The 57,671-nt window shown below is 41.5% G+C and carries 51 protein-coding genes; 30 read left to right on the top strand and 21 right to left on the bottom strand.

Annotation, left to right across the window (positions count from 1 at the left end; all coding sequences use genetic code 11):
• Positions 1-64: 64 nt before the first annotated feature.
• Positions 65-1,168, bottom strand: coding sequence for a mechanosensitive ion channel family protein (locus AAEY57_RS06035; RefSeq protein ID WP_350606925.1), 1,104 nt, complete (start codon positions 1,166-1,168; stop codon positions 65-67).
• Between the two features lie 389 nt (positions 1,169-1,557).
• Between AAEY57_RS06035 and AAEY57_RS06030 the strand changes: the two genes are divergently transcribed.
• Positions 1,558-2,505 (top strand): YihY/virulence factor BrkB family protein, encoded by a 948-nt coding sequence (locus AAEY57_RS06030; RefSeq protein WP_290218327.1) that lies wholly within the window; start codon positions 1,558-1,560, stop codon positions 2,503-2,505.
• Between the two features lie 23 nt (positions 2,506-2,528).
• Here AAEY57_RS06030 and AAEY57_RS06025 read toward each other — a convergent pair whose 3' ends face one another.
• Positions 2,529-5,555 carry a bifunctional diguanylate cyclase/phosphodiesterase gene (locus AAEY57_RS06025; protein ID WP_350606923.1) on the bottom strand — a complete coding sequence of 1,009 codons (3,027 nt, stop codon included), beginning with the start codon at positions 5,553-5,555 and terminating at the stop codon, positions 2,529-2,531.
• 254 nt (positions 5,556-5,809) lie between these two features.
• On the opposite strand from AAEY57_RS06025, the gene AAEY57_RS06020 reads away from it, so the two are divergent.
• Positions 5,810-6,655, top strand: coding sequence for a pirin family protein (locus AAEY57_RS06020; protein WP_350606921.1), 846 nt, complete (start codon positions 5,810-5,812; stop codon positions 6,653-6,655).
• A gap of 22 nt (positions 6,656-6,677) precedes the next feature.
• On the opposite strand, the gene AAEY57_RS06015 is transcribed toward AAEY57_RS06020, so the two are convergent.
• From AAEY57_RS06015 to AAEY57_RS06005, 3 genes are read right to left on the bottom strand one after another with little or no spacing between them, the layout of a single operon-like run.
• A complete protein-coding gene (locus AAEY57_RS06015; RefSeq protein ID WP_350606918.1) occupies positions 6,678-6,920 on the bottom strand; it encodes a hypothetical protein in 243 nt (80 codons plus the stop codon).
• Between the two features lie 13 nt (positions 6,921-6,933).
• Positions 6,934-7,374: a hypothetical protein gene (locus AAEY57_RS06010; RefSeq protein ID WP_024601209.1), complete on the bottom strand. Its 441-nt coding sequence runs from the start codon at positions 7,372-7,374 to the stop codon at positions 6,934-6,936.
• A gap of 5 nt (positions 7,375-7,379) precedes the next feature.
• Entirely contained in the window at positions 7,380-7,697 is a 318-nt protein-coding gene (locus AAEY57_RS06005) for a hypothetical protein (RefSeq protein ID WP_013464052.1), read from the bottom strand.
• Between the two features lie 574 nt (positions 7,698-8,271).
• Here AAEY57_RS06005 and mraZ point away from each other — a divergent pair.
• From mraZ to lpxC, 16 genes are all read left to right on the top strand, one after another.
• On the top strand, positions 8,272-8,730 hold the full coding sequence (gene mraZ, locus AAEY57_RS06000; protein WP_008110699.1) for a division/cell wall cluster transcriptional repressor MraZ: 459 nt from the start codon (positions 8,272-8,274) through the stop codon (positions 8,728-8,730).
• 28 nt (positions 8,731-8,758) lie between these two features.
• A complete protein-coding gene (gene rsmH, locus AAEY57_RS05995) occupies positions 8,759-9,697 on the top strand; it encodes a 16S rRNA (cytosine(1402)-N(4))-methyltransferase RsmH (protein ID WP_008110698.1) in 939 nt (312 codons plus the stop codon).
• Positions 9,694-10,020 (top strand): cell division protein FtsL, encoded by a 327-nt coding sequence (gene ftsL, locus AAEY57_RS05990; RefSeq protein WP_008110697.1) that lies wholly within the window; start codon positions 9,694-9,696, stop codon positions 10,018-10,020. Before rsmH ends, ftsL begins: the two co-directional genes overlap by 4 nt.
• Positions 10,017-11,834, top strand: coding sequence for a peptidoglycan glycosyltransferase FtsI (locus AAEY57_RS05985; RefSeq protein WP_013464053.1), 1,818 nt, complete (start codon positions 10,017-10,019; stop codon positions 11,832-11,834). The genes ftsL and AAEY57_RS05985 overlap by 4 nt, the downstream gene beginning before the upstream one ends.
• Complete coding sequence (gene murE / locus AAEY57_RS05980) at positions 11,827-13,305, top strand: UDP-N-acetylmuramoyl-L-alanyl-D-glutamate--2,6-diaminopimelate ligase (protein WP_350606940.1); 1,479 nt, start codon at positions 11,827-11,829, stop codon at positions 13,303-13,305. Before AAEY57_RS05985 ends, murE begins: the two co-directional genes overlap by 8 nt.
• Positions 13,302-14,690, top strand: a complete 1,389-nt coding sequence (locus AAEY57_RS05975; protein WP_008110694.1) for a UDP-N-acetylmuramoyl-tripeptide--D-alanyl-D-alanine ligase — start codon at positions 13,302-13,304, stop codon at positions 14,688-14,690. The genes murE and AAEY57_RS05975 overlap by 4 nt, the downstream gene beginning before the upstream one ends.
• A complete protein-coding gene (gene mraY / locus AAEY57_RS05970) occupies positions 14,684-15,766 on the top strand; it encodes a phospho-N-acetylmuramoyl-pentapeptide-transferase (RefSeq protein WP_008110692.1) in 1,083 nt (360 codons plus the stop codon). Before AAEY57_RS05975 ends, mraY begins: the two co-directional genes overlap by 7 nt.
• Positions 15,767-17,101: a UDP-N-acetylmuramoyl-L-alanine--D-glutamate ligase gene (murD, locus tag AAEY57_RS05965; protein WP_350606911.1), complete on the top strand. Its 1,335-nt coding sequence runs from the start codon at positions 15,767-15,769 to the stop codon at positions 17,099-17,101.
• A complete protein-coding gene (gene ftsW, locus AAEY57_RS05960; RefSeq protein ID WP_008465286.1) occupies positions 17,098-18,273 on the top strand; it encodes a cell division protein FtsW in 1,176 nt (391 codons plus the stop codon). Before murD ends, ftsW begins: the two co-directional genes overlap by 4 nt.
• Positions 18,270-19,346, top strand: coding sequence for an undecaprenyldiphospho-muramoylpentapeptide beta-N-acetylglucosaminyltransferase (murG, locus tag AAEY57_RS05955; protein ID WP_350606908.1), 1,077 nt, complete (start codon positions 18,270-18,272; stop codon positions 19,344-19,346). The genes ftsW and murG overlap by 4 nt, the downstream gene beginning before the upstream one ends.
• 42 nt (positions 19,347-19,388) lie before the next feature.
• Positions 19,389-20,798: a UDP-N-acetylmuramate--L-alanine ligase gene (murC, locus tag AAEY57_RS05950; protein ID WP_216712925.1), complete on the top strand. Its 1,410-nt coding sequence runs from the start codon at positions 19,389-19,391 to the stop codon at positions 20,796-20,798.
• Positions 20,795-21,715 carry a D-alanine--D-alanine ligase gene (locus tag AAEY57_RS05945; RefSeq protein WP_036956003.1) on the top strand — a complete coding sequence of 307 codons (921 nt, stop codon included), beginning with the start codon at positions 20,795-20,797 and terminating at the stop codon, positions 21,713-21,715. Before murC ends, AAEY57_RS05945 begins: the two co-directional genes overlap by 4 nt.
• A 1-nt stretch (position 21,716) precedes the next feature.
• A complete protein-coding gene (locus AAEY57_RS05940; protein WP_013464059.1) occupies positions 21,717-22,478 on the top strand; it encodes a cell division protein FtsQ/DivIB in 762 nt (253 codons plus the stop codon).
• 13 nt (positions 22,479-22,491) lie between these two features.
• Positions 22,492-23,724 (top strand): cell division protein FtsA, encoded by a 1,233-nt coding sequence (gene ftsA, locus AAEY57_RS05935; protein ID WP_013464060.1) that lies wholly within the window; start codon positions 22,492-22,494, stop codon positions 23,722-23,724.
• Positions 23,725-23,745: 21 nt separating this feature from the next.
• Positions 23,746-24,999 carry a cell division protein FtsZ gene (gene ftsZ / locus AAEY57_RS05930; RefSeq protein ID WP_024601202.1) on the top strand — a complete coding sequence of 418 codons (1,254 nt, stop codon included), beginning with the start codon at positions 23,746-23,748 and terminating at the stop codon, positions 24,997-24,999.
• Positions 25,000-25,105: 106 nt separating this feature from the next.
• Complete coding sequence (gene lpxC, locus AAEY57_RS05925) at positions 25,106-26,017, top strand: UDP-3-O-acyl-N-acetylglucosamine deacetylase (protein WP_350606903.1); 912 nt, start codon at positions 25,106-25,108, stop codon at positions 26,015-26,017.
• Between the two features lie 103 nt (positions 26,018-26,120).
• On the opposite strand, the gene yjjG is transcribed toward lpxC, so the two are convergent.
• The 3 genes from yjjG to AAEY57_RS05910 are packed head-to-tail and all read right to left on the bottom strand — an operon-like array spanning position 26,121 to position 28,306.
• On the bottom strand, positions 26,121-26,795 hold the full coding sequence (yjjG, locus tag AAEY57_RS05920) for a pyrimidine 5'-nucleotidase (protein ID WP_013464063.1): 675 nt from the start codon (positions 26,793-26,795) through the stop codon (positions 26,121-26,123).
• Between the two features lie 11 nt (positions 26,796-26,806).
• Positions 26,807-27,346, bottom strand: a complete 540-nt coding sequence (yjjX, locus tag AAEY57_RS05915; protein ID WP_350606900.1) for an inosine/xanthosine triphosphatase — start codon at positions 27,344-27,346, stop codon at positions 26,807-26,809.
• A gap of 60 nt (positions 27,347-27,406) precedes the next feature.
• Positions 27,407-28,306: a phosphoribulokinase gene (locus AAEY57_RS05910; protein ID WP_008114793.1), complete on the bottom strand. Its 900-nt coding sequence runs from the start codon at positions 28,304-28,306 to the stop codon at positions 27,407-27,409.
• A 115-nt stretch (positions 28,307-28,421) separates the two neighbouring features.
• Between AAEY57_RS05910 and AAEY57_RS05905 the strand changes: the two genes are divergently transcribed.
• Entirely contained in the window at positions 28,422-29,291 is an 870-nt protein-coding gene (locus AAEY57_RS05905; protein ID WP_350606898.1) for a TolB-like translocation protein, read from the top strand.
• A 333-nt stretch (positions 29,292-29,624) separates the two neighbouring features.
• On the top strand, positions 29,625-29,990 hold the full coding sequence (locus AAEY57_RS05900; protein ID WP_013464067.1) for a hypothetical protein: 366 nt from the start codon (positions 29,625-29,627) through the stop codon (positions 29,988-29,990).
• A gap of 273 nt (positions 29,991-30,263) precedes the next feature.
• Here the strand turns inward: AAEY57_RS05900 and AAEY57_RS05895 are convergent, their stop codons facing one another.
• The 6 genes from AAEY57_RS05895 to AAEY57_RS05870 form a co-directional block, all read right to left on the bottom strand.
• The gene (locus AAEY57_RS05895) at positions 30,264-32,837 is read right to left on the bottom strand and encodes a M1 family metallopeptidase (RefSeq protein ID WP_350606894.1); all 2,574 of its coding nucleotides are present in this window, start codon (positions 32,835-32,837) and stop codon (positions 30,264-30,266) included.
• A 114-nt stretch (positions 32,838-32,951) separates the two neighbouring features.
• Complete coding sequence (locus tag AAEY57_RS05890) at positions 32,952-33,632, bottom strand: site-specific integrase (protein WP_013464069.1); 681 nt, start codon at positions 33,630-33,632, stop codon at positions 32,952-32,954.
• A gap of 89 nt (positions 33,633-33,721) precedes the next feature.
• Positions 33,722-34,072: a DUF2750 domain-containing protein gene (locus tag AAEY57_RS05885; RefSeq protein WP_013464070.1), complete on the bottom strand. Its 351-nt coding sequence runs from the start codon at positions 34,070-34,072 to the stop codon at positions 33,722-33,724.
• A gap of 11 nt (positions 34,073-34,083) precedes the next feature.
• Positions 34,084-34,668 (bottom strand): glutathione S-transferase family protein, encoded by a 585-nt coding sequence (locus tag AAEY57_RS05880; RefSeq protein WP_350606938.1) that lies wholly within the window; start codon positions 34,666-34,668, stop codon positions 34,084-34,086.
• Between the two features lie 68 nt (positions 34,669-34,736).
• Positions 34,737-35,018 (bottom strand): peptidylprolyl isomerase, encoded by a 282-nt coding sequence (locus tag AAEY57_RS05875; protein WP_008114778.1) that lies wholly within the window; start codon positions 35,016-35,018, stop codon positions 34,737-34,739.
• A 76-nt stretch (positions 35,019-35,094) separates the two neighbouring features.
• Entirely contained in the window at positions 35,095-35,664 is a 570-nt protein-coding gene (locus tag AAEY57_RS05870; RefSeq protein ID WP_350606891.1) for a glutathione peroxidase, read from the bottom strand.
• Between the two features lie 88 nt (positions 35,665-35,752).
• On the opposite strand from AAEY57_RS05870, the gene AAEY57_RS05865 reads away from it, so the two are divergent.
• From AAEY57_RS05865 to AAEY57_RS05855, 3 genes are all read left to right on the top strand, one after another.
• Positions 35,753-36,241, top strand: a complete 489-nt coding sequence (locus AAEY57_RS05865) for a GNAT family N-acetyltransferase (protein ID WP_013464075.1) — start codon at positions 35,753-35,755, stop codon at positions 36,239-36,241.
• A 110-nt stretch (positions 36,242-36,351) separates the two neighbouring features.
• Positions 36,352-38,343, top strand: coding sequence for a hybrid sensor histidine kinase/response regulator (locus tag AAEY57_RS05860; protein ID WP_350606889.1), 1,992 nt, complete (start codon positions 36,352-36,354; stop codon positions 38,341-38,343).
• 45 nt (positions 38,344-38,388) lie between these two features.
• Complete coding sequence (locus AAEY57_RS05855) at positions 38,389-39,516, top strand: response regulator (protein WP_010390732.1); 1,128 nt, start codon at positions 38,389-38,391, stop codon at positions 39,514-39,516.
• Between the two features lie 103 nt (positions 39,517-39,619).
• Here the strand turns inward: AAEY57_RS05855 and queG are convergent, their stop codons facing one another.
• The 4 genes from queG to AAEY57_RS05835 form a co-directional block, all read right to left on the bottom strand.
• Positions 39,620-40,753 carry a tRNA epoxyqueuosine(34) reductase QueG gene (queG, locus tag AAEY57_RS05850; RefSeq protein ID WP_350606886.1) on the bottom strand — a complete coding sequence of 378 codons (1,134 nt, stop codon included), beginning with the start codon at positions 40,751-40,753 and terminating at the stop codon, positions 39,620-39,622.
• 70 nt (positions 40,754-40,823) lie between these two features.
• Positions 40,824-42,044, bottom strand: a complete 1,221-nt coding sequence (locus AAEY57_RS05845) for a methyl-accepting chemotaxis protein (protein WP_350606884.1) — start codon at positions 42,042-42,044, stop codon at positions 40,824-40,826.
• A gap of 58 nt (positions 42,045-42,102) precedes the next feature.
• Complete coding sequence (locus AAEY57_RS05840) at positions 42,103-42,807, bottom strand: glycerophosphodiester phosphodiesterase (RefSeq protein ID WP_350606882.1); 705 nt, start codon at positions 42,805-42,807, stop codon at positions 42,103-42,105.
• On the bottom strand, positions 42,804-43,670 hold the full coding sequence (locus tag AAEY57_RS05835; protein WP_193050307.1) for a DMT family transporter: 867 nt from the start codon (positions 43,668-43,670) through the stop codon (positions 42,804-42,806). Before AAEY57_RS05835 ends, AAEY57_RS05840 begins: the two co-directional genes overlap by 4 nt.
• A gap of 223 nt (positions 43,671-43,893) precedes the next feature.
• Here AAEY57_RS05835 and AAEY57_RS05830 point away from each other — a divergent pair, with 223 nt between their 5' ends.
• The 3 genes from AAEY57_RS05830 (at position 43,894) to rlmB (ending at position 48,036) form a co-directional block, all read left to right on the top strand.
• The gene (locus AAEY57_RS05830) at positions 43,894-44,628 is read left to right on the top strand and encodes an enoyl-CoA hydratase/isomerase family protein (protein ID WP_350606879.1); all 735 of its coding nucleotides are present in this window, start codon (positions 43,894-43,896) and stop codon (positions 44,626-44,628) included.
• A 208-nt stretch (positions 44,629-44,836) separates the two neighbouring features.
• Positions 44,837-47,296: a ribonuclease R gene (gene rnr / locus AAEY57_RS05825; RefSeq protein ID WP_350606876.1), complete on the top strand. Its 2,460-nt coding sequence runs from the start codon at positions 44,837-44,839 to the stop codon at positions 47,294-47,296.
• On the top strand, positions 47,293-48,036 hold the full coding sequence (rlmB, locus tag AAEY57_RS05820; RefSeq protein ID WP_008112440.1) for a 23S rRNA (guanosine(2251)-2'-O)-methyltransferase RlmB: 744 nt from the start codon (positions 47,293-47,295) through the stop codon (positions 48,034-48,036). The genes rnr and rlmB overlap by 4 nt, the downstream gene beginning before the upstream one ends.
• A gap of 82 nt (positions 48,037-48,118) precedes the next feature.
• Here rlmB and AAEY57_RS05815 read toward each other — a convergent pair whose 3' ends face one another.
• Complete coding sequence (locus tag AAEY57_RS05815) at positions 48,119-50,275, bottom strand: TonB-dependent receptor family protein (RefSeq protein WP_350606872.1); 2,157 nt, start codon at positions 50,273-50,275, stop codon at positions 48,119-48,121.
• A 244-nt stretch (positions 50,276-50,519) separates the two neighbouring features.
• A complete protein-coding gene (locus tag AAEY57_RS05810) occupies positions 50,520-51,377 on the bottom strand; it encodes a LysR family transcriptional regulator (protein ID WP_013464088.1) in 858 nt (285 codons plus the stop codon).
• A 126-nt stretch (positions 51,378-51,503) separates the two neighbouring features.
• Here AAEY57_RS05810 and AAEY57_RS05805 point away from each other — a divergent pair, with 126 nt between their 5' ends.
• The 4 genes from AAEY57_RS05805 to gcvP all read left to right on the top strand — a co-directional run bounded on the left by AAEY57_RS05805 (position 51,504) and on the right by gcvP (position 56,822).
• On the top strand, positions 51,504-52,094 hold the full coding sequence (locus AAEY57_RS05805) for a hypothetical protein (protein WP_069440118.1): 591 nt from the start codon (positions 51,504-51,506) through the stop codon (positions 52,092-52,094).
• Positions 52,095-52,230: 136 nt separating this feature from the next.
• The gene (gene gcvT / locus AAEY57_RS05800) at positions 52,231-53,313 is read left to right on the top strand and encodes a glycine cleavage system aminomethyltransferase GcvT (RefSeq protein ID WP_013464090.1); all 1,083 of its coding nucleotides are present in this window, start codon (positions 52,231-52,233) and stop codon (positions 53,311-53,313) included.
• 76 nt (positions 53,314-53,389) lie between these two features.
• Complete coding sequence (gene gcvH / locus AAEY57_RS05795; protein WP_350606868.1) at positions 53,390-53,779, top strand: glycine cleavage system protein GcvH; 390 nt, start codon at positions 53,390-53,392, stop codon at positions 53,777-53,779.
• A 151-nt stretch (positions 53,780-53,930) separates the two neighbouring features.
• Positions 53,931-56,822, top strand: coding sequence for an aminomethyl-transferring glycine dehydrogenase (gene gcvP, locus AAEY57_RS05790; protein WP_350606866.1), 2,892 nt, complete (start codon positions 53,931-53,933; stop codon positions 56,820-56,822).
• Between the two features lie 187 nt (positions 56,823-57,009).
• Here gcvP and tnpC read toward each other — a convergent pair.
• The coding region (gene tnpC / locus AAEY57_RS05785) for an IS66 family transposase (RefSeq protein ID WP_350606863.1) at positions 57,010-57,671 on the bottom strand (662 nt) is incomplete at its 5' end.

Genomic DNA, 57,671 nt, shown 5'->3' with positions numbered 1-57,671 from the left:
TGTTAACCGCAAGGCTTTTAAATTTCTCGAACCTCGAACCTCGAACCTCGAACCTCGAACCTCTCTATATAATATTTTTACCTTGCTCTGGGTCGCGTGATTCATCGGCTTGCTCGCGAATATCATCCGTATCACTACTTACATCATCAATACTGTGTTCATGCTCTGTGGTTTTATGTTTTTGAATATGTGATTGCTCGTTAATTTCTTCTGTTGTCTCTGTTTTAGCTTCGCTTGCTATGGGATAAATATCTTCACCTTGGCTATTGAGCAATATACGCTCTCTGGCATTGTCAGGCATGCTTATATTATGTTGCGTAAAACTATTGATTAACTCTCGCATAAGCTGTGAGGCTACTTTTACCGTGCTGTATTGTTCGCCGTTGACCCAAAAGTAAACGGTAAAGTTAATAGTGGCGGAGCCTAAGTTATCAATCAATACTTGGGGAGGTGGATCGCTAAGCACAGAGGTTTGCTGCGATATTATACTAATTGCCAGACTTTGTGCGTCGCGAATGTCATTATCGTAGCCAATACCGATTGAAAAATGACCGCGCATTTTTGGATTAGCGGTTAAGTTTTTAATGGTATTTTTATACACAGTCGCATTGGGTATTTGAATATGATTGCCATCGTAGTCAACTAAAGTGGTTGCCCGTGCAGTTACTTTTTTAACAATACCAATTCTGCCATCAACTTCTATTACATCATCTATTTTAAATGGACGCTGTACACTTAAAAGTAAACTGGCAATAAAGTTCTCAGCTATATCCCGAAAGGCAAAGCCTAAAATAAGCCCAATTAATCCGGTGCCACTCATAATTGCGACCGCGAATTCGGTAAGTCCTGCCAAGCGTAAAAATAGATAAAACCCGAGTAAAATAATTAAGGTGCTAATACCTCGCCTAGCAACTAGATGTACTAATTTACTCTTGGTCATGTAGGTAACAGGCTTTATTAACAAGCGTGATAATGGTGTGGCAATTAAATAACTAATCACCAAAATAACAATCCCTAATAATAAAGTGGGCAGTAATTGCATGAATGTGTGTAGTAATTGCACGCTTTGATCTTTTAAAAAGCTCCAAGAAATTGAGTTTGGCTTAACGGTGTCGATTGCGGGAATAGATGCGTTATTAGCGAGTGTTGCAATTAAAGCACTGAGCATAGAGGTCATCCGTGTTAGGTCGAAGTAATTAGGGTCTGTGTTAAACAATAGCAGCAAGTCTAGGGTCTGTTGACCTTTGCGTATTAATATTTGTTCAAACTAGGGGCAATTTAATCGCGGCGCGAGGTTTGTAACCTAGTGGGCTAAGTAAAAGCCGAGCAACAAAGAGTTAATTGCCCCTAGGCAGAACCCTTCGGGCAGCGCCTGTTTGGCATTAATGCTACGTTATCGCCTATTTATGGGGAGTAACCACACCACTTAGGCTCTGCCTTGCCTAAACACCAAACAGACTGCTGCAAATTTAACCTTGAAAGTTCAACAGACCCTAATACCAAGCAGTATTTGTTTGGCAAACATTTTGCTACTTAATTAGGAAAAGGGAGTTAACTATGAGTGACTTTAAGCGTGGCCAAAGAGCCAAGCAGCCTAACCATATCCCTCTGCGTGGCTGGTGGGATATTACAAGGCGAATAGTAAAACAAATGAGCCGTGATAATTTATCCTTGGTGGCGGCTGGCGTGGCATTTTATGCGTTACTGGCTATTTTTCCCGCCATTGCGGCATTGGTTTCTGTGTATGCTTATTTTGCATCACCGAATGATATTAGTGAGTATTTAAGTCAGTTTATGGCGTTATTACCACAAAGCACTCAAGAAATTATTTTATCTCAAGTTTCAAGTCTTGCGCAAAAGTCACAAACTAGTTTAAGCCTTAGTGCGCTGGGTACTTTACTGTTAACTATCTGGAGTAGCTCTAAGGGCAGCCAAGCGTTGATCACAGCATGTAATATTAGTTATCACGAATACGAAAAACGCTCATTTTTAAAGGCGCAACTTGTGCGTTTGTTATTTTCAGTGGGTGCAATTGTGGTGGCTGTAATAGCACTGGTAATTATAGGTATATTACCGCTAGCGCTTAATTTACTAGGAATTAAAGAGAGTATTGATTTTTTAATCATGCTTATATCATGGCCGTTGCTGGCATTGACCTTTAACTTTGCATTATTAATTTTATACCGTTATGCGCCTCACAGAAAAGCAGCTAAATGGCGCTGGGTTACCGTGGGCTCATTCACCGCCACCGTATTATGGATTGTGGCATCTTTTGGCTTTTCATTTTATGTATCTCATTTTGCTAGTTACAACGAAACATATGGCTCTTTAGGTGGAGTGGTTATTATGCTTATGTGGCTATTTATTAGCGCTTATATCATTATTTTGGGAGCCACAATCAATGCTGCGTTAGAGCAGCAAACCGCTCAAGACAGCACCATTGGACCAGATAAAAAAAGAGGGCAGCGAGGTGCGTATGTAGCAGACCACCTCGACACAAAATAACCAGTATTAGGGCTAAATGACTTTTATTTCAAACTAATTACTTGATTTGTTGTTATCAGCTGCATAAACGAGGCTTTGTGCAGCGGCTTTGAAAACAAATAGCCTTGGCCATAATCACAACCGGCCTCAAGTAATAAATCCATTTGTAATTTTGTTTCTATGCCTTCGGCAATCACTTTTAAACCAAGCTGATGAGCCATCATGATAATTGCTTCACACAAAGCCAGCTCTTGACTGCCTTTTTGAATATTATCAACAAAGCGTTTATCTATTTTTAGGTAGTCGGTATCCATTTCTTGCAAGTAAGCAAGCGATGAATAACCGGTGCCAAAGTCATCAAGGGCCAATTGCATCCCTGACTTAACCAAGGCTTTCAAACGACTTTGGGTAAGTTCTTCAGGGTTAACCATTAAGCCTTCAGTAATTTCGGCCACAATCGCTGAGGCTGGTATATTTGCCGTTGCTAGCATATCGTACCATTCGTCTATGCCGCTATCGACGGTTGCCAATTGCACTGGTGAAACGTTAATGCTTATTTGAAATTCATCTTGAATGTGTTTTTTAATATCATTAAGTGTTTGTAGTGCCTCAGCAAATACAAATTGACCCAGCGCATTTATTTGTCTGGTTTCTTCAGCAAGAGGAATAAAGTCAGCAGGGCTGATCAGGCCTTTTTCTGGGTGTTGCCAACGAATAAGTCCCTCAGCTTTATGAACGTGTAAATCATTAAGCGATACAATAGGCTGATAATATAACTCAAATTGTTCTAGCTCTATAGCTGAGCGAAGCTCTTTGAGTAGTTGCATTCTTGCGTTTGCATCTTCACGCATATCATGTGAGAAAAATTCAAAGCCATTGCGACCGCTATTTTTTGCTTTATACATAGCTTGGTCAGCGGCTTTAAGTAATTGCTCTGGATTTTGGCCATCATCTGGCGCGCAGGCAATACCAATACTGGCACTGATATACACTTTTTCATCTTCAATAAAAATAGTGGAGGCAAGGCTAAGCAAAAGTGATTTTGCCATTTGCTTTATATTATCGCTGCCATGTAAATCACTAAACACAACAACAAACTCATCTCCGCCAATTCGTGCTACAAAGTCAGCCTCTTTGGCCGTTTGCACAATTCGCTCAGATACTAACTTAAGTAATCTATCGCCGTAATGGTGGCCCAATGTGTCGTTAATATCTTTAAAATGATCAATATCTAATAGCATAATGACCAGTTTTTGATCTGCATTGGTCAGGTTTGCGAATCGTTGGTTTAAGCGCTCTTTTAGTTCTAATCGATTAGGCAAGTCGGTTAAATGATCAAAGTGCGCTTGTCGCCAAATTAATTCATCTGCTTGTTTTTTCTCGGTTAGGTCGGTAAAAATAGCAATACGACTAGTCGGGGCTTTATTTTTATCGTAAATAGTATCGATGGTTAACCATTCAACATACAGCTCGCCATTTTTACGACGATTGGTTATTTCACCTTGCCAACGCCCTGTTTTATTGAGCGATTGCCACATGTAATTATAAAACTGCTTATCGTGTTTACCCGATGATAAAATACCCACCGTTTTATTGAGTACTTCTTTTCGAGAATACAAAGTTGTTTCACAAAACGCAGGGTTCACATCATAAATAACCCCATTTTCATCCGTGATTGCCATGCCTTCACTGCTGTTGTTGTAAACTAATGACGCTAAATGCAACGATTCTTGATTTTGCTTTCGTTGCGTGATGTTACTAATAACGATAATAAACTCATCGGCTTTTTTCATTGGGCTAATTTTAGCTTCATAAAACTGATTGTCTTGTTTTTGTTCAAGTTCAACAGTGACAGGGGCGATCAGGGGTATTAAGTACCCTTGCACTTGTTTTAAATTAGCATCAGAGAATAAACACGATAATTTTTTAGGGGGTGTTGAATGGCTATAATTTAACGATTTAATACGTCCACCAGTATCAAGAATATTGCCATTGGCATCTACGCGTAAAAAAGCATCGGGTAATGCATTAAGCAGGCTATTGAGCTCGTCATGCTTATGTTTAAGGCATGCTTCAGCCGTTAAGCGAGTTTCGGCCATGTATTTAAAACGATGGTAAAGTCTATTTAGCTCAGGACTATTGGGCTGCTCATCGTCATGAGGCATATTACCGGCCGCTAAGCGGTTAACCGCCTGCGTTAAACTTTTAATCGGATTTAAAATGCTTTTATTGACCAGTCGTCTGGCCAATACAGCTAAAAGAAGAATAGTAATTAAAAACCCTAAAACCATTTTTACAAAGTTAATATCTATCCGTTCAAGTGTTTTATCTATTGGTTGAGTAATATAAATAGAGAGCTTATTGTCATTGCCATCTCGATAGAGAGTCGTTTGATGAAAAACTCTACGGATACCATCTTTTCCTTTAAAAATGACACCTGCTTGTAAATTATGTTCTAAATCAAACTCTTCCAATTTATAACCTAATCTATCGGCTGAAAAAGGGGAGTTGGCTAAAATAAGATTATTAGAGTCAGTTATGGCGACTCGAACTTCTGTCGGTAAATTCAAGCTATTAAGTGCCGAGCTCCACCAGTCTAAAGCAATTACAGTTACTATCACGCCTTCAATATCATTGTTTTCATTAAGAATAGGGGAAGCAAAGTTAATGCTCTGGGCTTCAAGGCTGCGATCGTGCTGGAAATGGCCAATACTAAACTCTTTACTGGCGAGTGCGTTTTTAAAGTAGGGACGATCACTAACGTTGATATTAGGGGCACCATTATTTGAGGAACAAATTAAATCGCCGTCTTTGTTTACTAAACCAATATTCGCGATATTGCCATTGAGTGCCTTAACATCTAAAAAATACGAAGGGCAGCGAGAAGATAAAGACTTAATGTCTTTCTGCTTTTTTGCTAAAAACTCAGTAATATGCTCTACATCATTAATCATGCTTTGCTGCTTGATAATTAGGTGCTCAGTGATAGAGCGCACTTTTTTCTCGTGCTCTTTAATAGCCGCGTCACGACTAAACCACAAGGTTACTAAAATGACAGCAGCTACAGGCATGCAAATTAGCATAAGTAGTCGATAAAGCTGATGTTTTAATGATGCAGTAAAAATAATCGTATCCAAATAAATATAGGGTAAAACTCTGACCAATAATTCTACTATAAATAACCTTTAATGTACTAAGGTTATATCGCAAATATTAAATTTATTTTTATTGTATATAACTGAAATTTATTAATTAATTTTCGGGTAGAGTCATAATAATAAATTAATATTTTATACTTTTACTTAACCTATTTTAGGCAAAAAAAATGAAAATAACCAAAGTACTAACTGCTTATGCTACCCAAGATGGGGATGGTGTTAATATTCGTCGTATTCCAGGATTTGATGGTAAATATTTAGATCCATTTTTAATGATAGATGAGCTTAAATCTGACGATGAAAGTGATTATATTGGTGGCTTTCCTCCTCATCCTCATAGGGGGATCGAAACCTTTACCTATATTTTAAAAGGCGGGTTTGAACATCAAGACCAAATGGGTAACAAAAAGGCGATTCGTGCGGGTGACGTACAATGGATGAGTACCGGTAGCGGTGTTATGCACAGTGAAATGCCCCTTGCCGATGCTGAACAAGGCTTACATGGTTTTCAAATTTGGCTCAATATGCCAAGTGCTCAAAAAATGCGTGAGCCTCAATACCAAGATACCACAGAGCAACCAGTACCGAGTTTTACTAATCAACAAGGTGTTTCACTTAAAGCCTTAGCAGGTACATGGCAATTTGAATCACACCAATTGGCTGCAAGCTTACAAAATTTAGCTGCTAATGGTGCTATAGCTGATGTAGCTTTGCCTGCGGGTGAAGGGCTTAATTTACCGGCTTTAAAACAGCAAAAAGTAATGATTTATATTCATACAGGCTCATTAATATCTCAGACCGGTGACGTATTTAATGCGGGTAATTTGCTTATATTAGAACCATTGAGTGACATTGCATTGCAGGCAAAGAAAACGGCGGGGGTCCTTATTTTAGCAGGCGATCCACTTAACCAGCCAATTGCGCACATGGGACCTTTTGTAATGACCACCGAGGCTGAAATTCGCCAGGCTGTTAGCGATTATCAAAATGGTTTTTTTGGCTCATTGTCGTGATGAATCGATGCGGGAATGACTTTTAAGCAAGTAGCTTTAATAACCAAGTGTATTTTTTTATCGTGTTAGCATCACCTTTAGCAGACTCAACTACAGCGCCAGCTGCAAACGCACTGGCGAGCCCCACTTTTGTTGCTGCAAAGCGTTTGGCTCTGTATTTTATAGCTGCAAGATGCTGACGTTTTAGTTCTGATCGCATAACAACTTCTTTATCTAGCTGTTGCACGCGAGTGTTCGGTGAATTGATCAAATAATTGATTAACATAATTGTGTTTGCCTCATAATTTAAGCAGCTGCTTTAGACTATTTAGCGTTTTAGTAAAGCCAATTTTTTTGCTTAGATAAACGGCGTTTCGCCACAGCCAAACTAAGCATAAAATTTGTAGGCTGATCACCACTGCAATGCTCAGCCAGATAGAGCTAAACAGATCAAAGGTGGCAAAGCCTACAATACCTAAAAACCCCACCCACAGTAACACCAAGCCACTGGCAAAACATCCTAGTAGAATGGTGATCAGTGCTAAGGATCTTAGCGATAGCTTCCACTCTGCTATTGCCAGCTGATGTGTCAACTTTCCTTGTTGATGATAATCATCCTTGAGCTGCGCTGCATAGTCAGCAAGCTTAGCAACGTGATCTTGCCAGTCATCGGCGTGTTTTGCCGATGACGGCGAATCTGTCCCTTGTGATTCACTTGGTGTTGAGTGTTGGTTTTGCATTAGTATTACTTACGACGAAACAGTGCTGTAACTAACATACCAGCAGCAAACGCCAGACCCGCCGTTGCTAATGGGTTTTCTGATGCGAGTTGACGCGTTTTAGACGAACACTCTGCTAGTTTCTCACGAGCGGCTAACTGCTTTTCATTAAGCGTTTCAGCTGAGCTGCTTGCGCCTTTACGAACACCATTTTCAGCTACCGCCGCTTTACTTGATAATGCATCAACTGCGTCATGCGCTGCTGATGTCGCTTTATCTGTTAGCGGTGCTTCAATCTCTTGTTTTGCATCAATAGGAGTTTTGCTCTTCGTTGCCGTAGCCATAATCAATCCTTAATAGTTTTTTAAAAGTAATTATTTAGATGCAATGATTAAACCAGTCTTTAACCTGTTGTTTTATATGAATTGTATTTTATTTACGAATTTTGAGTGGGTTTATAACTGTAACTATTGCGACAACAGTTTGTAATTTTTACAAACTAGGACGTGTTGAGCATTCGAGATTGATTTTTTCTTTGTCCACTCGGTTACAAACCTCGCGACACGATTAAACCGCATCTAGTTTGAACAGACTCTAATTCACAAAGGTCAGCAGGGCTCAAATAAATTGTAATTATTCACTGTTTATTCATTAAGCAAATAATGCCAACAAGCTAATAAAAAGAACGATAAAAAATTTTTTACTGGCTGATAAGATTTTTTATTAAACAATTCAACCGCTTTAATCGGAGCCTTATTTTTTCAGGCTTCGCGGGGTGCTAAAGCTGGGTGACTTACTTGACAAAAAGGCTTGTCAAGCCCTAAACTGGAGCACTGTGGTAAAAAGTGGTGTTTAGTGGATCAAACTGGATCGGGTTAATCAAAAAGTTGATTAAAATAAATTTACAATAGGCTTTTTATGTTTCGTGGCGCAAGTTCACTGAGTTTGGATGATAAAGGACGTTTTGCGGTACCGACAAAGTACCGAGATACGCTATTGTCTGAAGATCAGGGAACGGTAATTTGCACCGTTGCACTCAATGAGCCTTGCCTTTGGTTATACCCTCTTGCTGAATGGTTAGAAATAGAAAGCCGTTTAGCAAAAATATCCAATATGAATCCCAGAGCACGACGGATGCAACGTATGTTGTTAGGTAATGCGACAGAGTATCAGCTTGATAAAAACGGTCGAATTTTGTTGGCGCCTTCATTGCGCTCACATGCAGAACTTGGCAAAAAAATTATGCTGGTGGGTTTAATGAATAAATTTGAAATTTGGGATGAGGCGCGTTGGCACGAGCAAATGCGCCAAGACACTGAGCTTGAAAGGCTCGGTGATTTTGAACCGAATGACGATTTAGATAACTTCACCCTCTAGCAGCAAAATAAAAGGCAAATAACAGCTAATGACAGCGCAATTTGAACACGTATCCGTATTAATGGACGAAACCATAGATGCACTTGCAATTAAGCCAGACGGCATATACATGGATGGTACCTTTGGACGTGGCGGACATTCAGGGCAAATATTAGCGCGCTTAGGTGAAAGCGGTCGTTTGCAGGCCATTGACCAAGATCCACAAGCGATAAAGTCTGCTGAAAAGTTTGCTGATGATCCACGTTTTTCAATTGCTCATTCTCGTTTTTCAAAGTTATACGAGGTAGCTGAGCAAAACGATCTTATTGGTCAGGTTGATGGCATTTTACTTGATATTGGTGTGTCTTCACCGCAGCTAGATGACGCAGCGCGTGGCTTTAGCTTTATGAAAGATGGTCCGCTCGATATGAGAATGGATCCAAGTACAGGTCGCAGCGCAGCGCAGTGGTTAGCTGAGGCTGAATTAGATGACATTACTCATGTGATCAAAAAGCTAGGTGAAGAAAAATTTGGTAAGCGCATTGCGCACAAAATTTTAGAAGTGCGTGAACACACGCCAATCACTACTACTAAGCAGCTCGCTGATTTAGTCGATGAAGCCGTACCGGTGAAAGATAAGTTTAAACACCCTGCAACGCGGACTTTTCAGGCTATTCGTATTTATATCAATAGCGAATTAGAGGAAATTCAAACGGCATTACAAGCGGCGATTAAAGTTCTTAAGCCGGGTGGTCGCTTAGTGGTTATTTCGTTTCATTCTTTAGAAGATCGCATTGTTAAACAATTTATTAAAAAACAGAGTAAGGGAGAAGCGATACCCAGAGGTCTGCCTTTAACCGACGCACAAATAAATAAAAATCTGACGTTAAAAGCAGTGGGTAAAGCTATTAAACCAAGTGCTGATGAAGTGGCGCGTAATCCACGCTCTCGCAGCTCAGTGCTAAGGATCGCACAGAGGTTGGGATGAGTAAAAAAGCGAGCTATCGCCAACCCAATTTATTTCTTGAAATAATTAAAGGCCTAGGTGCGAACAAGATCACCTTGGCCTTGTTGGTTGTGATATTCGCATCAAGCTTGAGTGTGGTGCAAGTAACTCATCTCTCTCGAGCGCAATTAATTGAGCAAGATTCGTTGCTTCAAGAGCGTGACGAATTGGATTTAGAATGGCGTTATTTTTTAGTGGAAGAAGAGTTTTATTCACAACATGCGCGCATTGAAGAAGTGGCAACGTCACAACTCGAAATGAAGCGGCCAACCAGCCAAGATGAGCAGGTAATTATATTACAATGAGAATGCGAGGCAAAAAACCAGTCAATAACCTAATAGCATGGCGCTTTATTTTAGTGTGCGCGGTGATTTTTTTAGTGTTTGTGACCTTGGTATCGCGTGCTGCGTACTTGCAAGTAATTGAACCTGATAAAGCGCGCTCTGAAAGCGATAAACGTACGGTACGGATTGAAAAACTGCATGTGCAACGCGGGATGATTTTCGATCGTAACGGTAAAGAGCTTGCCGTTAGTGTGCCTGTGGTAAGCGTGTATGCGGATCCTAAAGCCCTGCATAAATCACTGGTTAGTAAAGTACTTAGGCAAGCACGCAAAAACGGTGAAGATCAGCAAACGCTTCGTGAAAATGTTGCTGAGTTAAATAAGCGTACCGCCCTGTATTATAAAAATGATTTACGCTGGCGTGAATTGGCTGATGTGTTGCGCATTGAGCCTAGTAAAATTAACACGCGATTACTTGATGATCCTACTCGTCGCTTTGTGTATTTAAAACGCCAAGTGACTCCCGCTGTGGCTAATTACATCGGTGATTTACGCCTACCTGGTATTCATTTATTGGATGAATCAAAACGTTATTACCCTGCTGGTGAAGTAAGCGCACATGTTATTGGGTTTACCAATATTGATGGTAAAGGCATTGAGGGCATAGAAAAGCTTTATGAAAACGCGTTAACCGGTGAAGAAGGTCGCCGTACCATTCGCAAAGATGCGCAAGGGCGTGAAGTTGAAGTGCTTGATGAACGCGAGCGAGTAGAGCCTGAAAGCATTCAACTAAGTATTGATCAGCGAATTCAAGCCATTGCCTATAAAGCAGTTAAATCAGCGGTATTAACTTATAAAGCGACCTCAGGTTCTGCCATGGTAGTAGATGTTAAAACCGGTGAAGTCTTGGCCATGGTCAATAGCCCATCATTTAATCCTAACAACTTAAGCGGGGCGGCTCCTCATAAACGTCGTAACCGCGCTATTACCGATTTGTTTGAACCCGGCTCAACTGTTAAGCCTCTAGCCATTTTAGCTGGATTAGACTACGGCACAATCCAACCGGATGACAAAGTTGATACCTACCCAGGCTGGATGCGCTTAGGGGGCAGCTTAGTACAAGATACCCGTAATCATGGCGAAATGACGCTGCGCGAAATTTTAAAATACTCCAGTAATATGGGAGTAACCAAAATAAGCCAAACAGTACCCAAAGAGTACTTTGTGGGCCTGTATCAAAAAGTGGGGTTTGGCAGTGATAGTGGTACTGGCATGGTAGGCGAAAGTAGTGGCTTATTTTACCCTAATCGCCGTTGGTCAGATCATGAAATTGCAGCGCTCTCGTTTGGTTACAATATTGCCGTGAGTACCGCGCAAATGGCACGTTTTTACGCCATGTTAGGGGCAGGCGGGGTTAATCGTCCGCTTACTGTACTAAAACAAGATTCTATACCTGAAGGTGAGCGTGTCTTTCAACAAGAAGATGTTGAAGCCGTTGTACACATGATGGAAAGCGTATTTGAAGAAGGCGGTACCGCACGCCGCGTTAAAGTGGATGGTTACCGCGCTGCTGGTAAAACAGGCACCTCTAAAAAAGCCGCCGCAGGGGGCTATGGTGACGAATATGTAGGTTATTTTGCGGGCATTGCTCCTGCGAGTAACCCGCGATTAGCCGTTGTGGTATTAATCAACGAGCCCGGTGGAGATGTTTATTATGGCGGCGCAACAGCAGGTCCAGCGTTTGCAGAAATAATCTCTAATTCATTAAGAATTTTAAACGTTGCCCCAGACAAAGACTCGGTGGCATACGTGAAGGGCAAAGATGATGGTGCGTGATTTACACACAATTTTAAAACATTTAGAAATAGATGCAGCACGTTTAATGGTAAACGAGCTGCGTTTAGATAGCCGCGATGTAAAACCAGGTGATGTGTTTGTGGCGATAAAAGGGCACCAGTTAGATGGTGGGCACTTTATTAGTAAAGCAATTGAAAATGGTGCCAGTGCAATTATTGCCGACAGACTGTGTGAATTTGAAAGTGATTTTGAGCCGCTTTATTTAGTCTCAGAATTGAATAAGAAACTGCCTGTATTGGCGAGTCAATTTTACCAACAACCGAGCAAGCACTTAGATTTAGTTGGCGTAACGGGCACCAATGGTAAATCGACTACCACAGCAATGATTGCTCATTTAGCGCAATTTTGTCATACCCAAGCCGCTATTATTGGTACCTTAGGTTACGGCCATCCAGATAACTTAACACCACTGCAAAATACTACGCCTTCAGCAGTCGATTTACAGCGTATTTTAAGCGACTTAAAAAATGAGCAACACCAATTGGTTGCTATGGAAGTGTCATCGCATGGTTTGGTACAGCACCGTGTTGATCAATGCTATTTTAAAGCCGCAGTGTTTACTAACTTGTCGCGCGATCACTTAGATTACCATGGCGATATGCAAAGCTACGGTGATGCTAAATTGATGCTGTTTCGTGATTTTGATGCTGATCATGTCATTCTTAATCAAGATGACAGACAAGCAGAACAATGGATTGAAAAATACAGCTTTAATAGTCTTATTTGTTATGGCCGTAAAAACTTAGCCCCTAAAAATTCACAGTTTGTATATTTTTCAGATGTTCAGTATTCAGCAACCGGTATTTCGGCGCAATTAACTACTAGCTGGGGTGATGTTGCCATAAAATCACCGCTGTTTGGTGAATTTAACCTTTATAATCTAACGGCTGCGTTAGCAACGCTATTAGCGCTAGGCTATCCATTAACACAGTTAGTAGCAGGATGTGAGTATTTACAGCCGGTAGCCGGCAGGATGCAAGCATTTACAGCGCCAAGTATGCCTACTTGCGTTGTTGATTACGCGCATACGCCAGATGCGTTGGCTTTAGCGTTACAAGCGCTGCAGCAACATGTACCAGGTGGAGTTAGTTGTGTGTTTGGTTGTGGCGGCGACAGAGATAAAGGAAAGCGTGTACTAATGGCACAAGCTGCTGAGCAGTTTGCAGACAAAGTGATCATTACCAGTGATAACCCACGCTCTGAAGACCCTAAGGTAATTATTAATGATGTAGCTGCGGGATTAGAGCATCCAGAAAACGCTCATTTAGAGGCCGATCGCGGTGCCGCGATACAATTTGCTATAGATAACGCAAAAGCCGGTGAGGTTATTTTAATTGCCGGTAAAGGGCATGAAGACTATCAAATTATAGGCGATACACGCATCGATTTTTGCGACCGCCAATTTGTACAACAACAATTAAAAAAAGCAGTAAGAGGGTCTCAAGCATGATCCCAATGGATTTTGATTGGCTAGCTAATGTGCTAGCAACCGATTATCAAGGTGATAATCGCAAGGTGATAAATATAAACACCGATACCCGTACTTTGTGTGATGGTGAAGTGTTTTTGGCGCTTAAGGGCCCAAATTTTGATGGCCATAAATTTATTGAACAAGCAAAACAAAAAGGCGCTATAGGCGTGATTGTCGATCACGCTGTTGATACCGATATTGCTCAATTTGTAGTTGCCGATACCCGTATTGCATTAGGCACAATTGGTACAGCAGTGATGGCGCAAGTTGCACCTAAAACTATCGCTATTACTGGCAGTGTAGGTAAAACAACAGTTAAAGAAATGTGTGCCGCTATTTTATCAAGTAAAGGGGATGTATTAGCCACTAAAGGTAATTTTAACAACGACATTGGCGTACCGTTAACTTTACTCAGATTAGAGCCACAACATCGCTTTGCGGTTATTGAATTAGGCGCTAACCACATAGGTGAAATTGCGTACACCACCGCGATGACCAAACCGGATGTAGCTGTGGTATGTAATGTTGCTGCTGCCCACTTGGAAGGCTTTGGTAGCCTGCAAGGTGTGGCACAAGCAAAAGGTGAAATTTACGACGGATTAAAAGAGGATGGTATCGCCATCGTCAATTGCGATAGTGACTTTAGTCAATATTGGCTTGATAAGTTAGCAACGCGCAATATTAAATGTTTTTCGAGTAGTGAAAAGCTCGATATTTGGGCTGAAGACATCAGCCTAGATGCACAAGCTCGCGCAAGCTTTACTTTGTGCACCAAGCAACACAGTGTGCCGGTTAAGTTAGCACTGCCAGGTAAACATAATATTAGTAACGCGCTTATTGCTGCGGCGTTAACAAGTGAGTTTGACGTGTCACTTGAGGACATTGCCAGCGCGTTAGCGACCATGGGTGAAGTTAAAGGACGGGTTAACCTAATTGAAGCCAGTGATTCACTCACCATTATCGATGATACATACAATGCCAACGTAAAGTCGGTGAAAGCTGCGATTGATTTACTTAGTGATATTCAAGGTCATCGTATTTTGGCACTCGGTGATATGGGTGAACTTGGCGAAGATGCCCGTAAATATCATCAAGAAGTCGGTGAATACGCATTAGCGCAAGGCATTGATGAGTTATTTACACTCGGAGTATTAAGTAAATGTGCCAGTGATGTATTTGGGCTGCCAAATCGCCATTTCTCTAATCGTGAGCAAATGCTGCAGCAAATTCAAAACAGCATTAGCAAAGTAGATAAAAAAATTACCCTTGTCGTGAAAGGATCACGCAGTTCTCGCATGGAGCTTTTAGTAACCGATTTAGTTAATGGCCAGCAACAAGCCATCAATGGAGTATCATCATGTTAGTTTGGCTGGCTGAGTATTTAACTCAATATTATAGTGGCTTTAATGTTTTTTCGTATTTAACCCTGCGTGCCATTTTAGGTATTTTAACCGCATTGATGATGTCGTTGTATTTTGGTCCTAAGTTAATTCGTGCGTTGCAACGCATGCAAATAGGGCAAACAGTACGTGATGATGGTCCGCAATCGCACCTATCTAAATCGGGTACCCCGACCATGGGTGGCTTACTTATTTTAGGAGCTATTTTTACCAGCACATTATTATGGGCAGACTTGTCTAATAAATACGTATGGGCCACTTTATTTGTAATTGGCTCATTAGGTATTGTGGGCTTTATTGATGATTACCGTAAGGTGATCCGCAAAGATCCAAAAGGACTTATTGCAAAGTGGAAATACTTTTGGCAATCGGTAATTGCACTGGTTGTAGCCACTGCGCTTTACATGAGCAGCACACAAGCGACAGAAACATCTCTTGTTGTGCCATTTTTTAAAGATGTACTGCCACAGCTGGGGCTGTTTTATATCGTGATCACCTACTTTGCGTTGGTGGGCACGTCAAACGCGGTTAATTTAACCGACGGTCTAGACGGTTTAGCCATTGTACCTACTATTTTAGTGGCTGCAGCACTGGCCATTATTGCTTACTTAACGGGTAATATTAATTTTTCGGCTTATTTGCATATTCCGCATTTACCACTGGCGAGTGAGTTGGTTGTGGTATGTACCGCTATTGTAGGGGCTGGGTTAGGTTTTTTATGGTTTAACACGTATCCGGCGCAAGTATTTATGGGCGATGTAGGCTCATTAGCACTGGGTGGTGCATTGGGGATTATTGCCGTGCTTGTTCGCCAAGAGCTGTTACTGATTATTATGGGGGGCGTGTTTGTAATGGAAGCGCTATCGGTAATTTTACAAGTTGGCTCTTACAAATTACGTGGGCAACGCATTTTTAGAATGGCGCCTATTCATCACCATTACGAACTTAAAGGTTGGCCGGAGCCACGCGTTATTGTGCGCTTTTGGATAATTTCTATTGTGCTGGTACTCGCTGGCCTTGCGACATTAAAGATCCGATAAATGCAGTATTTAAACGAGATAAAAAATAAACACATAACAGTGCTCGGACTCGGTGTAACCGGTCTGGGCATTGTGCGTTTTTTATTATCTCAATCAATACAGCCTTATGTGGTCGATAGCAGAGAGAATCCGCCAGGTGTTGATTGGCTCAATCAGCACGCACCTCAATTAAAAACTCACTTTGGTGACTTAGAAAATGCGGCGCTCAGTGCTTGCGATATGATTATTATTAGTCCTGGGCTGAGCTTAAAAACACCAGCAATTGTTAAGGCAATTAACGCAGGCGTTAAAGTGATTGGTGATGTTGAGTTATTTGCGCGCATTAATAGCAAACCAGTCGTTGCTGTAACCGGCTCTAATGGTAAATCAACCGTAGTAACACTTGCCTACGAAGTATTAAAAACCGCAGGTTACAAGGTGGCACTCGGTGGCAACATTGGCACAGCGGTACTGGATTTGCTTGACGGTGACTTTGATGTATTTGTATTAGAGCTATCGAGTTTTCAGCTTGATACCACACGCAGCCTAAAAACCACCAGTGCAACCGTGCTTAATATTTCAGAAGATCATCTCGATCGTTATGATAGTTACCAAGCCTATATAGATTCAAAATTAAGTATTTATAACGGTGCTGAACACTTAGTGATTAATGCTGACGATAAGCAAACACACCCTGTGAGTCGCACGTTAGCACCACAACTGAGTTTTGGTGAAACACAAGGCAATTACCACTTAGCACAGCACAATAACGAAGCGCACTTTATGGTAAAGGACGAAGCTTATTTACCAGTAAGTGCTTTAGCCGTTGTGGGTAAGCATAACTATTTAAATACGTTGGCAGTGATGGCATTACTCAGCCCATTTGCAATTACTAAGGCGCACTACAAAACCGCATTATCTCAATTTAATGGCTTAGCGCACCGTTGTCAGTTTGTGGGTGAGTTTAATGGCGTTAAATACTTTAACGACTCTAAAGCCACCAACGTAGGCGCAACAGTGGCGGCAATAGATAGTTTAACGGGTAAGCACGAAAACCTAGTGGTGATTGCTGGTGGTGATGCTAAAGGTGCTGATTTAGAGGTGTTAAAGCCTTATATTGAAAAGCATGTAAAAGCGCTGATTTGTTTTGGTAAAGATGCCAAAGATTTAGTGGCACTCAGTGCTAAAGGTCATTTAACCAATAATATGTCTGAGGCTGTGGCGCTTGCAAAGCAATTAAGTAAATCGGGCGATACCGTTTTACTCGCACCTGCCTGTGCCAGCATTGATATGTATAACAATTATATGCAACGCGGCGATGATTTTGTGCAATGTGTATTGCAGGGGCAGTCATGATTGCTTTTGCGGATATTAAAGAGGCTCTCACCCCTAAACCTTCAGCGCAGCTTTATGATGTGCCACTGCTTTATTGCATGCTAATGCTGATTGGTGTGGGCTTTGTGATGGTAACCAGTGCCTCAATGCCGACAGCCGATAGACTGTTTGGTAATATTTATCATTTTACTATCCGCCATGGCATTTTTTTAGGGCTATCGTTTTGTTTATTTTGCATTAGTACTCAAGTACCTATGTCGTGGTGGAAAAAAGCTAACCCCTATTTATTACTAATCGGTTTAGTACTGTTATTAGTGGTACTTATTGTAGGACGTGAAGTCAATGGTTCAACCCGCTGGATACCCGTAGGACCGTTTAATATTCAAGCCTCGGAGCTAGCTAAGTTGTTCTTCTTTAGTTATATCGCAGGCTACTTAGTACGTAAGCGCAATGAAGTTCAAGAAAACATAAAAGGCTTTGCTAAACCCATAGCGGTATTTGCAGTTTATGCAGCACTTATTTTAATGCAGCCCGATTTAGGGACTGTGGTGGTGATGTTTGTTACTACGGTTGGTTTGTTGTTTTTAGCCGGTGCCAAGCTTTGGCAGTTTTTTGCACTTATTTTAACCGGTATTGCGCTAGTGGTTGGGCTTATTGTGTTAGAGCCATATCGTATGGCGCGTGTGGTTGGCTTTTTAGAACCTTGGGATGACCCTTTTGGCAAAGGCTACCAATTAGTGCAATCACTAATGGCTTATAGTCAAGGCGATTGGTTTGGCCAAGGCCTAGGAAACAGCGTACAAAAATTACAATATTTACCAGAAGCGCACACCGACTTTATTTTTGCTGTTATTGCTGAAGAGTTAGGTTTTATGGGGGTGCTGAGCATTTTAATGGTACTGGGTACTTTAGTATTTAGAGCTTTACTCATTGGCCAAAACGCGCTTAAAAACGGCAAAGAATATGAAGGCTACTTAGCCTTAGCAATTGGTATTTGGTTTGCGTTTCAAACCATGGTGAATGTGGGCGCCAGTGCCGGTATTTTACCAACCAAAGGATTAACCTTGCCGTTTATTTCTTATGGTGGCTCAAGTTTATTAATGATGACCATAGCAACCGGTATTTTATTACGTGTAGATTTTGAGACCAAGATGGCAACGAAACAAGCCACGTCAGGTGGAGCTAAGCGATGAGTAAAAAAATAGTCGTTGTAGCAGGGGGCACAGGTGGACATATTTTTCCAGGGATTGCCGTTGCTGATTATCTCAAACAGCAAGGTTGGCAAGTTAGCTGGATAGGCACCCCAGATAGAATGGAAGCCAGTGTCGTGCCCAAGCACAACATAGAAATTGATTTTATTGATGTAAAAGGCGTGCGAGGGAATGGTTTAAAACGCCTTATTAAAGCGCCATTCATGGTTATTAATGCAATATTGCAAGCGCGTAAGGTATTAAAACAACAACGCCCTGACGTCGTTTTAGCAATGGGGGGGTATGTAACTGGCCCAACAGGTATTGCGGCAAAAAGCCTAGGTATTCCTTTGGTGATTCACGAACAAAATGCCGTAGCAGGCATGAGTAATAGGTGGTTGGCTAAATGTGCTAATCGCGTGTTAGCGGCTTTCCCCAGTGCTTTTGCCAGTGGAAAGGCTGAGCTGGTGGGTAACCCTGTGCGTCAGAGTGTGGTTGATATACCTAAGCGGGAAGTATCAAGCCCAATCAATATGCTTGTTGTGGGTGGCTCGTTAGGTGCGCAAGTACTCAACCAAACACTGCCAGAAGCATTTAAGCGCTTGAATGATACTTGTGCCATTAATATTTGGCATCAAACCGGTAAAGGGCACCTTGCTAGTGTAAGTGAAAGTTACCAGCAGCAACAAATGGGCAATGAGCAAGTGACCGTTGCTGAATTTATTGATGATATGGATACTGCTTATAGCTGGGCAGATATTGTGATTTGTCGTGCGGGTGCGCTTACGGTAAGTGAAATTGCCGCAGCGGGTAAAATGGCGGTATTTGTGCCGTTTCCACACGCGGTTGATGATCATCAAACAGCCAATGCACAGTATTTAGTAATGGCAGAGGGGGCGTTATTAATGCCACAGGGGCAATTTAATAAGCGCAGTATTGTTGAACTTTTAAGCCCCTATTTAGCCGAACCTTTATTAATAACTAAAATGGCTGGCAAAGCAAAACAGCAGGCTATTTTAGATGCCACAGCAAGCGTAGCGATGCACTGTGAGCAAGTAACAAATAAGAGAACATAAGTGAAACAGACATTAGCAAAAGAAAAATATACACGCCCAGCGATGCGCCGCATTGAAACTATTCACTTTGTAGGAATAGGCGGTGCAGGCATGGGCGGCATTGCAGAAGTACTTGCTTTTGAAGGTTACCGTATTACCGGTTCAGATATAGCTCACAGCGCAATGACTGAGCGTTTAATTAAAGCCGGTGCTGAAGTATTTATTGGCCATCATGAAAATAACGTAAAAGACGCCAATGTGGTGGTGGTTTCAAGTGCAATAGATAAAACAAATCCTGAAATTCAAGCCGCGCAAGCTGCGCGTATTCCGGTGGTTCGTCGTGCAGAAATGTTAGCTGAACTGATGCGCTTTCGCCACGGTATTGCCATTGCGGGCACCCATGGTAAAACGACCACAACCAGCTTAATTGCGAGCATTTATGCACAAGCCGGGCTCGATCCAACCTTTATTATTGGTGGTTTGCTTAACAGTGCTGGCAGCAATGCTAAGGTAGGTAAAAGTGACTTTTTAATCGCCGAAGCAGATGAAAGCGATGCCTCATTTTTGCACTTACAGCCTATGGTGTCGGTGATCACTAATATTGAAGAAGATCACATGGAAACCTACGGCGGTAGTTTAGAAAAAATGAAAGATACTTATGTTGAATTCATTCATAACCTGCCGTTTTACGGGTTAGCGGTGGTGTGTATTGATTCAGACGTTGCTGCTGAATTGATCCCCCGTTTTGGTCGTCCGGTGATCACTTATGGTGAGTCACACGAGGCTGATTATCGAATGAGCGACTTTAGCCAAACAGCGAACACATGCCAATTTACGGTGACTAATAAACAAGGTGAGAGTTTAACCGCCAAGCTGAATATGCCGGGTAAACATAATGCCCTTAATGCAACCGCAGCGATTGCCGTGGCTAAAGATCAAAATATTGCGAATCATGCAATTTTAGCGGCTTTAGATACTTTTGAAGGTATTGGCCGTCGTTTTCAGCACTACGGTGAATTTGAAAATGAACGCGGCAGCGTGATGCTTGTTGATGACTATGGTCATCACCCGTCAGAAGTGGCTGCTACCATCACCGCAGCACGGGAAGGCTGGCCTGATAAGCGTTTAGTGATGGTGTATCAGCCGCACCGTTATACGCGTACTCGCGATTTATACGAAGATTTTGTTAAGGTATTGGCTGAGGTTGATCAGCTTTTATTACTCGATGTTTACAGTGCTGGCGAAGAGCCGATTGTTGGCGCTGATAGTAAGAGTTTATGCCGTAGTTTGCGCCAGCGTGGCAAAGAGCCATTACATGTAGCCTCAAGCTCAGAGCTTGCGGGTGTACTTGCCAACTGCCTACAAAATAACGACCTAGTGCTCACACAAGGTGCGGGTAACATAGGTCAGCTAGTTAAAAATTTAGCAGCCACGAATATGTCGATAGAAAAATTAAAGCAAGGTGAAGTATGACGCAGGTAAATTCCCAGTTTGGTAAAGTAGCGGTGCTGCTAGGTGGAAACTCAGCAGAGCGCGACGTGTCATTAAAATCTGGTCAAGCGGTATTAAATGCGCTCTTAGACGTTGGCATTGATGCGATAGCGTTTGATCCACAAAATCGTTCGTTATGGGAATTAAAGTCGTTAAACGTTGATCGCGTTTTTATTGCTTTGCATGGTCGTGGTGGTGAAGACGGCACGGTACAAGGTGCTCTAGAATTTATGAACCTGCCGTATACCGGCAGTAATGTTCTGGGTTCGGCACTGGCAATGGATAAAATTCGTTGTAAGCATTTGTTTAAATCGGCAGGCTTAAGCACCGCACCTTATGCCGTGGTTGATGCTAAAAAAGGCTTTGATGCCAATGCCATTATGGCGCAATTTAAAAAGGTAATGGTTAAGCCATCGCACGAGGGCTCCAGTATCGGTATGGCGCAAGCAAGCTCTGCAGAAGAACTTGAAGATGCGCTCACTAATGCATTTAAGTTCGACAGCCAAGTATTGGTAGAGCAGTGGATCACGGGTCGTGAATTTACCATTACGGTCTTGGGTGATGAAGTACAACCTGTGATTGAAATGAGCACCCCAAACGGATTTTATGACTACCAAGCTAAATATCAGTCAAGTAGTACGCAATATCATTGCCCTGCTGATTTATCACCATCGGATACTCAAAAATTACAAGCGATGGCGCTTGATGCGTTTGATTTAGTAGGTGCAAGTGGCTGGGGACGAGTCGATGCGATGCAAGATGAACAAGGACATTTTTACTTACTAGAAGTGAATACCGTACCAGGCATGACAGAAAAATCATTGGTGCCAATGGCAGCAAAAGCCAACGGGGCAAGTTTTGAGCAATTAGTTGTTCGCATTTTGGAGCAAACCCTTTAATATGCATCCCTTTTTAGAGAAAGCACAGCAACTAAAACAGCAACTTAACTGGTCGCTGATTTTTGGAGTGAGTTTTTTTCTAGCGGTGGTGATAGGGTTAATTGAAATAACCAGTGGGGTTTCGCACTGGTTAGTTGAAAATAAAGATGCACAAATTAAGCATTTAACGGTGCTGGGGAACCCTAAGTACACCGATGAAAAAGCAATAACAGCGGCAATAAAAAAAGCAGATTTAAGCAGTTTTTTTGAGCTAAACGTAAAGCAAGTTCAGCATTTAGTACAAGAGCTGCCTTGGGTTGCAACGGTATCGGTAAGAAAGCAATGGCCTGATACCATTCAAGTTTACGTGGTAGAACATCAAGCGGTTGCTCACTGGAATAGTGACTTGCTGATTAATCAAAGCGGTGACGCGTTTGAAGCAAAAAGTGATAAATTAAGTGCCACTTTACCCCAACTATATGGGCCAGAGGGCAGTGAAAAAGAAGCATGGGTAGCGTTTAAACAGTTTGATGAAATGCTCAAAGTCAATGCATTAACGCTCACTAGCCTTGCGCTATCTGAGCGGTTTTCGTGGCAACTTTGGTTAGATAACGGTGTGCGTTTAAATTTAGGACGCAAAGATAAAGCCAAACGTGTACAACGTTTTATAGACGTTTATTCACGTATAGAAAAACGTGCTGATGCACAGATAGATGCAATTGATTTACGCTACGATACCGGCCTTGCAGTGAGCTATAAGCCACTGCAAGAACAGCAATTATAATAAAGAGTAAGGCATGACTAAGTCAGCAGAAAGAAACCTAGTGATTGGATTAGACGTTGGCACTTCTAAAGTAGTGGCCACGGTAGGTGAAATCACCACAGATAACAAGCTCAGCATTGTTGGCGTGGGGAGCCAAGTATCTCATGGAATGGATAAAGGCGGTGTTAACGATTTAAATTTAGTGTCTGAGTCTATTCGCCGCGCTATAGATGAAGCCGAATTGATGGCTGATTGTCGTATTAGCTCGGTTTATTTGGGTATTTCTGGCAAGCATATTCAGTGTCAGAACGAAAGCGGTGTTGTGGCTATTAATAACACCGAAGTAACCGATGAAGACATTGAAAATGTAATACACATTGCTCGTTCAGTGCCAATTTCAGCTGAACGCAAAATGTTGCATGCTTTGCCGCAAGAGTACAGCATTGACATGCAAGAGGGGATTAAAAACCCACTCGGCATGAGCGGTGTGCGCATGGAAGCACGCGCGCACATTATTACCTGCTCCAACGACATGGCTAAAAATATAGAAAAATGTGTTGAACGTTGCGGGCTTGAAGTTGACCAACTTATATTCACAGCGCTTGCTTCGTGTTATTCCGTACTGACGGATGACGAAAAAGAGTTAGGTGTTGCGGTGCTTGATATTGGTGGTGGTACTATGGATATCACTATTTATATTAATGGTGCGCTGCGTCATTCGGCGGTTATTCCGGTGGCAGGTAACCAAGTAACCGGTGATATTGCAAAAATATTTCGTACACCTATATCACATGCTGAGTCACTCAAAGTACAATATGCCTGTGCAAGTAGCCAAATGGCGAGCAGCGAAGATACGATTGAAGTGCCAAGCGTAGGTGGGCGGCCAGCAAGACTGATGTCTAGGCACACGTTATCAGAAGTGGTTGAGCCACGTTTTAGAGAATTATTTGAACTGGCGATGGAAGAAATTCGTCGTTCAGGATTAGAAGACCAAATTGCAGCAGGTCTCGTCATTACTGGCGGAACTGCTAAAATGACTGGCGCAATGGAAGTGGCTGAAGATATTTTTCAGATGCCAGTAAGAATAGGTAAACCAATTGGTGTAGTAGGTTTAACTGATTATGTTGATGATCCATCGTACGCAACCGCTGTAGGTTTGTTACAATACGGGCGTACTATGCAGTCGATGAATGCACAAAAGTCGAAAGCGGATGATAATAATAATTGGTGGAACCGCATCACAAAATGGTTTCAAGGCGAGTTTTAGTACTCAAGTCGGAGAGTAAATATGTTTGATATAATGGAACAACACAGCGAAGAAGCTGTAATAAAAGTAATCGGTGTTGGTGGCGGCGGCGGTAACGCAGTTGAGCACATGGTAAAACAACAAATAGAAGGTGTTCGTTTTATTGCAGCGAATACGGATGCACAAGCATTACGTAATTCAGCCGCTGATGTAACGGTACAATTAGGTACGCAAATAACCTCTGGGTTAGGTGCGGGTGCAAACCCTGAAGTAGGCCGTCAGTCGGCTGAAGAAGACGCAGAAACGATTCGTGCCAGCCTTGAAGGCGCCGATATGGTATTTATAGCGGCAGGTATGGGCGGCGGTACAGGGACCGGAGCAGCGCCAGTCGTGGCTAAAATTGCTAAAGAGCTGGGCATTCTAACCGTGGCAGTTGTAACGCGTCCATTTGATTTTGAAGGTAAAAAACGTGCTGCTGCTGCAGAGCAGGGGATTAGCGAATTGTCTGAAATCGTGGACTCGTTAATTACTATTCCAAATAACAAATTACTAAAAGTATTAGGTAAAGGGACAACTTTACTGGATGCGTTTGCTAAAGCAAATGACGTATTATTTGGTGCGGTACAGGGTATTGCTGAGCTAATCACACGCTCGGGTCTAATTAACGTGGATTTCGCCGACGTACGTACTGTTATGTCTGCAATGGGTACAGCCATGATGGGGACTGCATCTGCCTCGGGTCCTGATCGTGCACAAGAAGCAGCAGAAGCGGCTATTTCAAGCCCATTACTAGAAGACGTTGATTTAACCGGTGCTAAAGGTATCTTGGTTAATATTACTGCCGGCATGGATATCGCGATTGAAGAATTTGAAATCGTAGGTAATCACGTTAAGGCGCTAGCGTCTGAAAACGCAACGGTGGTTGTGGGTGCGGTAATTGACCCTGAAATGACAGACGAGCTACGTGTAACGGTTGTTGCAACTGGCTTAGGCGGCGATCGTCGTCCACAGTTTGGTATTGTAGATAATGGCTTTAAAAAAGCATCAGGTTCTGATGTAGCCAGTTCAAGCACGCAAACAAGCAGCAGCATGTATGTTCCTAGCTTTGCAAGCCAAGGCGCAAGTACAGAAGAGCCTGCAACGACTACGCAAACAGAATCAAAAGAGCAAAGCACATCGACGAGCTCTTCAAGTTCTTCAGCGAATACGTCGTCAAGCAGTGCTAAGAAAACAGATAAATCTGAAGGTGGCGATTATTTCGACATCCCTGCTTTTTTACGTAAACAAGCAGATTAATAAAAAACAGTACTTTTGTGCGAAATGTGAACGAATATTGTAGTTATACCGTATTTATGCTACACTCCGCCGTCTAACTGTAATATATACTAAAGTGAGCGAACCTATGATTAAACAGCGTACGATTGCACAAGTAGTCAAAGCCATAGGAATTGGACTTCATAAAGGTGAGAAGGTCACAATAACTCTCCGACCTGCGAGCGCAAATACTGGGATTGTATTTCGTCGTGTCGACCTTAATCCGGTTGTTGATTTTGAAACAACACCTGAAGCCGTTGGTGATACGCAATTGTGTACCTGTTTAATTAACAAAGATGGTGTTCGCTTATCGACTACTGAGCACTTAATTGCGGCGGTTGCGGCAATGGGAATCGACAATTTAATTGTTGAACTTGATAGCTCAGAAGTACCAATAATGGATGGTAGTGCATTGCCATTCATTTATTTATTACAAAAAGGCGGCATTGAAGAGCAAAATGTTGCAAAACGCTTTATTCGTATTAAAGAAAAAGTACGTATTGAAGAAGGTGATAAATGGGCCGAAGTAGAACCTTACGACGGATTCCACATCGATTTCGAAATTGCCTTCGATCACCCTGCAATCAATGAAAGCCGCCAACGTGTTGGTTTAGATATTACGGCACAAAGCTTTACTGAAGAGATAAGCCGTGCGCGTACTTTTGGCTTTATGAAAGACATTGAATACATGCATGCGAACAACCTAGCACTAGGTGGCAGCATGGATAGCGCAGTGGTACTTGATGAATTTAAAGTTTTAAATCCGAACGGTTTGCGTTACGCAGACGAGTTCGTCAAGCATAAGATTCTAGACTGTGTAGGTGACATGTTTATGACAGGTCACAACCTTTTAGGCAAAGTAACCGCATTTAAATCAGGTCATGATTTAAATAATAAGTTACTACGCAAAATTATGGCAACTGAGTCAGCATGGGAGTGGGCAACCTTTGAAACGCCTGTGACGATGCCTGCACCCGGCCTTGAGCTAGCTAACGCCTAATTAGTTAATCACTTATATACAGTTATAAAAAATGACGCTTATTAGCGTCATTTTTTTGTTTGTTAATTAGCTAAACAGCTAAATTACACTCAGGCTTTTATTATCAAAGTCCTAATATAGTTTGCAACTGTTTAAGCTGGGTTACCTGATATGTTGGTTTAATTCCCTCAGGCAAGTTCACGCCAGGATGTTGCAGCCAACAAGTGTCAATTCCCACATTTTGACCGCCAAGAATATCACTGCTAGCGGTATCACCGACCATTAAAATTTGCTCTTTCGGTGGATTACCCATTAAGTTAAAGGTGTGCTCAAATATCTCTTTTGCAGGTTTAGCAATGCCGACTTGCTCAGAAATAACCAACCAGTCAAACATATCTTGCAGCCCTGTATGCGCTAGGCGACGTGCTTGTAACTGAGAAAAACCATTGGTAATAATGCCCAGCTTGGCATGGGGTTTAAGGGCATTTAATAATTCAACGGCGCCGGGTAAAGGCATACAAATTTCGGCCATTGCTGATAAAAAATCATCATTGAGCTGTTGAGCTGGCACATCTAGTTTATTTGCCAGTTCGCTAAAACGAGTTACTTGTAAGTGACTTGAGGTGATCTCGTTGTTTTGATAAGCAATCCATAATGACTTATTGGTGTTTTGATAATGGGCATAATCTGCCTCGGTAAAATCCATGTCATAGGTTGCTAGCATGTTTTTAAGGCCAGCAAAGGCATTAAAGCTAAATAAGGTTTCGTCGGCATCAAATAATACGTAGTTATACTTCATTAAAACATCCGTTATTGATTATATAGAGTGGGATTAAGAAAAGGCGCCATGGCGAGTGTCAGCGCTTGAGTATAGGTACTTTCTCGTGTTGCATGATGATCAGTTAACAAGCCAATAGCACCCCCTTGCTGTTTAATATTGGTGGTATTAAAGGCTTTATCCATCACGTCACCAAGCTCTTCACCTTGAAGCAATGCTTTATAAAACACAGTGGGCAGGGGTAAGTTACTGCTTCGGCCTGTAACTTGCTGTGCGCCATTATCAATAACTACATAGGCAAAGGTTGCCGCACCATAACTAAATTGCGCTGCACCACCTTCCATCGCCACATAGTAGTCTGCCTGATAGTGGTTTTTACAGTAATTAACGCGATTTTGTGCCCCTAAGCAGGTTTGCTCTTCACCTAAGGGTTGATCGGGTACCTCTGAGGGCGCGTGAACACCACTACATTCGATTACACGCTCAGGAAAATACATCGCAAAAATATGTTTAGCGGGATTGATTTTTACTGGGTTTTTAGACCCAACAATAATTTTAATTGATTGCGACATATTAAACTCGTCATACTTAAAATCAGCAGTGTACGTGAGTTAGGGTTCACAAAAAAGAGTCTAAATAGGAATTTCAGGCGGGGCTAACTTTGCTAAGGCGCGTTTTTTCAAAATAATATCTTTTATTAGAGGCGTGAGCACCAGTTCCATCGCGAGACCCATTTTACCACCGGGCACCACTAAGGTGTTTATACGCGACATAAAACTGCCTTCAATCATCCGCAAATAATACGGAAAATCAACATCATCAATCCCCCTAAAGCGAATCACAACAAAGCTTTCATCAAGGGAGGGGATATCTTTAGCGCTAAATGGGTTGGAAGTATCAACGGTGGGGACTCGCTGAAAGTTAATATGGGTACGAGAAAATTGCGGCGTTATATGATTAATGTAGTCATCCATACTGCGCACAATAGAGTCCATGACTTTTTCACGAGAGTGGCCGCGTTCTGAGGTGTCGCGAATGAGCTTTTGGATCCATTCAAGGTTAATAATAGGCACCATGCCTATGAGTAAATCAACATGTTTAGCAACATCATGATCTTCATCAACTACACCGCCATGTAGACCCTCGTAAAACATCAGATCTGTATTTTGCTCAAGCTCTTGCCATGGGGTAAATGTCCCAGGTAACTGGTTATAAGGCACGGCTTCATCAAAGGTGTGTAAATAACGACGAAGTTTTCCTTCGCCGGTTTCACCGTATTTAGTAAATAAGTCTTCTAAGGCGCCAAAGTCGTTAGCTTCTCGGCCAAAATAGCTAATGTGTTTACTTTCTTGCTGTGCTTCACGAATTTTTTTGTCCATTTCAGGGCGTGTATAACGATGAAAGCTATCACCTTCGATAAATGCCGCATTGATATCAAGGCTACGGAAAATATGCTTCACGGCGTTAGTGGTGGTCGTTGTGCCCGCTCCAGATGAACCGGTGATTGCAATAATAGGGTGTTTAGCTGACATGTTTGTTCTCTTTTTTATGACCCGTTAGTTATAAAGAGTTGACTGACTTAGGTCAAGTGACGTCATCAGTAAATAACGTTATCATGAGGTGCTTAAAATTAAAACGAGAGAAAGCATGAAACTGATTAAACCATTGTTAGGGCTTATAGCTATAAATGCTTTAACGCTAGATATTGCTCAGGCAAGTATGCCTAAAAGCCAAATTTTGCTCGCCGATTTAAATACTCCGCATGGTATACGTGTAAGCATTGTTAGTGATAAAACGAGCTATAACAATCAACCCCATTTAACCGACACCGGCCTATACTATACCCGAGAAATAATCAGTAATGACCAGAGTCAAACAGATATTGCGCTTTACAGCTTATCATCAAAACAAACGTCTATGATCACTAATACGCCACAAAGTGAATACTCGCCCACTTTAACACCGGATGGGCAGCACTTATCGGCGATTGTCGTTGAAGACGATGGTAAACAAAAGCTATGGCAATATCCGTTGGCGCCCGAGTTGGCTGCAAGTCGTATTTTTGATTGGATTGAACCTGTAGGCTATCACGCTTGGGGAAGTAACAACGATTTAGTGATGTTTATTTTAGGCGAACCACACACGCTGCAATATACCTCGGTTGCTGCGGCAAAAGGTGAGGTGGTAGCAAGCGATATTGGTCGCACGCTTATTTATAATAAAGCGCAGGCTGAGTTTTTATTTAGCCATAGTAAACACGGGCAGCATCACCTAGCGCGTTTTGATCCACAAACTAAGCAAGTTACCGATATACTTAGACTGCCAAACCAAGTACAAGATTTCATCTTAAAAGATGAAAATACCATTGCTTACGCAATTAAAAACCGTGTTTACCAGCGTAAATTAACACGCGGCTCTGCTATATCGCAGTGGCTTGATTTAAGCCAATATTGCGATACTGAAATAAGCCGGTTGAGTTATAAAAATCAGCAATTAGCTTTTGTGTGTAGTGAATAAATAAATTTCGGACTTTCACTCATGCATGAGTTAGTCTAGGGTCTGTTGACCTTTGCGGATTACAATTTGTTCAAACTAGGGGCGGTTTAATCGCGGCGCGAGGTTTGTAACCTAGTGGGCTAAGTCAAAACTGAGCAACAAAGAGTAAATCGCCCCTAGGCAGAACCCGAAGGGCAGTGCCTGTTTGGCATTGATGCTGCGTTATCGCCTATTTATGGGGAATAACCACATCACATATGCTTTACCTTGGCTAAATACCAAACAGACTGCTGCAAATTTAACTTTGAAAGGTCAACAGACCCTAACCCCCTATTAAATAAAAAGGAAAGTGACGTGGCATTTAGTGCAGACGAGTTAACCGAGCAGCTGATCAAACTAGAGTGTAGAAGTAACTTTAAAATAAAAAACATAGCTGAGTATATGCTAGTAAACTCTAAAGAGGCGTTTTATACCCATGCTGAAGCAGGTAAAGGTAAAATTGTGATCCGCCCGGCATTTGAAGTGTTTAGCGATGACTTTACTGATATTGATGGGGTTGTGCGTACTCAAGGCTATTTTCATAGCAGTGAAATGACCCGTTTTCCTACCCGTATTTATAAAAGTACGCAGCCTATTCATTATGGTGTCGCTTTTAAAATTAACTCTGAACAAGCGGCAAAAGAGTTTATAGCTAAGCTAACGATGATTATTGGCGGTTAATAGAGTGGTGCAGGGCTAAAGGCAAAAGGTGCAAGATAAAATCTTTAACCCTTAACCTTTAACCTTTAACCTTTAACCCTTAACCTTTGTCTTTAATTACTACCTCTAAAAGCGCAGCGCCTCTTAACCTCTTTGTGAATAAATTTTTTAAGATCTTATTACACAAAGAGAAGACAATGAGAAGTAAATGAGAAAACATCAGCCATTAGCCCGAGTTTGAGGTTTTCGGCCCGTTACTCGTCGCCCGCAGCCCGCCATCCTTTAAACTTTAACTTATTTGCTATTTAAAAAGCTATTGACTGATTTCAGTTCACGGTTTTTAAGTGCAATACAGTCATTGGTGCTCTCTGCAAGTTTACTTAACGTACGCGCATAACCGGGTACAGCTTCCAGTTTAGCGTCAAAGAAACTTTGCGTTGTAGCTAAACTGTCAGCGTCACAGCTGGCGGTAGTAAAGTAAGGTAAGTTTGGCACAAAAAATGGTGGCAAGCTTGCTGTTACTTTATCGTAGTTGTTATAAATCCAATCAATAAACAGTGCTTGGCGTTCATCGGTGTAACTTTGACCCGATAAAATAGTACGCATATCAGAAGCCGTTACTTCGTCTGTTAAGCTATACGCCAGTACCGCTTTTTGTAGTTCAGGTTTACCAAAGTAACCCATTGCTGCCAGCATATTGGTACGCACTTGTGGATCTTTGGTGGTTTTAAAGGTTGTCATAAACTGATCTAGCAACGCCTTATCCCCATGAAAAGCCGCAAGACGTAAATAAGTACCTGCTAAATAAGGGTCTACCTTTTGTGGATCGTTTAAGTAAGCTTGTGTTTGCTGTTTGGCTTTATTGATCACATTTTTATCTTCACCATCAAACCCTAAGCGTGATACCACCGCGGCACGAAGTTGAGCTACTGCGCCATCTTCGCCCATTTTTGCTTCTAGGCCATATTTTTTAGCGGCAGGCATCACCGCATTTTGAATAAACGTAGGCCATAAATCTTTATTGCTATCGTCTTTAAAAGTACGCTGCTGTGACGCTAAATAACCTAAAGCAGTATTAGCAACACGCGGATGACTATCGCTGGCAAATACTTCAAGCGTTTGCATTAATTTAGCCGCTGAAATGACACCGGCATCAAGTAGGGCATCTGTTGCCGATAATAGGGCTAAGCGTTCACGGTCGTTTAATACCCTAGCTGCATTATCTATTAACGCATTAAATTGCGCATCATCCATTACCCAACGGTAATAACCTAGCGCGCCTTGATCTGGATAAATCCATTCTGGTTCAAAGTCTAATGCTAGCGTTTGGCTTTGTTTATTTAATAATACATTGGCTGTTTGTACTTTATCGCCAGCACCATATTTAATCGCAACCGGTACATTCCACAGTTGAGCAGGAGCTTCAACACCGGCATTGGCAAAACGACTTTGCGAAATCGTAATGCTCTTACCTTGCTGCTTAACGTTAATTAGCGGGAATGACGACTGTTCAATAAACGATTTTAAAACGCTCGCTACATCTTTATTTGAAGCCTTACCAAGTGCTTCCCATAAGTCGGCAGCTTCTGCATTTTTATAAGAGAACTCTTTTAAGTAGTTCTGAATACCAGCTTGAAATGCCTCTTCGCCAATCCAGTTTTCAACCATCGCCAGTACTGAGCTGCCTTTGCTGTAGGCAAGGCCTAAACCATCCATAATATCGGCTTCGGTTTTAATTGGTTTGCGAATTGGCTTAGTGCTTAAACGTGCATCTAACGCCATTACGTTGTTTTGTGGTAAATCTAGGTGTGATTCAAACTCAGGATTAAGCTGCTTAGTAATTTTTGCCGCCATCCAGCTTGCAAACGCCTCATTTAACCATAAGTCGTTCCACCACTTCATAGTCACTAAGTTACCGTACCATTGATGAGCTAATTCATGGGCAATAATAGAGACATTACGTTGTTTTTTACTACGCGTTGCAGCTTCTAAATCAACCAGAAGAATATCTTCGCGGTAAGTCACTAAGCCTGAATTTTCCATAGCGCCAAACGGAAACTCTGGAACAGCCACTGAATCTAGCTTTTTATATACATAAGGAATACCAAAGTACTCTTCAAGTGCGCCCAGTACTTTAGGCATGTTCTCTTTTGCATATTGCGCTAAATGAATTTTACCTTGTGGGGTGATCACACGCCCAGGAATAGGCATGCCTTTAATTTCTAGCTCTTCAAATGGACCTACAGCCATAGCCACTAAGTAAGATGGAATTGGTGGCGTTTTATCAAAGTAATGGGTGGTCATATCGCCATTCACCGTCGTTTTTAGCTCAGGTGTATTTGAATACACTTTTTGTGAGGTGGGGGCGGTAATGGTTAACTGAAACGGAATTTTATAGCTTGGTTCGTCAAACACCGGAAATGCACGTCGCGCATCACTCATTTCAAATTGCGTGAACAAGTACGGAACGCCTTGATCTAGGGTTTTATATAACCCCACACTCTGGCGGTTATAAGGCGCTGAAAAATCTATTTTTAAGGTGTATTTACCTGGCTGAATTTGCTCTTCACAGCTAAATTTAACCTTACCTGTTTTAAGCATTTCGCTGTTTAAATCACAGTTTTGCTCGCCTAGTAGTTGCACCATTTTAGTTGCATAATCAACACCATTGAGCTCAATGTAGTGTGTTGGTTTGAGCACTTCTAAGCTGATCTCGGTCATTCCTGTAAAGGTATTCTGACTTGGGTCGAGCGTTAAAGCGACTTTTTGTGAACTTGGCTTTGCGAGTTTTTCAATGACGAATTCGTTAGCGTGAGCAGCATTCATCGCAAGCGCAACGCTCACGGTTAAGAGGCTTTTTAAAAACATAGTTATCCCTAGATTTTTTGTTGTTAGAAACAGTCATATAGACGGCACTTCATCCTAACAGCTTTTTTTACTAGAGTAAGCGCAGATCGCTAAGGAAAAGAGTAACAAAGTTTGTCAGTGGCTATCTCGGGCTAAAAACCGCTGCCAATGAATGTGCGAATTGATAACCCGGATCTGTTGTAGCACCTTATTTAACAAGGCTATATCGTTAAAGTTATCATGAGGGTAATCATTAAAGCCCATTAAGTAATTAAAGCAGTCTTTGTTGCCTGCTTGCAGGGCATAAATACGAATTTGCTGTTCAAAGTTAAGCCGTAAACTACTAATGGCGGTTTTCATACCGAGTTGATCCACCGAAGGAATTGCACATTTTTGCAAATATCCTGCGCGTTCACCCTCTCCAGAAAACCATATGCGCACTTTTTCGCTATAGCGCCCTGTTTTAGCAGGAAGATCGAACATTAAACGGGAGTGATTTTGTGCTTTTACATAAGCTAAATAGTCATTAAACCCAGCGCTAATAAGGGCGTGATGAACAGGCACTAAACGTGGCTTAATTTTACCGTGGGTATGAAAACTAAAACAGAGAATATTATTTTTAAGTATTAGGTCATCAAGAGTTAAGCAGCCAATTTCATCACTGTAAGCGCCACTGTAATAAGCAATTAAGGGCAGCCAGAAATGCCAGTGTTTAGCTTGTTCGCGGGCAAGCCGTGTATCACTATAAATATATCCGTTATAGAGCGTATGCAGCTCCATAGCTGAAAATGGACGACGACCAAGATGGGTTTTCAACGTATTACCTTGACAGTTTTTATTATTTTTATACCCCAACTAACCGTTGCTGTTAGTTGGGATAATGTCAGCGAACTAACGCCTAAAACTTATTCGCTTAGCGCGCGAGCTAAACCAACCGGTTCAATTTCTACACACACCTGATCGTCATTCCAATTTAAACCCACTAATGCATCATCAGATTTTAGGTCTTCAACCCAATCATCTAAGAATTCATCTAGGTTGATTTCTACTGGACTGTAGTCTTGCCACTCTTCTTTACATTGTGCTTGTGCTGCGTCTTGTGATTCCCACAGTAAAAGTACATCGGTGTCGTCAAACTGATTTGACTCACATACAACAAAGCCACCATCATCGGCACCCAGTGCCCAGATCTGCTCACTAACACGTACTTTTTCTACAAAGCTAACTAGTTGTGATTCAATTTCGATATCGCTCATGTATCCACCTTTTAAAATTTAAGTCGAGGGTTGGTATTTTTAGCCGCTTGACGCGGACTAAACGCCTCATGAAACTTAACTAATTGCGGCTGCGCGCTAAAATCAGTGAGTTCACGAAAGCATATCCAATCAAGTAAGCAGTATAAACTGATGTTGAGGCATTCACAGCTTTTAAATTCATCATCGCATAAATGATCATTTAAATAGTGTAATGTTTGCGCAACTCGCTCATTTTGCAGATTAAAAAATAGTTTATCAGCTTGCGTGTCAAATCCAGAACGTTGGCATAACAGTAATTCAACGAATGAATCATTGCAGGCATTGATGCTAGTTAAAAAATGCTCTTGAGGCCATGTAAGTGGGGGTTGCTTAGTTTTTTCAAGTAAATAACGCAGTATGGTATTTGAATCACTTAAGGTAAGCGTGTCATCGACCAATATAGGGATTTTGGCTGCTGGATTTTTTGTGACCACCAACGGCCGATCGTCTTTAGAAAAAATATCGAGATTTATAAACTCAAGCGCACAGTTATTTTGTTCTGCCCAGATTCTAACGCGGCGAACATAAGGGGAAGGAATAGAGCCAAATAGTTGCATAATGGGCTTTTGCCAACTCCACATAAATAAAAAGCCGCTGATGCGGCTTTATTAATAAATCGATTTACTTACTCTGAGCGGCTGGTTACTTCTAATAAATGGTAACCAAACTGTGTTTGTACAGGGCCTTGTACTTGATTTAGCGGCGCTGAAAATACCACCTTGTCAAATTCAGGCACCATCATACCTGGGCCAAACTCACCTAATGCACCACCATCTTGACCTGATGGACAATTAGAGTGCAGTTTAGCGAGTTCTGCAAAGTCTTCACCTTGCTCAATTTTATCTTTAAGGTCTAAACATTGTGCTTCACTGTCTACGAGTATGTGCCTTGCACTTGCAACTGCCATAAGTTCTCCTACCTGTAAGTTTAGTTTTTTAAATTTGATAGCAACATCTTAGTAAGGTTAAACTGAAAACACAAAGTTAAAATGCACTTTTGATTGCGCTTTCTAGTTTTGCTGAATCCGGTGCTACGCGGCTGTTAAAACGCATAATCGTTTTGCGATCGGCCGATACCACGTATTTATAGAAGTTCCAGTTTGGTGAACTGGTTTGGGCGTTTAAATGCTTGAAAATAGGGTTTGCGTCACTACCACGTACTGCGCTGGTGGCCAGCATAGGGAAGGTAACACCATAATTTACATAACACACTTTTGCGGTATCTTTTTCATCATTCTCTTCTTGAAAAAAATCATCTGATGGAAAGCCTAATACCACCAAGCCTTCGTCTTTGTATTTATTATAAAGCGCTTCTAAACCTTCAAATTGCGGCGTAAAACCGCAGTTACTCGCAGTGTTAACAATTAAAAGAGGCTGGTTCTTAAAATCACATAAGTTAATGGTTTCAGTTGAGCGCAACTTTCTAAGTGAAACATTCGTGAAGTCATTGCAGGTGTTTGCATCTAATGAAGGGGCGGGCGAGTCTGCGGCATATGTATTTAGCGAAACACAACTTAACGCGAGGGTTAAACCAAGTATTATTTTTTTTATCATGCTATTACCTTAAGTGCGTTTTTAGAGTATTTATGTAACTTATCATACGCTACTATAGGCTAAATTGATCAATTTTACTTTATTTTCTATGACTATACGTTTAGCAAAACCTGATGATTTAACTGCCATTGTTGCTATTTACAATGAAACTATCCCTAGTCGAATGGTCACCGCCGATACCGAAGAGGTGACCGTCGCTGATAAACAACCTTGGTTTGATAGCCATACTGCTCAACGCCCTATTTTTGTTTACTGTGAGAACAACCAAGTATTAGCGTGGCTTAGTTATAAATCGTTTTATGGTCGCCCAGCTTACGATGGCACCGTTGAGTTAAGCATTTACATTACGGCAGCAGCCCAAGGAAAAGGGTTGGGTAAAAAGCTGATGCAATTTGCACAACAACAAGCCAAGCAGCTTAATATAGAAGTATTACTTGGGTTTATTTTTAGTCACAACGAACCGAGCATTAAATTATTTAAGCATTTTGATTTTGCAGTATGGGGAGAGCTGCCTAACGTAGCAAGAATGGACAATCAGCTGTACAGCCTGACTATTTTTGGTAAGCATTTAACCTAGTACCATAACAAAAGGCAGCAAAATTCACTTTTACGTAGGTGATTACGCTAAACCAAAAATTCTAGACTATGCTGAAAAGGTGTTTAATTAACTCTTTAAAGTGTGTCTAAATGGCGAGAAAAATACTTATTATTGATAGCAGTAGCATGATTGCTATGCGCTTAAAAGTGTTATTAGAACTAATTGGCTGCCAAGTTGAATTAGTCCACTTTGCTATGTTTGATGAAAATACAGACATAGACATTTATGACTTACTGGTATTTTCTCAAGGCGTGCCAACCGATGTTGTATCGATAGTTGTTGAAAAAGCGACTTATCAATCATTTTTGTTATTAGCGCCAAAAGCAGAATCAGGGGAGTTGCTTAGCGCATTCTCCAAATTAAATGACTTGATACCCAATGCCACCATTATCTACCCCTTCTTTTCCAATAAAGAAATAACGTCTTTAATTGAGGCCTTATTAGAGATAGGTCCAGATCACATTTTTAAACTACCGACAATTTTACTCGTTGATCATGTTAATGAGCGATTAGAGTCACTTAAAAGTAGCCTTTATGGCGCTCATATTGAGGTATACACCGCAACAAACCATGATGAAGCAATTAATATTGCCAAGCTCAGGAGTATTGATATTTTAATCAGTGACTTTAGCTTACAACCGGGTTCTGGTTTAGAGATATTTTCGAGTTTAAAAAAAATACAACCGCATAGTCGTTGCTTGTTAGTAACCTCACGCCCTGAACAGTCTATGTTAGAAGCCATTCGCCAAGGTGTTGAAGATGTTTTAATCAAGCCTTTAAATGACAATGTGTTACTACAGGCTGTACATAAATTATGGCAAACCGAGCTGCTAAAACGTCACAATGCTGAGCTAGTAGAAAGATTACAAGAAACAGTTGATGTGCTGATTGAAAAAGACAGCTTACTGCAGGTCATTTTTAAAAATACCCCCGATCCTATTTTATTATTTGAACGCAAAGGCAAGATAGTCGAGGCCAATGATGCCTGCTTAAAATTATTTAATTTAAAGTTTAAAAAGCTCATTGCTCACTCGTTATTTCATTTTTTAGATGATGACTCGGTGCAGGCAATAAAAGATAAAATCTCTACATTAAACAGTAATCGTCAGTTTAGTTGTGACTTACACATTGTAAATAAAGACGGAAGTAAAATTCCGCTAGTTGGATCATTTAATGAAATAGACCACCATGGCGAAATAGCGTTAGCGGTTATTTTTAAAAATGTTAGTCATTTAAAACAAAAAGAAGATCTATTGTTGGAAGCCAAAGATCTTTTAGAAGAGCAAGTAAGGGCACGTACTTCACAGCTTGAGCATGCGAAAAATATTGCCGAAGCGGCTAATCTAAGTAAATCAGAGTTTTTGGCAAATATGTCACATGAGCTAAGAACCCCTATGCACTCTATATTGAGCTTTTCACGTTTTGGTATTAGCAAGTTACAAGAGGGTGATTTTAGCAAAGATAAACTTTTGAAGTATTTAACTCGTATTGAGTCAAGTGGGCAAAGACTACTATCGTTACTTAATAATTTACTCGACCTTTCTAAATTAGATGTTGGTAAATTTCCATTCAACCCACGGGCTTATGATTTAGCGACTATTGTTAAAACCAGTATTGATGATGTTGCCGGTATTGCTATTGAAAAAGATATAAATATTGTTTTTAGCTCTGATAACGCGCCGATTGTTGCACAGTGCGATGAAGAGCAAATAAATCAGGTTTTGAGAAATGTATTGAGTAATGCACTCAAATTTAGTGAAGAGCACAGTACTGTTGAAGTTGTCATGCAAAGAGACGATGACAATGCAAACATTGCAGTGATAGATAGCGGTATAGGAATACCTGAAGAGGAACTTGAAACTGTTTTTCAAAAATTTGTGCAAAGTAGCAAAACAAATAGTGGCGCAGGGGGGACAGGATTAGGACTTACGCTGTGCCGTGAATTTGTTTCTTTACATCAAGGAACTATAAAAGCCTGTAATAACGAACTTGGTGGGGCAACCATTAGCATTCAGGTTCCTTTGGAAATAAACCTCGATGAATATTTAGCCGATGAGCAATTAGTGAAAAATAGTAGCTAATAACCGAATTGTTTTAATGAACACGATTTATATGGACGAAAAATTATGGCTTTAACTAAAATTCTTGCAGTCGACGATGAACCATTTAACCTCGAAATAATAGAAGAAATCCTAGAGGAATTAGATTTTGAACTTAAGCTGGCTTCGAGTGGCCCGGAATGCTTGAGCATGGTTGAAGAGTATATGCCGCAGGTTATCTTACTTGATGTAAGCATGCCAAAAATGAATGGTTACGAAGTATGTAAAGAGCTCAAAGCCAACCCTAAAACACAAGATATTATAGTGATGTTTGTATCGGCAAGGGGGACCGTTGAGGAACGTATGGAAGGTTATTCAGTAGGTGCTGAAGACTATATTGTAAAACCGTTTGGGCACGATGAGCTTAAGCAAAAGCTGAATAAGTTAAATCAAGTATTAATAGAAAAACAACAGCTTGAAAAGCAAGTAAAAGAAGCAACCTCAACCGCTTTTAATGCTATGGCAAATAGCAGTGAAATGGGTCAGATAGTTAACTATATTGAAAATATCGGTTTTATCAACGATGTAGAGGAGTTAGGTAAGGCATTAGTGGAGTGCTTACAGACATTTGGTCTACAAAGTAATATTGAATTTAGATGTAACGACACCAAATCGCACTTTGCTTTAAACGGTGTGTGTTCGCCGATTGTGATTGAGTTATTTGAAATGCTTAAAAACAAAGGTAGGTTACATGAGTTTTCTCATCGTATTTTGGTTAATTACGAGTTTGTCAGTTTATTGATTTTGAATATGCCAGAACAAGATGAGCAGAAGCATGGGCGTATACGTGATCATATTTGTTTTATTGTAAGTGTAACCGAACAGCAGTTGCGCGCTATTACTACTAAGAAAATGTTGGTTTCGCAGCAAGAGCGATTAAACAAAGTGGCGAGTACTGTTCACAGTAAGTTTCATAGTTTAATTGGATTGCTTAACGACAGCCGGATAAATAACGAAAAAGTATTTAAACAACTTCAAGAGGAGTTAGAAGAGCGGATCCCAACCATGGGACTCGATGAAGACCAGGAAGTGTTTATCTACAAAAAAGTCGACGAAACGATTCAAAACTCGGTGGCACGTCAAGAATCTGTTGATCAGGTTAAAAAAGCGTTCGCAGAGATAGAGCAAGATCTCGCTTTATTGTTGAAAGGTTAAAGGTGCGGGCTACGGGCTGCGAGACGCGGGGTAAATTCCTTGCTACGATTAGATATATTAACTTGTAGCAGTGACTTTATGTCGCGTTTTTTAGGCAATAGGCTTACGCGTCTCTGGGGAGGCCTTTTTCAACAATCCGTATTAGCCGTGCTGTTTTGCGCAGCTTTTGTCTTTGTTTATCATGTTGCTGGGTAAGTGCCCATTCTATGTGCTCATTCACCATGTCACTGACCGTTTTGCGTTTATCTTCAAGTGCATGAATAATCGCTGGGCTAAAATCTGCGTTGCCTAAGCCAACCGCTATATTTCGTAACCAACGCTCATGGCCAATGCGCCGAATAGGGCTGCCCTCGGTATTTGTTAAAAAGGTAGTTTCATCCCAGGAAAATAACGCGAGTAAGTCTTTATTTTTTAATTGTGTACGGGGGTGGAAGTCTTGCTCGTCGGTAATTTGTCCATAGCGATTCCATGGGCACACTAACTGGCAATCATCGCAACCATAAATGCGGTTACCCATTAATGTTCTGTATTGCTCAGGAATAGCACCTTGATGCTCTATAGTTAAATACGAAATGCACTTACGCGCATCAACTACATAAGGTTCTACAATAGCACCAGTGGGGCAAAGGGTTATACAGGCAACACATTTACCACAACCTTCGAACGTGTTTTCATCATCAATAGGCAGTGGTAAATCTACAAATAACTCGCCTAAAAAAAACCAAGAACCAGCCTCTTTATTTATTAATAAAGAATGCTTTCCGCGCCAGCCTAATCCCGCTTTTTCAGCGAGTTGACGCTCAAGCACTGGCGCTGAATCAACAAAAGGCCTAAAGCTATAGTCACCTACCTGTTGTTCAATTTTTTTACCTAACTGTTTGATTCGGTTGCGCATCAACTTATGATAGTCACGGCCAAGGGCATATCGGCTGATATAGGCTTTCTCGTTATTTTTAAGGTTTTTGGCAAAGCCTGAATCTGGCGGCAGGTAATTCATTTTTACTGAAATAACTCGTTGCGTGCCAGGGACTAGCTCGCTAGGGCGGGCGCGTTTCATTCCATGTGTAGCCATGTAATCCATTGAACCATGATACCCTGCATCAAGCCAACGCTGAAGCTGTGCTTCATGCTTAGTTAAATCAATGTCAGTAATGCCCACTTCACTAAAGCCAAGTTGTTGGCCCCATAATTTTATTTGCTGGGCTAGCTGTTCATAGTTTGGTTTTACGTCGCTCACATACTTCACACAGTTAAATGACAAGCCGCGTAATTTAGCATAATCGCGGCTTGGGTAAAACTAGTCAGCCCTAGTCTACAAAACGCTTTAACTGTTGTTGGGTTTGTTGACTTAGTTTTTGTGATTGCTCAGAGTCATGCAATGCGGTGTCTATTTGTTGCTTTGCTTGTTCGCCAAGCGCCACAATTTGTTCAACCGATTCATGCGTTTGATTTTGTGTATCTTCAAGTAAATGAACTGCGTTAGCTATTTGCTGTAATTGCTGCTGATTATGCTCAAATTCATTGAGCATTTTTCCAAAACCTTCTGAGGTATCGTTGATTGCAGCTTGTGCGTTATTAGAGTGACTAATTAACTGCTCTGACTCTTTATTGGTTTCATTAACCAGCTCATTCATTTGGGTAATAAAATCACTAATTTGGCGGGTTGCATCACTTACTTTAACCGATAGGGTGCGAACTTCATCGGCAACCACGGCAAAACCTCGCCCCGCTTCACCAGCGCGTGCCGCTTCTATGGCTGCATTTAGTGCTAATAAGTTAGTTTGATCCGAAAACTCTTCAACCATTTTTAAAATACTGCGAATGTTTTCGCTGTTCTCTTTCAAGCCCGCAATCGTTTTAGAAAAACTACCCAGCATTTCATTAATAAGCCTTACCTGCTCAACTAGTTTTGATAGCTCACCAGCAGAGAGCTTTACAAAATTAAGGTGTTCATTATTGACCTGATGTACGCTATCAGTGTTGCTTACTATAGCCTGCAGGCTTTGGGTAATTTGATTACTGGCATTAATAATGGTGTGGCTTAAATTAATTTGCTGCTCACTCAATTGTTCAGTGTGTTGCATTGATTGCGTTACTTGGCTGTTACTCTGCACACTCTCTTGGGCGCTGGTATAGGTAGTGCTTAATAAACTATTTAAATGGGTAGTAAATTGATTGTATTGCTCACTTAAGTCTCTAAATTCATCAAACGTGAAATGGGGTAATTTGGCTGCTAAATTCGCATCTTGTTGATTAATATTAATGAGCGTATCGCGCATTGCTTTTACCGGGCGCACAATTAAAAAGCGCATATAAAAAATAGTAAAAATAAAGCCTGCAATAATAAGTAGCGCAAGTGCCCAAAATAAGCCAGTGCTTTGTTGGTTTTCGGTTAAACTACTGTGTAACCAAAATAATGTAAGAGCTTGAAATAAAAATACAAAACTTAAATTCCCCACTATTTTTCGGGTTAAAGTAAAAAAAAGAGTTTGTTCTAAAAAATTATAAATACGCATGTAGCTACTCATTAAATAGTGACCTACTAAATTATTGTTTTTATAGCATAAATGGCAATTAAATAATTAGTTATAGTTCATTTAATTGCGCTAAATAATGCTTAGTTCGTTCAGGGTCGTTAGTAAAAATACCATCAACACCACAGGCAAGCATCAGTTTAATATCTTCGACTTCATCTACGGTGTAAGCAAATACTTGTAAACCGCGCATTTTGGCATCGTCTACAAACGGTTTGTTCATAAAGTTTTTGTCAATATGAATGCTAAAGGCCTGTAAGTCTTGTGCAAACTTTGCATACTGCAATGGAATTGATGCAGTAAGTGCGCCAATTTTAAGCCACGGTAAACGGCTCTTTAGCCAGTGTAGTTGATGATGATTAAATGATGAAACTAAAATATTGTCAGCGGTTATTTTTTTGTTCGCAATGTTACTTTCAAGCACGGTTGCAAACTTTTCAAGTTCAAAGGTATGCTTTAGCTCTAAATTGAGTAAGGTTTGGTTATTATTCCAGTCTATTAATTGCTGCAAAGTAGGGACTTGTTCGCCATTTCCTGCATCAAACTGTTTAATTTGCTGGGCACTAAAGTCGCACACTTTGCCTTTGCCATTAGTGGTTCTATCGAGGTAGGTATCATGAATAATAACGTAATCATCAAGCGCGCTTTGTACATCAACCTCAATGCCATCTACATTCGCTTTTAACGCCGCTATAATGGCGCTTTGCGTATTTTCGGGGAAGTGTGTGCTTGCGCCTCTATGTGCAAATATTTTCATGGCTGCTTTTTCCGTGAAATTGACCAAGTTTCAAAGCACGCAGCACTAACAATCAGTGCGCCACCAATCAGGGTCATCACTGAGGGGCGTTCGTGCAGAATAATTATAGCCAGTATTGTGCCATAAAGGGGCTGTAAGCAAGAAATCAATCCAGCGGTTGCTGCTGATAAATGTTTTAAACTCGCTGCAAATAACGAATGCGGCATCGCAGTAAACACCACACCGGCAATAAGCAGCAATATTAAATCAGTATCATTAATTTCTGTTATGGGCACTTCAATAAAAGCACACAGCATCAGGCTTGCCACTAAGGTTTGGTAAAACATGGTTTGCGGTCCACCATACTCGCTAAAGTAGCGTTTATGGGTAATATTACGAATAGCAAAAAACAATGCTGATACCACCCCCGTCACAACGCCTAAAGTGATGTCATCGCCTAAATTAACGTTAGGGATCAATAAATAAATGCCAATAATCACCACTATAGCGCTTATTATATCTTTTGCTTTGGGCTTACTTTTATTAAATAGGGGTTCTAAAAATACCGTGATCACGGGATAGGTAAAAAAGGCTAACATGCCCACGGTAATTCCCGCCAATTGCATGCCTGCAAAGTAGGTTACCCAGTGAATACCTACGGCAACGCCTAATAAAATGGCAATCACATAATCTTTGGCGTGATGCAGCTTAATTGGTTTTTTTTGCAAAGTCAGTAGCACACAAATTGCCATCCCAGCGATAGCCGCGCGATAAGCGGTAATATCTAATGCATTCAAACCAATTAGCTTTGCGAATAAGGCGGTGCCGCCAAATAAAAGGACGGCAATGTGTAAGTAAATTAAGCTTTGTTGTTGGGACTGCACGAGATTTCCTTGTCACTTTTTTTGGCTATATTAGCATTGCTTTTACACTCAGAAGATGAAATTTTTAAAAGGCTTAATAATTAACATGCAATTATTTAGGGGATTAATTTTTTAAGTGTAATAGCGATTGTAAAATCAAAACTACGCGTTACTATTCTATTTATAATTATAAAAGTAATAAAAAGTGCTAAAAGCGCAGCTAAATGCACTAAAAGAGGCTCGAATGACCGCATTAATAGAAATTACCACGCAAGGAAGCACGGCTATCCTTACTATGAATACAGCAGAAAACCGCCATAATCCAACCTTTATAAACGAGTTTAATCAACACCTAGATACGATTGAGGCTAACGAGCATATTAAAGCGGTGTTGCTAACCTCAAGTAGCGATAAAAGCTGGTCATTGGGAATTGATTTACAGTGGATGGCAAGTTCAGATAACACGCCTGCAGTTATTGCCGATTTTATGAATTCGATAGGGCAGTTATTTAAACGTATAGTGACGTTTCCTATGCCTATCATTGCTGCATTAAACGGTCACACTTATGGTAATGGCTCGGTGTTGGCATGTGCCTGTGATTTTCGGTTTATGAAATCTGACAAAGGCTTCTTTTGTTTCCCCGAAGTTGATGTACTGGTACCGTTTGTACCGTCTATGTTTCCGATTATTAATAAAGCGATTAATCCGCAATTTTTTAACCGCTTAGCTATGACTGGCGAGCGTGTTGATGCGCATAAACTGCTACAACAAAATGTGGTAGAAGCGATTTTTGCTGATGAGCAAGCCTTGCAAGCGGGTGTGTTAGAGTTTGCGCAAAGCTTTAATAAAAATCGTTGGATATACGCTCAAAACAAAACCCAAATGAACAAACCAATACTCGATGTTATGGCTGCACAAGACTCGGCTTTTATTGAAAACATCAGCACGCTATTGTGGAAGAAACTACAGCAAAAGTAAGCTGTTTTTATAAAAGTGAGTAAGCATAACTACAGTTAATTTACTCACTTTCATGTGCATTAATTAAGTAGGTGTTAAGTGTTATTTAGCTACATTGCTACAAAATGCAAAAGCTAATAACGCTTTATTAAAAGTTTAATGGCTTTTACCTGTCTCATTTCGAGTATATGAGTTAAAATGCTTACATAACCAACTAACAAGATAGTGAATGTCAAACCAAGATCCAAATCTCAGTCGAGAACAAGAAAAGTACGAAAACCCAGTCCCTAGTCGTGAGTTTATACTTACTCACCTTCAAGAGCGTTCAAAACCTGCTAATTACACGCAACTATGCGAAGAACTCGCGGTCAACGATGAAGAACGACAAATAGCATTTAAGCGCCGACTTCGCGCCATGGAGCGCGACGGGCAATTGTATTTTAATAAATTTAAATGTTATGCCCTGATTGACGAAGCCGGTTTAACCAAAGGCAAAGTTGTCGGTCACAGAGACGGTTTTGGCTTTTTAGAAGTTGAAGGCGAGAGCAAAGACTGGTTTATTGCCAAGCATCAAATGAATATGGTGCTACACGGTGACATCGTTCTTGCGAAAGGCACTAAACGTGGTTCAGGCTCAAAATGCGATGCCCGTATTATTAAAGTGCTTACTAATGAGCGGGCGCCTATTGTTGGCCGCTATTTTGTTGAGCATGGTATTGCTGTTGTTGTAGCTGAAGATCCGCGCATTACCCAAGATATTATTATTTTACCGGGTAACGAAAAAGGCGCACGCCACAACCAAATGGTGCAAGTGCAAATAACTCAAAATCCAAGCCGCAATATGAATGCGGTAGGTAAAGTGATTGATGTACTGGGCGAGCATTTAGCGCCGGGTATGGAAATTAAAGTTGCGCTGCGTAATCACGATATTCCGCATGTGTGGCCAGAAGAGGTTGAACAGCAAGTTGCCCACTTAGGTGAATTTGTTGAAGAAGCCGATAAGCAAGGCCGTGTTGATTTACGCGGCTTACCGCTTGTGACCATAGATGGCGAAGACGCTCGCGACTTTGATGACGCTGTTTATTGTGAGCCTAAAAAATCAGGTGGCTGGCGTTTATGGGTAGCCATTGCCGATGTATCCCATTATGTAGGTATGAACACGCCGCTTAATAAAGAAGCGATAGAGCGCGGTAACTCAGTGTATTTCCCTGAGCAAGTTATTCCAATGCTGCCAAAAGTATTGTCTAACGGTTTGTGCTCGCTTAACCCTGAGGTTGATCGCTTGTGTATGGTTGCAGAAATGACCGTATCGCAAGAGGGTAAGCTGTCGGGCTATAAGTTTTACGAAGCACTAATGAATTCGCATGCTCGTTTAACCTACACCAAAGTAAATGCCATTTTACAAAATGACGAAAAGCTCCGTAAAGAATACGCAGCTGTAGTGCCACATTTAACTGACTTACAGCAAATGTACATGGCATTAAAAGCAGCACGCCAAGAGCGTGGTGCAATTGAATTTGAAACACTCGAAACCCGTTTTGTATTTAACGCACAGCGTAAAATAGAATCTATTGTGCCAGTTATTCGTAACGATGCGCACAAGCTGATTGAAGAATGTATGATTTTAGCCAATGTATCGGCGGCTAAATTACTTGAGAAACACGAAGCAAGTGCGTTATTTAGGGTGCATGATGAACCTGATAGCGAAAAACTGGGTAACTTTACTCAGTTTTTAACTGAGTTGGGTATTGAGAGCACGCTAAGCGATGAACCTACCCCGAAAGAAATCACTCATGTGTTGGCTCGCTTAGGGGACCGTCCTGAAGCTGAGCTTATTCAAACTATGCTACTGCGCTCAATGAAGCAAGCGGTATATCAGCCAGATAACATAGGTCACTTTGGTTTAGCATTATCGGCCTACGCACACTTTACCTCGCCAATTCGCCGTTACCCAGATTTAGTGGTACACCGTGCAATTAAAGCGGTATTAAAAGCGCAAGGTCAACAAACCTCAGGTGAATACGCTTACAGCGATGATGAAGTCGATCAACTTGGTGAGCAGTGTTCTACCACTGAGCGCCGTGCAGACGATGCCACCCGTGAAGTAGCTGATTGGCTAAAATGTGAATACATGCAAGATCATGTAGGCACGGAGTTTAACGGGGTTATTTCATCGGTTACTAATTTTGGTTTATTTATTCGTTTAGATGATTTGCAAATTGATGGATTAATTCATGTTACCAATTTAGGTGATGAATACTTCCAACATGATGCGGCTAAACATTGCTTGGTGGGTGAACACACACATACGGTTTATCGTTTAGGCGATAAAGTAACTGTACAAGTTGCCTCGGTAAGCTTAGATGATCGCCGAATTAACTTAACGCTTAAAGGCGATGTGGCTCAAGATCGTTATGCGCGTCGTCGTGCGCCAAAAAAGAATGCCCCAGCAAGCGTTCGCTCGCAACTTAAAGCCGGTAAAATACCGGGTAAAAAGTCAGCAAGCGACAGTAAAAAACCAAAAGGTGGAAAAAAGCCTGCAAGTAAAACTAAAGCAGCGGGTAAATCTAAAGTAACAGCGGATGACACCACCGCGAAGAAAAAAACCAAAAAGAAAGCGGTCAAAAAGCCTAAAAGACCAGGTAAAAATGCCCGTAAACGTAGTAGCCCAGGAGCAAACAATTCGTGAGTAATGAATTAATTTTTGGCTTTCACTCTGTTGAAGCAATTTTAGCAAAAGAGCCAGAGCGCTTTATAGAAATATACGCCCTTAAGGGACGTGATGATAAGCGTCTATCGCCTGTGATTGAGCAAGCGCGTCAGTTTGGTATTTCAGTACAGTTTATGCAACGAAAAGCGCTTGATAACAAAGCGAAAGATGAACAGCATCAAGGTATTATCGCCAACGTAAAAGCGGCGCGAGTGTTTAATGAGAAAGATCTCGATGAGATCATTGAACGTGAAGACACGCCATTTTTACTGGTACTTGATGGCATTACCGATCCGCATAATTTAGGTGCTTGCTTACGTAGCGCCGATGCAGCGGGTGTGCATGCGGTGATAGTTCCTAAAGACAAGTCAGCAAAGCTTAATGGCACAGCACGTAAAGTGGCCTGTGGTGCAGCAGAAACGGTACCGCTTATTCAGGTAACTAACCTTGCACGTACATTACGTGAAATAAAAGACGCGGGCGTTTGGGTTGTAGGTACTGCCGGTGAAACCGACACACATGTATTTGATGCCAGCTTAACAGGCCCAATGGCGATTGTGATGGGTGCTGAAGGTGAGGGCATGCGCCGCTTAACGCGTGAGCATTGTGATGTGCTCGTTAAAATCCCAATGGCAGGCACGGTTTCAAGTTTAAATGTATCGGTAGCAACCGGCATTTGCTTATTTGAAGTGTTACGCCAGCGCGCAGAAACAAATTAAGCCTATTAATTACATAGGCATTAAAAAGCCGAGATTGATTACATCAATCTCGGCTTTTTTGTACTTTTAAGTTAGCGCTTTATTAAAAGCTGTAAGAGTAACCCATTTGTACTGAGCGTGGCTTACCAGGTTGAATACCGCCATTTGCGCGGTTAGCAATGTAGGTTTTATCAAACAGGTTATCAACGCTTAGGTATACTTTTTGATTTTCATCAATTAAGTACTTAGCAGCTAAATCCCATACAACACGGCTATCAATCGCATTTAAGCCTGAGTCAGAAAGGTCAGCATGTGCATCCGATACGTAACGTATTTGGCTATTAACAACAAAGTTATTCACTTCGGCACCAAATGATAAAGCAACTTGGTTTTCTGGTACGTAAGGCATTGCATCGCCTTTTTCTACAGAGCCCCAAATTTCTGAATCAAATGTGTTTTTAAACTCTGAATCAGTGTAGGTGTAAGTCAGTTTAACTGGGAACGCAACCGATGCAGTATTAAACGTACGACCAGCGCTAAATTCAAAGCCTGATACTTCTACTTCACCGTAGTTGTATTGGTCGCCAATGTTGTCATCGCTACAACCTACCGCAGCAGTACAGTTACCATGCATATTGTCGTAATCTGAGAAGAACGCAATCACTTCACCGTTAAAGCCGCTTGCATTAAAACGAGAACCAAATTCAATATTGACGCTTTCTTCTTCGTCTTGGTCGGCATTACCCGGTGCTGCAGGGGCGTAACCTTTTTGAATACCGGCAAGTAACGTCACGTTGTCGTTAAGTGTGTAAGTAGCACCTAAAGACGGTACTAAAATTTCAGTATCGTTAGAGATATCTTTTGTTAAGCCTAGGCTACGGGTTGGATCTGACTTAGCCCACTCTTCACGGGTAATAGTAATGTCTTCATAACGCAGACCTGCACTCACTACTAATGCATCCATTGTCCATTCGTCTTGAATAAATAGGGTGCTTGCTTTTGCGCTGTCTAAGCGATTGCTATTAGAGCCAGGTGCGCCTTGCGAAGTAAGAGTCATGCTTAAATCTTGATTAAGCGTATATTTGTCTTCCCACTGGAAACGATCCATTTCATCTTCGTGGTAACGTACGCCAACCGTAATGTAGTGATCGCCCGCTGGAATGTGTAATTCAGACTGCACGCCTTTGGCTTGGTAGTCGCGGTTATTGGCTTTAACACCTATGTTTTCGATGCCTTCAGCCGTTGGGTTTGCTTCAAATTCACTGTATTGCTCAAGGTAGCTTTCGCTTACTTTACTGGCTTTGTACCAGTTACGGTGGAAGTCATTTAGATAAGCGGTTGCTAAAAATTCGTAACCTTCACCAAAGCGATATGCATAGTTTACTTGGTATGCATTGTGACGAGTGTTCATCTCATCGTTTTGCGATGCCGCATAACGACGGTTAGGATTTTCTTGGTAATCGGCGTTAGTTAAGCCCATGTACGTTTCGTCTGATGTTTCTTCAGAGTACTTAGCTTTAAACTCAATGTTGTGGGCATCGTTTTCACCAAAGGTATGGCCAAACTTTACCAGTACGTCATTTTTTTCAAAACCAGTGTTGTCATCGCCTACTGGTAATTCTTTAAAACCATCAGCGCCGTAAGAAAACACTTCAATTAAGCCCGCTGTGTTATTTTTTTCTTTAGCGAAGTAAGCGTGACCTTTATAGTAACCATCGCTACCAAGTGCTGCATCTAGCATGCCTGTTGAGCTATTTGGCTCAGTTGGCAGGCTGCGAGAAAGTAAATTTAATACACCACCGGTAGTGCGCGGGCCATATTTAACTGAGGCAGCACCTTTTAATACTTCAATAGACTCCATACGACCCATAGTTGGGAAGTAATAAGCCGATGGTGCAGAATAAGGAGCCGGTGCAACGAGTACGCCGTCTTCCATTACTGAAATTTTATCGTTACGGCCAGTGCCTGTACCACGCATACCAATGTTAGGACGCAGACCATAGCCATCTTCTTCTTGAACGTATACACCTGGTACTGATGCTAATACGCGAGAAATATCGGTAAATTCGAATTTTTGCAATTCTTCATCAGAGATAAATGTAGCCGATCCTGGAATATCGTTAATTGCTGCTTGTGAGCCAATAACGGTAATTTGTTCAAAGTTGCGTTCAACGCCGCCGGCATCTTTTGCCATTGCTGTAGCACTTAAAGACAGCGCAACAGCTGCAGTTAACGAGGAAACTAAAAATTTATGTGACATTGATTACCCTAAAAATAGTTCAACTACTGAAATTGGCGTAATTTAAACATGTTAACGAATGAGAATCAATATTATTAAGTTTTACTATCATTTACATTTGTCGTAAAAATAGGCTGTTTTTATAACATTTTTAACTAGGTGTTTATTTTTGTTTTATAAAAACAGGGATAATGTATTGGCTGGTGGCGGTTAATTTAACCTGAACGCTGCTTGAGATAGATTTATTATTCAGAGTTCAAGTTATTTAAGCAGTGGGGTAACCTAAGCGCAGCTTAATAAACTCAGCGAGTTTAAACACGGCGTTTTCAGGTTCGCGGGCAGTTTTAACTAAACTAATGCCAATGCTACCGAGCGCAGGTAAATTTTTAGTGTGTAATTGATAGGTTAAATCGTTCGGCACCGTACTTCTTGCCAATACAGTAATTCCTAAACCTTCTTTTAATGCCGCAATTAAACCGGTTAAATCGGCGTTGCTGTAAACAATACGGTATTTAATGCCTGCTTTTTCAAGCGCTTGGGTTGCTCTGCGGCGATAAATACAGCCTTCAGGTGCTGTTACTAAGGTAACGGTTTCATTTTGCGCCAGTGAAAGATCGCCAACCCACACTAATTGGTCTTGAATAAAAATAGGGAATTTTTCTGAGTCAAGCTGCTCATTTAGGGCCAGTACTAAATCAAATTGATCTTGGCGCTCATCCGAAAGTAAGTGTTTACTCAAACGTGACTTCACTTCTAACGATACATCAGGGTAGAGCGCCACAAAGTCGCCAATAATAGAAGGTAAAATACGTGCTGCAAATTCGCTAGGGATCCCCAGGCGCACTTTACCAGTGACACTTTCTGAGGTGAATAACTGTAAAATGGCATCGTTATGTTGCACCATTTGTTTTGCCATAGGCAGTAACAGTTCACCATATTGATTAAGTACTTGGCGTTGCCCCTGCTTTTTAAATAATTTATAGCCGAGTAAGTCTTCTAAACGTTTTACTTGTAAGCTCACTGCTGGTTGCGAAAGGCCAAGTAAATCGCCAGCTTTGGCAAATCCACCAACCTCAACCACCATAACAAAAGTTCGTAAACTGTCGGTTGAAATGTTTTTCATATTTAAAATTACTATTTATATGGCTATATATATAAGTATTATTTATCAATTGATAAGTAATTACAATTTGTTGTTGTAAGCCTTGCGCAATATACTTTTGCTATTAAAGATAGATAGGTATTTGTTATGACTTTTAACCCGATAATGTTTGCCCGCCATAGCAACGCTAACAGCGCGGTTATTAATGCCTTACAAGCTAATAACAGCCACGTTGTTATTGATTTTAGCGGCAGTGAAGCATCGGTATTTTTAAGTGCTATTTTAGGTCATGACCTCACCAAACTAACCGCCAGTGGCTTTGGCTTTAAAGGCACATTGGATGGCGATTTAAATTCTGATTTTAGCTACGCCGTTTACTACTTTAGCGAAACCGCCTTTCGATTTGTACTCCCAGTAAATGCCAGCTTGCAATTACAAGCACTCATTAACGAGCAACAGCTTAGGTACGATATCGACTTTGTGGTACGCACCGATTTAGCAACCTTTACCTTAACCGGTAGCAACGCCTTTGATACCTTAGTTGATGCGTTTAAATTAACCCCTGGCTTACGCCTTGCTGATGCGCAGCTTTGCTATGGCGCGCAAAGTGGCGAAGTGTTTGTTACCGCGGTAGATAAAAACAACGAGCAGCAGTTTATAGTGATTGCTAAAACGCCTACGCTTGATAAGTGGCAACAGTATATGCAGCAACAAGGCTTTAGTGTTACTAACACCTAAGCTGTTTAATTCGTTAAACATATTTTTGTTAAAGATTACAATTTGGTAGGCGTATTAATGGCTACCATGTTATTCCCCCTCATTCAATTGAGGCCACGCCCACACACATGGGTTAATTTAAAAGTGAAGGAATATTATGACTTCTAAAACAGTATTACATGCAAAGCACCTTGAAGCCGGCGCAAAAATGGTTGATTTTCATGGCTGGGAAATGCCAATTAACTACGGTTCACAAATAGAAGAACACAACGCCGTACGTAACGATGCGGGCATGTTCGACGTATCGCACATGACCATTGTTGATATACAAGGCGAGCAAGCACAAGCATTTTTACGCAAGCTTGTGGCTAACGACGTTGCTAAATTAACAGTACCTGGTAAAGCGCTCTACACCGGCATGCTTAACGAGCAAGGTGGTGTAATTGACGACTTAATTATTTACTACTTTAGCGAAACATTTTATCGCTTAGTGGTTAACTCAGCGACCCGTGAAAAAGATTTAGCACATTTAGCTAAGGTATCGAGCGATTTTGCAGTAACGGTTACTGAGCGCCCAGAATTCGCCATGATTGCGGTTCAAGGCCCTAATGCACGCGCTAAAACTGCCCAGGTTTTAAACGCAGACCAGCAAGCTGCAGTAGAAGGCATGAAGCCATTTTTTGGTGTTCAAGCCGGTGATTTATTTATTGCTACAACAGGTTATACTGGCGAAGACGGTTACGAAATTGTAGTACCAAACGAGCAAGCCGCCGATTTATGGCAGCAATTGCTTGATGCCGGTGTGGCGCCAGCGGGCTTAGGTGCGCGCGACACACTGCGTCTAGAAGCAGGTATGAACCTTTACGGCCTAGATATGGACGAAAGCGTATCACCACTGGCAGCTAACATGGCATGGACTATTGCATGGGAGCCAGAAGATCGTGACTTTATTGGTCGTGATGTTTTGGTAAAACAACGTGCAGAAAAAAGTACTCACAAGCAAGTAGGTCTTATTCTTGAAGAAAAAGGCGTACTACGCAGTGGTTCTAAAGTAATTGTTGATGGTGGCGAAGGTGTTATTACATCTGGCACATTCTCACCAACATTGGGCTATAGTGTTGCATTAGCACGTGTACCACGTTCAACTGGCGACACAGCTCAAGTAGAAATGCGTAAAAAATTAGTTAACGTAAAAGTAGTTAAGTCGGGCTTTGTACGTAACGGTAAATCAATAATCTAAATAATTTGGTTATACCAATAAATAAGTTAGCCTTATTCATTGGTATTCTCCCAATCTAAACCAAAGGATGAAAAAAATGAGCAATATCCCTAGCGAGTTAAAATACGCACCTTCACACGAGTGGGTTCGTAACGAAGGCGACGGCACTTACACTGTTGGTATTTCTGAGCATGCGCAAGAGCTGCTTGGCGACATGGTATTTGTTGAATTACCAGAAGTAGGCGACGAAGTAGATGCTGGCGAAGACTGTGCAGTAGCAGAGTCAGTAAAAGCGGCATCAGACATTTACGCACCAATTAGCGGTGAAGTTGTTGCTATTAACGAAGAGCTAGAAGATTCTCCAGAAACAGTAAATAACGACGCTTACGGCGACGGTTGGTTATTCCGTATTAAAGCGTCAGAAGAGTCTGAGTTAGATAACTTATTAGACGCTGAAGGTTACGCGCATACAATTGACGAAGACTAATCGTTAATTAATAAAAGCCCCTCTATGTTAAAACATTGGGGCTTTTATGATTTTACAGCTTATTACCATACTCATTAAGTTGCCAAATCATCACATATTTTAATCAATACTAGTTACCCATTAGTATTTAGGATCATAGGAATCTGGACACATGTCAAACGCCAAATCTCTTGAACAATTAGAGCAAAAGCAAGATTTTATTCGCCGCCATATTGGGCCAAGCCCAGCGCAAGTAAACGACATGCTTAGCGCTCTTGAAGTATCGAGCGTTGAAGAGCTGATCGGTCAAACTGTACCTGCTGGTATTCGTCTTGAGCAAGGTCTTAATATCGGCGAAAGCCGCACCGAAGTTGAAACACTAAGCTACTTAAAATCAGTAGCAAGCAAAAATAAAGTTTTCAAATCGTATATTGGCCAAGGCTACCACCCAACTCACGTACCGCACGTAATTTTACGTAACGTACTTGAAAACCCGGGTTGGTACACAGCGTACACACCGTATCAGCCAGAGATTGCACAAGGGCGTTTAGAGTCACTATTAAATTTCCAGACTATGACCCTAGATATTACCGGCCTAGATTTAGCAAGTGCCTCACTGCTTGACGAATCAACCGCTGCAGCCGAGGCTATGGGCCTTGCAAAACGTGTATCTAAAGCTAAAAAAGCCAATGCGTTCTTTATTGCCGACGACGTACACACGCAAACCATTGACGTAGTGAGCACCCGTGCAGAGCAATTTGGTTTTGAAATTATTGTAGGTAAAGCAGCCGATGCTGTGAACCACGATATTTTTGGTGCGTTATTCCAATACCCGTCAACATCAGGCGAAATTGTTGACATAACAGACCTAATAGCTGGCGTACAAAGCAAAAAAGCGATTGCCTGTGTAGCAGCCGATATCATGAGCTTATTACTATTAAAAGCACCAGGTAAATTAGGCGCCGACGTAGTACTGGGTTCAGCACAACGTTTTGGTGTACCTATGGGTTACGGCGGTCCTCATGCAGCATTTTTTGCAACACGTGATGCGTACAAACGTTCATTACCGGGTCGTATTATTGGTGTATCAAAAGACCGTTTAGGTAACGATGCATTACGTATGGCAATGCAAACCCGCGAGCAACATATTCGCCGCGACAAAGCCAATTCAAACATTTGTACTGCGCAAGTATTACTAGCGAACATGGCTGCGTTTTACGCGGTATACCATGGCCCGCAAGGCTTAAAAACCATTGCACAACGCATTCACCGTTTTGCTGATATTTTAGCAACTGGCTTAAAAGCAAAAGGTGTGGCACTTAAGCACACTACCTGGTTTGACACATTAACAGTGGTTGATGAAAACAAAGCCGACGTGATTGCCCGTGCTGTAGCTAAAGGTGTTAACTTTGCTGCTAACCATGCGGGCGAGTACTCAATTTCAGTATCAGAAACCACAACACGTGCAGACATTGCCGAGTTATTTGATATTATTTTAGGCGAAGGCCACGGCCTAAGCGTAGATGCAATTGCCGCGGATGTTGAAGCAAATGGCAGTGACTCTATTCCTACAAGCCTAGTGCGTGATGATGAAATTCTAACGCATCCAAACTTTAACAGTTACCACAGCGAAACAGACATGCTTCGTTATATTAAGCGCCTTGAAAACAAAGATTTAGCGCTTAATCATTCTATGATCTCGTTAGGCTCATGTACCATGAAACTAAACGCGACCGCTGAAATGATCCCAATTACATGGCCTGAATTTGCAAACCTTCACCCATTCTGCCCGCTAGACCAAGCAGAAGGTTACCAAGTAATGATTAACGAACTACACGATTGGCTAGTTAACATTACCGGTTACGACGCGGTTTCACTGCAACCAAATTCAGGTGCACAAGGTGAATACGCAGGCCTAATCGCCATTCGTAAATACCACGAGTCACGAGGGGATGCGCACCGTAATGTATGTTTAATTCCAAGTTCTGCGCACGGTACTAACCCAGCGTCGGCACAAATGGCGAGCATGAAAATTGTAGTTGTTAACTGTGATAAACACGGCAACATCGACATGGAAGACTTAAAAACCAAAGCCGCTGAGGTGTCTGAAAACCTATCATGTGCCATGGTAACGTACCCATCTACACACGGTGTATACGAAGAAACTATTCGTGAGTTGTGTGAAATTGTTCACCAGCATGGTGGCCAAGTTTACATGGATGGCGCAAACATGAACGCACAAGTAGGTGTGACTAGCCCAGGCTTTATTGGCTCAGACGTGTCGCATTTAAACCTACACAAAACCTTCTGTATTCCACACGGTGGCGGTGGCCCAGGTGTTGGCCCAATTGGTGTTAAATCGCACCTTGCGCCATTTATGCCAAACCACAGCGTAATTAACGTACCGGGTACTAACGTAGGTAACGGCGCAGTATCGGCAGCGCCTTACGGCTCTGCAGCTATTTTACCTATTTCATGGGCTTACATTGCCATGATGGGCTCTGAAGGTTTAAAACAAGCGACAGAAATGGCGATTGTAAATGCTAACTACTTAAGCAATGAGCTTAGCAAGCACTTCCCAATTTTATACCGTGGCCGTAACAATCGCGTTGCCCACGAATGTATTATTGACCTACGCCCATTAAAAGAAGCCTCAGGCATTACTGAAATGGACGTTGCTAAGCGCTTACAAGATTACGGTTTCCACTCACCAACGATGTCGTTCCCAGTAGCGGGCACATTAATGATTGAACCAACAGAATCTGAGTCTAAGGGCGAGATTGACCGCTTTATCGAAGCGATGGTATCGATTAAAGGTGAAATTGATAAAATCATTTCAGGTGAATGGTCTATCGAAAACAACCCGCTGGTATTTTCACCGCACACGCAAGCCGATGTGCTAGGTAATGAATGGGATCGTGCGTATGATCGTTTTTACGCTGCATTCCCAGTACCAGCAGTAGCTAAAGACAAGTTCTGGCCAACGGTTACACGTATCGATGACGTATACGGCGACCGTAATTTAGTATGTGCATGTCCTCCGATTGAGACATACCGCGACTAATTTTCGAACTGTCGATGCTTAATTAAGTTTGTGAACGTTTTAATAAAGTTTGTGACTTAGAATTAAGTTTGTGACACATCGAGAATTGAAAAGGTGAGCTGAGTGCTCACCTTTTTTTATTTTGACTGATACAAAGTTGATCTTTACGCTAATGTAAGTTAGTTCGTAAGCGTCCGGCAATCCACACCTAGCTTTTGATATTCCAAGGCAGTAAATCATCGATTTGGCAACCCGGTTTGCAGATTTGGGTTAAACAATAGCTAATATAATCGTAAGGTATTAGTCCGTTGGCCTTTGCCGTTTCCACTATGCTGTAGAGCATTGCACTGGCGTTGGCCCCATTAGCTGTTTGGCTAAACAGCCAATTTTTGCGGCCAATGACAAAGGGTTTAATCGCCCGCTCAGCGCGATTATTGTCGATAGACAAATGACCATCTTCAACATATTGAACCAACTTATCCCATTGATTCAGGCTGTAGTTGAGCGCTTCCCCTAATTTGGATTTAGGTAAGGTATTGAGCAAAGATTTTTCCAACCAAGCTTTATATTGGTTAAGTAATGGCTCCGACTCTTTTTTCCGGATGGCTTGTTTTTCAGGCGCTGTTTTATCTTTGATTCTGGTTTCAATTCGATACAGTTTTTGAATATGATTCAACGCCCAATTTGCTTTGCCCGTTTTTCCTTTGGGTTGCGCTTTTTCAGCTTCATCAAACTTACGCCGTGCATGTGCCCAGCAGCCAGCAAGCTTAGCTTTAGTTTGGTCATACCCTTGGTAACCATCCACTTGAAGGTAACCTGTATAATTAAGTAAAAAATTCGCAGGATAACAACCCGAACGACCCGGCTGAT

Origin of the sequence: Pseudoalteromonas sp. MER144-MNA-CIBAN-0113, from assembly GCF_040308965.1 — a bacterium.
Lineage (GTDB): Bacteria > Pseudomonadota > Gammaproteobacteria > Enterobacterales > Alteromonadaceae > Pseudoalteromonas > Pseudoalteromonas tetraodonis.
The sequence above is the reverse complement of the archived record's forward strand: the minus strand, read 5'-3'. Positions and strand labels throughout refer to the sequence as shown.

Bases quoted from the DNA above. Each gene is read 5' to 3' on its own strand.
- AAEY57_RS06035 (WP_350606925.1), bottom strand. From the start codon at position 1,168: ATGCTCAGTGCTTTAATTGCAACACTCGCTAATAACGCATCTATTCCC.
- AAEY57_RS06030 (WP_290218327.1), top strand. From the start codon at position 1,558: ATGAGTGACTTTAAGCGTGGCCAAAGAGCCAAGCAGCCTAACCATATC.
- AAEY57_RS06025 (WP_350606923.1), bottom strand. From the start codon at position 5,555: ATGCCTGTAGCTGCTGTCATTTTAGTAACCTTGTGGTTTAGTCGTGAC.
- AAEY57_RS06020 (WP_350606921.1), top strand. From the start codon at position 5,810: ATGAAAATAACCAAAGTACTAACTGCTTATGCTACCCAAGATGGGGAT.
- AAEY57_RS06015 (WP_350606918.1), bottom strand. From the start codon at position 6,920: ATGTTAATCAATTATTTGATCAATTCACCGAACACTCGCGTGCAACAG.
- AAEY57_RS06010 (WP_024601209.1), bottom strand. From the start codon at position 7,374: ATGCAAAACCAACACTCAACACCAAGTGAATCACAAGGGACAGATTCG.
- AAEY57_RS06005 (WP_013464052.1), bottom strand. From the start codon at position 7,697: ATGGCTACGGCAACGAAGAGCAAAACTCCTATTGATGCAAAACAAGAG.
- mraZ (WP_008110699.1), top strand. From the start codon at position 8,272: ATGTTTCGTGGCGCAAGTTCACTGAGTTTGGATGATAAAGGACGTTTT.
- rsmH (WP_008110698.1), top strand. From the start codon at position 8,759: ATGACAGCGCAATTTGAACACGTATCCGTATTAATGGACGAAACCATA.
- ftsL (WP_008110697.1), top strand. From the start codon at position 9,694: ATGAGTAAAAAAGCGAGCTATCGCCAACCCAATTTATTTCTTGAAATA.
- AAEY57_RS05985 (WP_013464053.1), top strand. From the start codon at position 10,017: ATGAGAATGCGAGGCAAAAAACCAGTCAATAACCTAATAGCATGGCGC.
- AAEY57_RS05975 (WP_008110694.1), top strand. From the start codon at position 13,302: ATGATCCCAATGGATTTTGATTGGCTAGCTAATGTGCTAGCAACCGAT.
- mraY (WP_008110692.1), top strand. From the start codon at position 14,684: ATGTTAGTTTGGCTGGCTGAGTATTTAACTCAATATTATAGTGGCTTT.
- murD (WP_350606911.1), top strand. From the start codon at position 15,767: ATGCAGTATTTAAACGAGATAAAAAATAAACACATAACAGTGCTCGGA.
- ftsW (WP_008465286.1), top strand. From the start codon at position 17,098: ATGATTGCTTTTGCGGATATTAAAGAGGCTCTCACCCCTAAACCTTCA.
- murG (WP_350606908.1), top strand. From the start codon at position 18,270: ATGAGTAAAAAAATAGTCGTTGTAGCAGGGGGCACAGGTGGACATATT.
- murC (WP_216712925.1), top strand. From the start codon at position 19,389: ATGCGCCGCATTGAAACTATTCACTTTGTAGGAATAGGCGGTGCAGGC.
- AAEY57_RS05945 (WP_036956003.1), top strand. From the start codon at position 20,795: ATGACGCAGGTAAATTCCCAGTTTGGTAAAGTAGCGGTGCTGCTAGGT.
- AAEY57_RS05940 (WP_013464059.1), top strand. From the start codon at position 21,717: ATGCATCCCTTTTTAGAGAAAGCACAGCAACTAAAACAGCAACTTAAC.
- ftsA (WP_013464060.1), top strand. From the start codon at position 22,492: ATGACTAAGTCAGCAGAAAGAAACCTAGTGATTGGATTAGACGTTGGC.
- ftsZ (WP_024601202.1), top strand. From the start codon at position 23,746: ATGTTTGATATAATGGAACAACACAGCGAAGAAGCTGTAATAAAAGTA.
- lpxC (WP_350606903.1), top strand. From the start codon at position 25,106: ATGATTAAACAGCGTACGATTGCACAAGTAGTCAAAGCCATAGGAATT.
- yjjG (WP_013464063.1), bottom strand. From the start codon at position 26,795: ATGAAGTATAACTACGTATTATTTGATGCCGACGAAACCTTATTTAGC.
- yjjX (WP_350606900.1), bottom strand. From the start codon at position 27,346: ATGTCGCAATCAATTAAAATTATTGTTGGGTCTAAAAACCCAGTAAAA.
- AAEY57_RS05910 (WP_008114793.1), bottom strand. From the start codon at position 28,306: ATGTCAGCTAAACACCCTATTATTGCAATCACCGGTTCATCTGGAGCG.
- AAEY57_RS05905 (WP_350606898.1), top strand. From the start codon at position 28,422: ATGAAACTGATTAAACCATTGTTAGGGCTTATAGCTATAAATGCTTTA.
- AAEY57_RS05895 (WP_350606894.1), bottom strand. From the start codon at position 32,837: ATGTTTTTAAAAAGCCTCTTAACCGTGAGCGTTGCGCTTGCGATGAAT.
- AAEY57_RS05885 (WP_013464070.1), bottom strand. From the start codon at position 34,072: ATGAGCGATATCGAAATTGAATCACAACTAGTTAGCTTTGTAGAAAAA.
- AAEY57_RS05880 (WP_350606938.1), bottom strand. From the start codon at position 34,668: ATGCAACTATTTGGCTCTATTCCTTCCCCTTATGTTCGCCGCGTTAGA.
- AAEY57_RS05875 (WP_008114778.1), bottom strand. From the start codon at position 35,018: ATGGCAGTTGCAAGTGCAAGGCACATACTCGTAGACAGTGAAGCACAA.
- AAEY57_RS05870 (WP_350606891.1), bottom strand. From the start codon at position 35,664: ATGATAAAAAAAATAATACTTGGTTTAACCCTCGCGTTAAGTTGTGTT.
- AAEY57_RS05865 (WP_013464075.1), top strand. From the start codon at position 35,753: ATGACTATACGTTTAGCAAAACCTGATGATTTAACTGCCATTGTTGCT.
- AAEY57_RS05860 (WP_350606889.1), top strand. From the start codon at position 36,352: ATGGCGAGAAAAATACTTATTATTGATAGCAGTAGCATGATTGCTATG.
- AAEY57_RS05855 (WP_010390732.1), top strand. From the start codon at position 38,389: ATGGCTTTAACTAAAATTCTTGCAGTCGACGATGAACCATTTAACCTC.
- AAEY57_RS05845 (WP_350606884.1), bottom strand. From the start codon at position 42,044: ATGAGTAGCTACATGCGTATTTATAATTTTTTAGAACAAACTCTTTTT.
- AAEY57_RS05840 (WP_350606882.1), bottom strand. From the start codon at position 42,807: ATGAAAATATTTGCACATAGAGGCGCAAGCACACACTTCCCCGAAAAT.
- AAEY57_RS05830 (WP_350606879.1), top strand. From the start codon at position 43,894: ATGACCGCATTAATAGAAATTACCACGCAAGGAAGCACGGCTATCCTT.
- rnr (WP_350606876.1), top strand. From the start codon at position 44,837: ATGTCAAACCAAGATCCAAATCTCAGTCGAGAACAAGAAAAGTACGAA.
- AAEY57_RS05815 (WP_350606872.1), bottom strand. From the start codon at position 50,275: ATGTCACATAAATTTTTAGTTTCCTCGTTAACTGCAGCTGTTGCGCTG.
- AAEY57_RS05810 (WP_013464088.1), bottom strand. From the start codon at position 51,377: ATGAAAAACATTTCAACCGACAGTTTACGAACTTTTGTTATGGTGGTT.
- AAEY57_RS05805 (WP_069440118.1), top strand. From the start codon at position 51,504: ATGACTTTTAACCCGATAATGTTTGCCCGCCATAGCAACGCTAACAGC.
- gcvT (WP_013464090.1), top strand. From the start codon at position 52,231: ATGACTTCTAAAACAGTATTACATGCAAAGCACCTTGAAGCCGGCGCA.
- gcvH (WP_350606868.1), top strand. From the start codon at position 53,390: ATGAGCAATATCCCTAGCGAGTTAAAATACGCACCTTCACACGAGTGG.
- gcvP (WP_350606866.1), top strand. From the start codon at position 53,931: ATGTCAAACGCCAAATCTCTTGAACAATTAGAGCAAAAGCAAGATTTT.